Here is a 57,671-nt window from a genome sequence, read left to right on the forward strand (position 1 = left end):
TGCCATGGCTTCTATGTTCACCGCTCTACTCTTGTGGCTGGCTTGTAAATGGGAAAATGCCGCGGGCGAACCGAGAGAAAACCGTTGGTTGGTTCTAATTTCATTATTAATTGGTTTATCCACAGGGGTGCACTTGATGGCGATTTTAACGGTGCCTGCGATTTGCTACCTTTATTATTTTAGACATTACAAATTCACTTGGAAATCATTTATCATTGCCAATGTTGTGACTTTGGCGGTGTTTGTTTTTGTGTTCAAAGTGATTTTCTCCTACACCATGGCTTTCTACGGAAATTTAGAAGTTTTCATGGTCAATTCTTTAGGCTTGCCATTTAATTCTGGTACGGTAGCCGCTACAATTATTCTTGCTGCCGTTTTTGGGGGAGCTTTATATTATACCAAACAAAAAAATTGGGTAACAGCCAACACTGCGGTGCTTTCGATTTTATTTATGCTAATCGGTTTTACTAGTTGGCTTGTGATTCCGATCCGTGCCAACGCCAATCCGCACATGAACTTAAACGACCCTGATGATGCGATTGGGCTTTTGGATTATTACAATCGTGAACAATATGGCGATTGGCCTGTTTTTGTAGGTCCTTTATACACAGCACATCAAGATCCAAATGGTGTGAAAAGAAATCCAGATGGAAGCTATAAAATGGTGGACAAAGGTCCTATCTATAAAAGAAACAGAGCCAAAGGCATTTACGAAGTAGTGGGACGCAGACAGGATTATGTGTACAATGATGACCAAATCGGTTGGTTTGCCCGTATGTACAACCCACAATCCAAAGCCAATTACGAGGCTCTCATGGGACCTGCCGAACAAACTAAGGCCTATGATCCTATAACTGGCAAACAGGTTACACATTTTAAACGCCCAAGTTTCTGGCAAAATGTTCAGTTTTTCTTGAACTACCAAATTGGGTACATGTACTTAAGGTATCTCGGCTGGAACTTTGTAGGAAAACAAAACGACTACCAAGGAAACATGGAAGTTACCAAAGGAAACACCATCACGGGGATTAATTTCATCGATAATATTCTGGTAGGTGGTTCGCAGGAAAATTTACCTACTAGATTTAAAGACAACAAAGCACGAAATGTATATTTTGCAATTCCATTAATTTTAGGATTAATCGGATTTTTATTCCAATTTTATAAAGATTGGGGAAGAAACTTTGCCCTGATTTCCCTTTTCTTATTAACAGGTGTAGGGATTCTGCTTTACACCAATGTAAAGCCATTTGAACCAAGAGAGCGCGACTATGCCGTGGTGACTTCTTTTTATGTCTTTGCCGCTTGGATTGGAATGAGTGTTTTAGCCATTTATACTTTATTAAAACAAAAAATAAATCCTAAAAATGCACTTTTAGTAAGTGGTTTAACGCTTGTAGCACCATTGCTTATGGGCTTCGAAAACTGGGACGACCACACGCGTGCCGATCGTCGTGCTGCGCATGATTTAGCCTACAATTATTTAGTAAATTTAGATCCAAATTCCATTTTATTTGTCTACGGAGACAATGATACTTATCCGCTTTGGGGCTTGCAGGAAACAGCTATGTTCCGCACGGATGTAAAAATTGCAAACTACACCTTATTAGGTTCGCCATGGAACATCTCACAAGCACAACGCCGCACTTACGATGCCATGCCTCTCCCTTCTCAAATGACAGAGGAAGATTACCGACAAGGTGTAAACGAGGGCATCATAATTCTTGATGATGATTTATTTAAACAACTTCATGAATATGCCACACAAAATTCGCCTGAGTTTCTGAGTGCCCTAAACCAAATCAAAAACTACAATGAGAATGGAATGACTGCCAAGGAAGCCATGAATTGGATTTTGAATAAAGAAAATAATACTAAAAATTATTTAGTAGAAGTTTTAAAACAATTATTCCGTGGTGGTGTAGATAATGTTTTGCCTACCAATAAAATCATTATCCCAGTAGATAAAAATGCGGTACTTAAAAATAAAATTGTAGCCCCTTACCAAGCAGAACAAATTGTTCCGAATGTCGTGGTAACTCTACCTAACAGACAAATTGGATTCAAGAGTGAATTGTTCATACTAGACATTATGGCAAACTACAAATGGGACAGAAGCATTTACTTCTCTAGTGGAGGATTGTATGACCCTGCCAATATTTTCTATTTGGGCGATTATTTAGAATTTGAAGGATTTACTTATAAGTTTGTTCCTATCAGAACGCCAAAAGGCTCTAATGGAGAAGTGGGCACTATAGACGCCAACCAAATGTATAACGACATTTTGAAATACGAGTGGTCTAACTTTAACGACACAAGTGCTTATTTTGACGAAACTTGCCGCCAGAATATCCTTACTTATAGAAATGCTGTTTTGAGAACCAGCGAAGCCTTAGTAAAATTAGGCGAAAACGAAAAAGCCAAAAAACTCATCGCTCTAATGCAAGAAAAAATCCCTTATACTGAATTTTCAGACGGAATTTCGTTGTACGGATTCATTCCGTTGTATTACCGATTGGGCGAAGACCAAAAGGCTAAAGCACTTTCCGATTTTCTACAAAAACAAAATCAGGAAGAAATGGCTTATTACAACTCTCTCCCACCGTACGAAAAGGCAAGTGTACACAGCGATTATCAACGATTGATCGGAGAAGAGCAATATGCAACCGCCAATATGATTGATTATTATTTAACTTATAAAAAAGATACTGCAGCGGCTAAAAAAGTGTTTGAAGCTTACTATACTCCGCTCGAAAACCGATTAAATAAATTAGCCGAGAAAGCTAAACAAGTAGGACTTGAAAATATGAGCGAGGAAGATGTACAAAACCTCACAACCGACTTGTCTTTGCAACGCAGTATGCTTGGTCTTGCAGTGGAAATAGATAGCACATATGCTAAAAGGAAATTCAAAGAAATGACAGAAATGATGAATTCCATCGACCCGAGAGAAAATTAATCTAGAGATAGTTTTAAAAAGAAAAGGCTTTCAATCATGATTGAAAGCCTTTTCTTTGTGTTTAATTATTTTTTATCCACAATGATTTCTGCCGTCCTTGCCGAAGCACCTGCTCCTCCCAAAACTTCTCTCAGTTTTTGGTAATCTTCAAGCATTTTTGCTCTTGATGCTCCACCCAAGATTTTAGTTAATTCTATTTTTAAATTTTTATAATTTAAATCTTGCTGAATCAACTCCTTTACCACTTCACGATTCATTATTAAATTGACCAATGAAATGTATTCTATGTTTTTAACCAATCGTTTCCCGATTTCATACGAAATTCTACTGCCTTTGTAGCATACCACTTCTGGCACGCCAAGCAAAGCTGTTTCGAGCGTTGCCGTTCCCGAGGTTACTAGTGCCGCATAAGAATGTTGCAACAAAGCATAAGTTTGATTTTCTACCCATTTCACACTTTCGGTGAGATATGGCTCATACAACGCCCGCTCTTGCGAAGGTGCACCTGCTACTACGAATTGATATTCGGGAAAATCTTTTACCACTGAAAGCATAATCGGTAACTTGGTTTTGATTTCTTGCTTTCTGCTACCTGGCAATAGAGCGATGATTTTTCGGTCATCGAGTCCCCATTTTTGTCTAAAGCTTTGCTCATCGCTCACCTCTCGCTGTGCGATGGCATCGAGCAATGGGTGCCCCACAAAGTCTACCGAATAATCATATTTTCGATAAAAGTCTTTTTCAAAAGGCAAAATCACAAGCATCTTATCTACATACTTTTTAATCGCATGCACTCGGCTTGATTTCCACGCCCAGACTTGGGGAGAAATATAGTATATCACTTTGATTCCAAGCTTTTTGGCAAAGGGAGCAATTTTAAGATTAAAGCCTGGATAATCTACCAAAATCAACTCATCGGGCTGCCAAGCTTTGATGTCTTCTTTACAGAATTTAATGTTCTTTAAAATGGTTTTTAAGTTCATCACCACCTCCACAAATCCCATAAAAGCCAAATCACGATAGTGCTTTACAAGGCTTGCACCTTGCGCTTGCATCAAATCGCCGCCCCAAGCTCTAAACTCCGCATTGGGGTCTCTTTTTTTAATTTCTTTGATGAGATTTGCCGCGTGCAAATCGCCCGAAGCCTCCCCCGCGATGATGTAGTATTTCATATTTTAACAAAGTATATTTTACAAACTTAATTAATATATTTGATTTAACTAAAAAATCCTTGAGTTGCCCCAAGGATTTATATAATAAAAATGCTCAAAATTCTTAATTTCTTGGCAAGACCAAAGTTACATTTCCTATTTTAAGCCCTGCTTTATTTCCTGTAACGAAATCTACACTTGCTGAAATTTCGCCTAAAGACAATTCAGGAAAATCTGATTTTTTGATATTTATAATAGTCGTTTCGCCTGCTTTCACCTCACAATCCCAATCGGCAATAAATAGCTTTTTGGCATCTGCAGGGCGAGTAGCATTCATGAGCCATAACTCATTGTCGGTTTGCAGAGAATAAACGAAAGTCGCAATGGTTTTATCTTCCGAAAAAATCCCAATTTCGGGTGATTTTTGCACTAACACTCGAACTTTCTTTTGTTTGATTCCTGACTTTATCACAACATTGGTTTCGCCTATTGCCAAGGCATCAATTTTCAACTTTCCGTTTGCAAAACTGCTTTTTGCCACCAAAGGATTTTCTGAATTAACTTCAAAAACTTCGTTTCCTCCACTCAGGGCTAAACTTTTGGTGTTCCCCACAAAAAGCTGTACAGAATCCTCTGTATTGATTGCTGGTGTATTGAAAAAATCTTCAGACGAATTACACGCCCACAACCCTAAAATTGAAAATAGAAAAAATCCTATTAATTTAATATTTTTAGTCATAATCTTATCGTTCTATCATTACATTATAGTAATTAATTTTTGTCTCTTTACCATCAGTTTGCGTTACGACAACCTTCATGTTGCCCTCCACAAAACTTGGCAAGGTAACATTTCCTTGTGCATCTACTTCTGCCTCTATTCCGTTGAAAATAACCTGCACTTTGCTAATCTGAACACCTGGCAAATCCACAATATTATAATTGAAAGTTTTTGGCGCTCGGTTATTCTTCACATTTTCCAAATATGGGAATGCTTTCCCCAACTCACTTTGTACTTTAACCTCCAAGGTTGTAAACTCAAGCTCTGCTACTAAATCGGGAGCATCTGTTGCCCAAAGCTTTGCCTTGTATTTTTTGCTCGGCTCCAAATTCGCCATTTTGTATGAATGGCTATTTTCTGGCAATGTAATGTCCTCCCCATTTATTTGCAATGTATAAGTCTTTCCTTTTTGGGATTTCCAAGTAAGATTGGCACTACGCTGAGAAATATTTTCTGCTTTGAAGTCCTTTGGGGCAGTTGCCTTTTGTTCTTTGTAGTAAATTTGAATGTCGTCTAATTTTATGTATGATTGCTGTATCTGAACTTTAAAAGAGTTTAAATAGGCAATATTTTCAGGGATTGATAGCTCTTTGACTAGTTTTTTCCACCCCCTTTCTTCTTCCTCTATAGTAAAACCTTTGATTGTATTGTAGCTTGTTCCGGCCATATTATATTCCTCATTACCATCGTCTTTGGTAGCTCTGATTCTAACTGAAGTTTTATCGAGAGGGGTGTTTGTAGACACCCAAAAACTAATGATTATTTTCTGCCCTGCAACATTTTCGATTTTAAGTTTTTTGGTAGTTACGCTGGGGTAATCATAAAATCCCAGATATTCGGTGCTTAAATACTTTCCGCCACCTCTTCCGCCGGTATTATTTAGTTCAAATTGATTTGAATACCAGTTTTCCAATCCTTGCTCAAAATCTCCATTAGGGAGCAGATTATCTTGAGCCATGGCTACTTGAAGGCTTAAAAATAGAAATAAGAAAAGTCTTAAAATTTTCATATTGATCTATAAACTTATAATATTAAATCTGAGTCAAAACCAAAAATATCTCCAATTCTTTTAGCTATTCGGTTCAATGCTCCGTTACCGTCAACTCCTATTAGGTTATTTTTATCCCAAAAACCTGTTACTCCTATCATTTCCGACGCCAAGGATTCTATTGTTTCATAATTATCAATATAAAAAGAACCATTTGCTTTACGAGTTGCTATGAAGGAATACAAAAATCCATAAGCTTCTGACAACTCATGAAAAGCTTTTTGATATTCTCCACCTGTAATTTCTCCTCCTAAATTTGGCTTTGATTGTTTTAAGTAATGCACACAACGAGTGGCAAAAAGCAATGAAAGATTTTCTCTTATGATTCCAATTTGCTCTTCAAGCTTGGTATAATCTCTTTCTTTTAATGCTAATCTTCCGACTTTGAAAGCTTTTGTTACTTTTTTATCTACATCTCTCATAAAATCAGCTCCTTGAAATTCATTTACCATATAATTGGCAATAAATTTAGGGGTTCCATCTCTATTTTCTTTCCCCAACAAAGCATAGGCTATATCCCAATGATATTCTAGCTCTGTATATTGCTTTCCTCTCAAGAATTGTCTTTTTGCATTTTTGTCCCTTAACTCTGTATTTTTCATTACATTATCTCCGAGATGTTCATTTAGGATTTGGTCTAGAAAAATTATCCCCATAATTTGTTTTTCTACTAATTCAGAGATTTCTATTCCTTTTTCATTTATAAAACGAATATCTTTCCCTTTCTCTGAGCCTACTTTACCAACTTTCCCTTCGCTTGCAGTCTCCCATTTATGGCCATTAAGCTTAATTAATTGCTCTACACTTTGATTAAATTTCCCTAATACCTTTTGCTGCAAATCAGGATTCATTTTAAACAAATCTGAAGACGATGCTGTCATCGATTTAGCTGAAATATTTCCAAGAGGGGAACTAGAAACAAACTCATATTTTTCATTAAACTCTTTTTTATTTGAAAAGGCTGTCCTATCTACTAAATCATTTAAGCTAAGTAGATTATCAATCACACGTCTTCCCTCGCTTAAAGCATTGTTTGGGAATAATTTTTTATAATCTTCACTTACATCTACTTTATCTTTATTCTTCTTCTCATTAACTACGGTCTCAGTCCCACTATCTGAACCGCCACATGAATTAAGGCTAAATACTCCAACTAATACTCCTAATGCTAAAATTGTTTTCTTTATCATAATAAAATATTTTAAATCTAATTTATTTGTTTTTTTAAGGTAAAATTATTTTTTCACAGAATCCAAAATCGTTACTATAACCATCTGTTCTGAATTTATTTTCATATTTAATTTCTGGTGTTACGATCAATCCATCTGTAGAAGTTGCTTGCATAGTCGCTTTCATCTCAAAACTATTGTACCCCGCTCCATAAATTCCTAAATACAATGGGAATCCTGACTCTGCTTGAAATGTGATTTCTTTTTTCTCTCCATTTTTGAATTCTGCTTCCACATCCTCGTCATCGTAGGTTCTTAAGATTTTTAATTTTTTGTTTTCATCTATATAACGAACCATGATATAGGAATTAGGATTTGAGCTCACCTCATCGCCATAATATTCTTTCTCCAAATAGTAAAAAGTTAAAGTCACTTTATAAGTTCGTTTTTCGGCAATTTCTTTACCAGGATAAATGTATTCTTCCTCACTAATTTGGGGCTCGCACGGGAGCTTTGGCATCGTTTCATACCCAATGTAGGAAGGGGGCATTTTTTTATTTCCAAAAAGTGCACGATAATCTTCCGCAGGCAAATCCTCCGCCGTTTCGTTGCATTGCACAAATGCGAAAAACGCAATGATTATTCCTAAATATTTTAAAAAATTCATCTTTTTATTTTTAATAAATTATTGCTTGAAATCCTTTTTGAGAAGCTACATAACTATTTCCCTTTTTCTTGAATTGCGTAAAATTCACACTATCGTTTACCTGAATGCCTGGCAGCATCAAAATTCCGTCTTCCATTGCCACATAGCCACTTCCCAAACCTGTATAGTACTTGCTAACTGTCACATGAGGCTGCATATTTCTTAAAAACACGGTGTATCGTTTATTGACATCTGTATGTTTGTCTTTTGAAAAATTAGTTACAAAAACTTCCTCGCCATAAGGATTATTGATACTTAAGTTTTTAATTCTTTTTCGCTCAAACTGCAATTTAGTATCATAAACTTCCTTCATCACCTCTTCCCAATCCTTTCCTGCGGGAATAGGTTTAAGCACAATGTATTCGCTAGTATTATTTGGGTATTTATTGGTAGAGAAAATCAAGCTACCATCGGCATCTTTTTTAAAAAACAAAAAGCTTGTTTGCATCGTTTCAAATATATAATTGGGCGAAATAAAGTTGAGTTGCGTATATGAGTTATGCGAAATACTGTACTGGCTAGTTTTGACTTCTTCTTTGGATGTGAAAGTTTTATCCGAGAGCATTTCCACCTCTCCATTTTCTTTAAATTTCATCAATAAATGAAAGCCTCCTTGTCCATAATCTCGCTCCACAAAGATAACTCCGTAACTTTTGGAACGAATGAGGTTTCTCGACAAGTCGTTGAATTTATTGGCTAAATTTGGAAAATAAATCATTTCCCAGCCATTTGGTGCATTGACCAAGGTTTGTTTTAGAGTATCTTTTGCAGAGATGATTCTTTCGCTAGGCGTTTGGTCAAAAAATCTATCGTCCTCTTGATTACAAGAAAACAAGAATAATATACTAGCCATCCCACAAAAAAGTTTATTTAGAATATTGTTTTTCATATTATTGAGCATATTTTTTAAGTCTAATTAAATTTTGCAAATTCAATACATTGATGTCTATATCAAATTCTTCTTTTAGGTATTTAGTCACAAAATCTCTTTTAGCCTCCAATGTTTTTTTGGCTTGGCTTGCTCTCTCTACCTCCTTATAATAATCATCGGCAGGTGTAGCTGCATACTCAATCATCTGATCTACTTCATGTTTTGGATAGGAAAGCAAAACGCTCATTGTTTCAGCAAAATCCTCATACACATCATAACGAGCTGCTGAAAAACTATAAAAGCCAACATAAAAAGGAACAGAAGAAAGCTCTGAGGCTTCTTTTTTTTCGCCAAAATCATCTAGCTTATATTTTCTAAAATTTAAATTGGAAAATTCTTCTAAATCAAATTTCTTGTGATATGCCATGAGCTTAGCCATATTGTTTTGAACATTTCTTGAAAGGCGAATCATCGATTCCTCATTATTTTTATTAAAATCATCTACCTTAAAAATTGTAAACGGAAAAGGAGAATCGTTCGACAACTGCCACTTTTCAACGCCAAATGAATCTATATTAGCATTGCCAAACAGCTTTATCTCGGCAGGAAACATTTCTTTTAACAATTCTTTTCCAGCCACTTGCATATATAAATCGATCCAAATTACATTTAGGGCTTTTGCCACTTCATAAGCTTTTGCCTCATTCGGAGGGAAAAGCTGCATGCGATCAAAAGAGCTATTGTTCTGCCACTGGTAATTTACCGCAATATTGTATGGCTTTTCAAAATTTTGATTTAAGTAAGTTTGAAATTCTGAATTTGGCGTTTGAGAAACATTTATCACGCTTTTGGGAGATAAATCTTCCGAACCTTCGCAGCTTGCCAAAAATAGCAAACCGCTCAATGCAAATATTGAATATTTTATATTTTTAATCTGAATCATAACTAAATTTTATCTAGGGTTTGGAGTTAAGCCACTATCTATTGCGAGAGGTGGAATTTGTAGTGTTTTTCTATAATCTTCTTTCTTTAAAATTCTATCTAATTTATACTCATCTCCAGGTTGATTTCTATTTACACTAAGATGATATCGGCGAATGTCGAACCAGCGCAAGCCCTCGTGCACAAATTCTCTGCGACGGAGCTCACACACAAAGGCTACTATCGATGCCTTGAAAAATGACATTGCATCAAAAGATGATGTGTATAAATCTTGAGCATTTTTAAATCCATACAAAATCTCTTCTTTGCTTAATCCTAAGGACATTTTTGCTTTTAGATAACTTCTTAGATTTAAAATGGCTTCATCGTTTTTTTCCAGCATAGCCAGCGCTTCTACTTTATTGAGCAAAACCTCATCTGCCGTAAAAAGCACATTGTCTGAGTAGATTCCTTTTGGGTTTAATCCTGTGCTTTCAAAAGTTGAGAAATCTCTGAATTTATTAATGTATTTTGCTGTGCTATTTTCTACACCATGCACTTTTTCTGCATAGTAGAAACTTAAATCTAGGCTTGGGGATAAATTGCTAAATAAATCTTTCACTTTATTATGGTCTAGACCATATTTCTCGACCTTAAAATTTCGATTCCAGCGAGTTTCTGTCGGGGTTAAAAGTAAATTCGTTTTCTCCTGGCTATTGGTGTACCAATCATTTACCGAAAAATTATAATCTCTGTATTCATTCCAGTTTCTAATGGCATTAAAAGCATCTATCCCCAGCACATAATCGCTGTAATCCACCACTTTTTGCCAATCGCCGTGATACAAATAAAATCTTGTAGCAAAGGCTGCCGCCGCTTTTACATTAAAATGGAATTTAGGCTGTTTGTAATTATTATCTTTAATTAAAGGCAAACCTAATTCTAAATCTTCTTGAATTTTGTTGTAAGTTTCCTCGAGCGTTCCACGAGAATAGGTAGGAAATGCGTTTTTCTCAGGCGTCGTTACATACGGAATCCCTGGCAAGCTCTGAGCCGTAGTAGGATTGTAAGTATCTGCCCAAATGTTTGCCAACATAAAATGCAAATAGGCACGAAGCACCAAGGCTTCGCCATACAAAGCCGTGATTTCTGGTGTTTTTTCTTTAAACTTTTTAAGGCTTTCAAGTGCTTGATTCACTTGTGCAATGCCACGGTAGCTATCGTTCCAGAAATTAAGTGGCGTGTCTAGATCCTCATTGTCATAGTCTTGCCAATAGAACATTGCCTCGTTCAAACGATTGTATTTGCCTCCTTCGCGAATATCCACATTGTCGGTGCGAGGTTCCAGAAACGGATAATAACTCGCGTGTGGATAAGCCGCCGTTAAAACTTCACGGATTTTCTGCACATCGTCGATTTCTATATCGTAATCTGATTTTGGCGACTCGTCCAAAAAATCATTACAGCTCAGCATTCCTAAACTAAAGAAAATACCGTATAAAATATATTGAATTTTTAATCTTCTCATCGATTTTTAAATTTTTTAAAACATAAGATTTATCCCCAAAGTGCATTGTCTCTGAATTGGCAACGCTACCCCTCCCGAACGGAAGAATTCAGGATCTTGTCCGTTGAGTTTTTTATCAGAATAAATCAAGAACGGATTGGTAATTTGCAAACGGATATTAGCTCCTTGCATTTTCCATTTTTGGATCAAATCTGGACTAAATGTATAGCCTAGCGAAATGTTTTTCATTCGCACAAAGCTTCCATCTGCCACACGCAATTGCGAGTAATTGTAGGTATTATATGCACGCTCAATATTTTCTTCGCCCACGAGTTTTATCAAATCTTTAGACGGAATCACTGGCACATTGGTTTTAAATTCATCGCCAGGGTTGAGCCATCTGTTTAAATAATAATTTGCAAAAACATTCAAATCGGCAAAACCTGGATCGTAGGTAGGTTGCAATCTGATTTTATTCCCCACTTGATAGGTGATGAAAAATGATAAATCGAAGTTTTTATATTTAAAGGTATTTGAAAAACCACCTGTGAGGTTTGGCTCAATGGCTCCTTCATATTTTAGATAAGATAAAGAATATTTTGTATCCAAGAAATCGGCACCTGCACTTTTGGCAAATTCAAAACCTTGAAACGGATAATCGCCAAAATAAAAACTCGGCAAGCCGTATTGGTCTAATCCTGTGAACTGGAAAGAGTACAACCCTCCTCGCGGACGCCCCACAACATTTCCTTTGCCCGTACCCGCTACTAGATCAAATGTATCTGGCGTGTTTCTAAGTCGAGTGATTTTCTGGTCGTAATACCCCATGGTGTACATTGCAGTCCAAGAAAAATCTTGGGTTTTAATCGGTGTAGCATTCAAAGTAAATTCTACCCCTTTAGTATCCATGTCGGCAAAATTTGCAAATTTATAATATTCCCCGCCGATGCCTGAGGTGCGTACCAAATCTATTAAATCAAATGATTTTCTCTGATACGCATCAATGGTGAAATTCCATCTATTTTTGAACAAGCCTACATCCAAGCCCACATTAAGCTCATACATTTTCTCCCAAGTTAAATCTCTGTTTTCTAGATTTAAAAGTGATAATTGATTTTCTCTTTCCTTGGTAAGATAACGATTAGTAACGCCTGAAGTAAACACAGCTAATGAATTTATCGCACTTTCGCTCATTTTAGCCGTGAAACCATAACTGGCTCTCAAGGCTAAAGTATTAAGGTTTGGCAATTTTTGAATAAATTCTTCTTTATCTAAATTCCATTTAGCTCCCACATTCCAAGTTGGCAACCAGCGAGATTGCGCTCCACGCCCAGAGATATTGGCTCCTTCGTAATTTACCACCGCATTGATGATATATTTGCCTGCATAGCCATAAGTTGCATTTCCTGAAAAAGTTACACCACGATCTTTGATTCGGCTTAATCCAAAATAAGCCTCGTTTTCGGTCTGTAATTTCTGGAACACCAATGGCGAAGTAATCACTTGATTGGCTCTATCGAAAAGCATTCCATAACCACTGAATGGGTTGATTTCTCGATCGGTAGAACGAATTTCATTGAATCCATATAGTTTTAAATCATTTTCGCCCCATTGTTTTTCGTAGTCGAGCGATAGACGCACCAAGTAATTTTTTAATTTATTTTCTGTTTTATTAAAAATTCCACCTTCGGGCAAAATCACTTTTGGAAAATTATAATTTCCGTCATTTTCTCTAAACAAATAAATGTTTTCGGCAAGCTCCACTGGATTATTGTCTGCTTGATATGCCAAAATCACATTAGAATTACTCTTTACCGTGTGCTCGCTAGAGGTACTTGCACGGCGTGCTACGGCAGTTAAATTCGCTACTAAATTAGGCTTAATTTTATATTCTAATTCGCCTTGAATTTTTAAATCAATGACATTAATATCTAAATAATTATTATCGTATTCATTAAAGATATTGAACGGTGCCCAGTTGTTTCTGTAATAAAGATTGGGCAACATTGCACGAGTGGTGTTCAAGGCATAAGAAAACGGGTTGATGTCGAAATCACGCTCAAAACTACCGATATTTGTATTTTTCTTTTGTCTAAAAGTTCCTGGTGCTTTTTGATTTCGGAAGTTTCCTTGAATATTAATATTTGTTTTGAATTTATCGCTGATGAAATAAGTGTTTTTCACATTAGCCGTAAGTCGCTTCGTTTTATCGATAATGCTCCAGCCACCATCTGTGTAGTAGCCCAAAGATGCGTAATTAGCACTATTTTCGCCACCACCGCTAAAGTTTAAAGCCAAGGTGTGCGTAGGGCGCATTCTGAAAAGCTCGTTGAACCAATCGGTATCGGCATATTCAAACTTTCTTAAATAATTAGCAATGCTTTCTGGCGTATTGTCTAGTGCATAGGATTGTGTAGCCTCGTTAAAAGTCGTGAGGCTTTTATACAAATTATAATAAGCTCCGCCTCGTCTGCCCATCAATGCCGAAGTCATATCAAAATAGCCTTTATTATGCATTTCGTTGTAAATCGACATGGTTTCTTGCGAGTTCAGCAAATCGTACTGATTATAGTTTGGACGAAGACGCACCGCCTGCTCATAAGAAAAATTGATGCGATTAGGCGTGTTTCTCCTCCCCGATTTTGTTGTAATAACGATCACTCCGTTCAGTGCACGCGCACCATACATAGAAGTTGCCGAGGCATCTTTCAAAACCTGAATATCCTCAATGTCCGACGGGTTGATGCCCGCAATGGCTGAACTGATAAGCGTAACAGCATCTCCCGAAACTAATTGATCAAAAGTCAAATTCACAATATCCTCATACACCGCGCCATCAATCACCCAAAGTGGTTGCACATTGCTATTGATGGACGCCCCACCACGAATGTTGATTCTAGGTGCGGCACCAAAAGTTCCCGTAACATTTTGGATATTTAATCCCGCTACTCTCCCCTCAAGCAGGCGAGACACATCGGGAACCGCATCGATTTTGATTTCGCTCATTTTTACTTGGCTTGCCGCCCCTGTAAAAACACGATTTTTGATTTTTTTGTATCCCGTAACCACAAATTCATTAAGTGCAAGGGAAGATTCATCTTTAAGAACAAAGTCCTTTCTGGTAAAATTTTTAACTTTAAAAGATAGCTCCTGAAAACCTAATTGGTAAAAAGTTAACACATCTCCCACATTTGCTTTAATACTGAAATCTCCTTTTTTATTGGTAAGTGTTGTTTCTTTAGAATTTAAATTACTTACCAAGACTTCCTCAATTGGTCGCTTATGAGAATCCAGCACCACGCCTGAATATATCTGCTGAGCACTTAAATACTGCCCTAAAAAGAATATAAATAGTAAAAAACAATTTTTTCTAACATTAGTAAATTGTCCTAATAGATTAATCTTTTTCTTTTCCATTCAATAAATTACTTATCACTAAACGCGACAAATTTAAAAATTTATTTTATTTAGAAAAAATAAAAATAAGGATTTTTATTAAGCTTTTATTTACAAAAAAATCCGCTTAAATATGATTTAAGCGGATTCACATTATTCAATAAAATAATTACTAATCAAAAAGATTCTTTACGCGATCAAAGAATGATTTAGATTTACATTCCTCGCTCGGAGCAAATCGCTCGTCTCCTCGCATTTTTTTGAAAAACTCTTCTTGTTCTCTGGTCAATTTCTCTGGAATATATGCGTTCACATGCACGAACAAGTCTCCCGTTCCGTAGCCTTCAAGACTTGGCAAGCCTTTACCTTTTAGTCTTAAAACTTTACCACTCTGGGTTCCTTTCTCAATTGCAATTTTCACCTTGCCTGTTGCAGTAGGCACCTCTGCCTCGGCTCCAAGCACTACATCTGGCAAACCTACATTTAGATCATAATGCAGATTATTCCCGTCACGATGTAGGGTATCGTGCGGTTCCTCTTCGATTACTACAAGTAAATCTCCAGGCACACCCCCCATTGGTGCATCATTACCTTTTCTTCGCACTTGCAATTGGATTCCTTCTCTTGCACCTGCAGGGATTTTGATTTCTACGGTTTCGTCACTTTTTACTAAACCTTGATTATTAGCACCTGGCGGAATATGATCTGGAATTTTCCCTGTTCCGCGACAAGTGCCGCAAGTTGTGGCTGTTTGCATTTGCCCTAACATGGTATTTACCACGCGCACCTGCTGACCTCGACCGTGGCAAGTAGGACAGGTTTTAAAGCTCACCCCTTCGGCTAATTTCAAACGCGTAACTTTCACTTTTTTAGTAACGCCTTCTACCATTTCACGGAGGTTGATTTTCACTCGGATTCTAAGATTGGAGCCACGCTGCTCTCTTGCACGGGCACCTCCGCCCCCGAAACCTCCTCCGAAGCCTCCGCCAAATCCAAAAATATCACCAAATTGGGCAAAAATATCTTCCATATTCATGCCTCCGCCAAATCCTCCGCCTGCGGCACCGCCCACGCCAGCATGACCAAACTGATCATAGCGAGCACGCTTATTATCGTCGCTTAGGACTTCGTAGGCTTCTGCAGCTTCTTTAAATTTCTCTTCGGCTTCTTTGTCGCCTGGATTTCTATCTGGGTGATATTTTAATGCTACTTTGCGGTATGCTTTTTTTATTTCAATAGTTGTTGATGTCCTAGTTACACCTAAGACATCGTAATAATCTCTTTTAGACATAATATCTTATTTCTCGCTTCTTATTTCCCTACCACTACTTTTGGATACCTAATCACTTTATCACCCAAGGTATAGCCCGTAGACACTACATCTACTAATTTGCCTTTTAGGCTATCGTCTGGTGCAGGAATCTGCGTAATGGCTTCATGCTTGTCGGCATCAAACTCATCGCCTGCCTTCACATCCATTGCCTTTAAGTGCTTTTTGCTTAAAACTTCTCTCAACTTATTTTGAATCAGTTGCACGCCTTCCACTAATTGTGTATCCTCCGATTTTTCAATCTCTTTCATAGCTCTTTCAAAATCATCTAACACAGGAAGAAGGTCTAAAAGCAATTTCTCATTAGCCAATAAGACAAAGTCTTCTTTCTCCTTGCGAGAGCGTTTTTTATAGTTTTCGAACTCGGCATACAAGCGCATAAATTTATCTTTCTCTTCTTGTAGCGTAGCTTTCAATTCTTCTTGCAAATCCTTTGCTGTAGTTTCTTGAGCATCTACAGATTCGTTATTCTCAGCGTTTTGTATATCTTCTGCGCCTTGTTCTGGCGTTAATTTTTCTTCTTCGTTCATAAACTTATGTTTGTTTAGCTTTTGACAAATTTTTTGCCAAGTCTTATTTAGTGACATTCTGGCAGATTTACATTTAATTTTCGGGTGCAAAAATAAGCCTAAAATCCTGAATCTTTCTATTTTTAAGCCATTAATCTTATTTGATTTAGCATTTAAGCTAATTTTTTTTGTGATATGCCTACATTTATTTAGTTTTGTTGACTTAAAACGATTTAATAATTTCAAAAAAATATGAAAAAATCTATTTTTAGTATCGCAATGCTCTTAATCGGGAGCCTTGCTTGGGCCGACGAAGGTATGTGGCTCATGACATTTATTGAAAGATTGAAGTACACCGATTGGCAAAAAGAGGGGTTGCACCTTACGCCAGAAGAAATCTACAGCGTGAACAATGCAAGTTTGAAGGATGCTGTGGTGAGCTTCAATGGCTACTGTACTGGTGAATTGGTTTCCGACAAAGGTTTGATTTTCACCAATCACCACTGCGGATACGAAACAATTGCAGAGCTTTCTACTCCAGAGAACGATTATTTAAACAATGGTTTCTGGGCAAAATCTCACGAAGAGGAATTGAAGCCTGAAAGTCTCTATGTTCGTTTTCTTGTACGCATGGGCGATGCTACCGATAGAATTTTGAAAAAATTAAATCCAAACATGTCTGAAGATGAGCGCCAAGCTGTGATTAAAGCAGAGTTTAAAGCCATCGATAATGAAAATAATGAAAACGGAAAATATATCGTAGAAACTAAATCTTTCTTCGGAGGAAATGAATTCTACTATTTCGTGTATCAAGACTATACCGATGTTCGTTTAGTGGGAACGCCGCCACAATCTATTGGTAAATTCGGAGGGACTACAGACAACTGGGAATGGCCTCGCCACACAGGGGACTTTTCTATCTTTAGAGTTTATGGAGACAAAGATGGCAATCCTGCCCCTTACTCAAAAGACAATGTGCCTTTAAAGCCAAAATATTCTTTACCGATTAAGCTTACTGGCGTTCAGCCAAATGATTTCGCAATGACTATCGGGTACCCTGGTAGCACTCAGCGTTATATGACTTCGTTTGGTATTGAGCAAGCTCTTGACATCGAATTCCCTGCTTGGATCGAAGCAGCTGGAGCAGCAAGAAGCGCGATAAAAGAAAACATGGATAGAGATAGAAAGATCGCGATTGATTACGCTTCTAAATACGCTAGCATCGACAACTACTGGAAAAACAGAATAGGCATGAGCGAGGCTTTGAAAAAATTAAATACCAAAGGTAAAAAAATTGAAATCGAAAAGAGATTTACTGATTGGGTAAACCAAACACCTGAGCGCAAAGCCAAATATGGTAAGGTTCTAGAAAGCATTAAATACACTTACGAAAACGGAAACGAATTTGTAAAAAACAGAACTTATCTAATTCGTGGAATTTTACAAGGCAGTGGGGCACTTAGAAAAGCTTATGAGTTTGGGCAATTATTCGATTTCTACAATCAACAATCACCTGAAAACAAAGAGCGTATTCTTGAAAAATTAGAACAAAATCTAAAAGAAGAGTTCTCTACTTATAACGAAAAAACGGAGGAAGACATTCTTGCTGCAACACTTAAAGTCTATGTAGACAATGTTTCTAGCAAATATGTTCCTGCTTTTCTAGTTGATATTAAGAAAGATTACAATAATGACTTTAAAGCTTATGTTGTAAACTTGTTTAATCAATCTGCATTCACCAGCCCATCTAATATCATTAGCTTCTTTAAAAATGCAAAACCTACAGATGTGGCAAACGACCCGCTTTATATGCTTGCAGAAGGCATATACAATGCTTACAGAAATGTCCCTGCAGAACAAAAAGAGCTTAAAGATATTTATGCTAAAAACTATCGCCTATTCCTAGAAGGTCTAATGGCATCTCAGCCAAACAAAGCCTTTTATCCAGATGCCAACTTCACCATGCGATTGAGCACAGGAAAAGTAATCGGATTGCCAGAAAACCCAAAACGCCCAAGCGATGTAAAAAGCAATTACTACACTACGCTAAAAGGCTTGATGCGCAAATATTTACCAAAAGACGAAGAGTGGGATATTCCTACACAACTCATCAAACTACACAACACAGATGACTTTGGAGAATATGCCAACCCAGACGGCTCTATGCCAGTTGCCTTCCTAACAGACAACGACATCACAGGAGGAAACTCTGGTTCGCCAGTAATCAGCGGAAATGGAGAGCTCATCGGTATCGCATTCGACGGGAACTGGGAAGCAATGAGTGGCGACATCGAATACGAAGAAAAATTACAAAGAACCATCGTGGTAGACATCCGCTATGTATTATTTGTGATTGACAAATTCGCAGGAGCTAAAAACCTCATCCAAGAAATGAAATTGGTGAGATAAATACATAAAAATCATATTTTTACAGAATAGACAATCTTAGCTTTAAGGTTGTCTATTTTTTTAACTAAAGAAATGCACTAAAAATATTTTGAAAAAATATTGCTGAATTAAAAATAAATAGTATATTTGCAATCCGTTTCAGCCCGAGTGGCGGAACTGGTAGACGCGCTGGATTCAAAATCCAGTGGTAGCAATACCGTGCCGGTTCGATTCCGGCCTCGGGTACAGAAAAGCCTCTTAATCTTTTGATTTTGAGGCTTTTTGTTTTTTTCACTTAAAATTCTATTTTTTCCATATTTTGTCGCTTAACAAAACTTGAAACAGTGAGACGATGAACACCCAAAATTCTACCAATTGCCGAATACGAAACTTTTTTTTCTAATAATTCTTGTATTTTTTTCTCTTGACCGGTAAGTTTGGTTTTGGACGATTTACTCCCCTTGGGTCTTCCGAGAACTACGCCCTCTGCTCTCTTACGCGCTAAAGCTTCCTTGGTACGCTGAGAAATTAGATTACGCTCTATCTCTGCCGATAACCCAAAAGCAAATGCCAATACTTTTGAATTAATATCGCTCCCTAATCGATAATTATCTTTTATCGTCCAGACTTGGATATCTCTGTTCATACACTCGTTTAGCACCCCCATGATCATTAATAAATTCCGTCCCAAACGTGAAAGCTCCGAGCAAATCAAAATATCTCCTGGCTTCATTTTCTTTAGCAGCTTTCCCAGCTTTCTCTCCTCTACTTTTTTGGAGCCAGAGATAGTTTCCTCTATCCATTTATTGATTAGGATTTCTTGTTTTTCGCAAAAATTGTTGATTTCATAGCGTTGATTTTCCACTGTTTGCTTGTCTGTGCTTACTCTGATGTAACCGTAAATCATAATTTAATTGTATTTGTTATTATATTTCTATTTTGGTTTAATTTATTCCAAAGTTGATGAATATAATACAGACTATTAAATTATAACTAAATTCAGCGATTATTTTAATCAAAAGGCTAGTATTTGTAATTTTTCGAGTGAAAGCTGGATTATCCTCAGCGAAATTGAAAAAAGCATAAAAGAGAAAATTGAAGCCATAGGTACTCCGCTCAAAGATTGGGATATTAATATCTATAGAGGAATTCTTACGGGATACAACGAAGCATTTATTATAAACGGAGAAAGAAAAGACGAGCTAATTGCGCAAGACCCAAAATCTGCCGAAATTATAAGACCCTTATTGCGTGGAAGAGATATAAAGCGATATTCTTATGAATTTGCGGATTTATATCTTCTTTTTATTCCTTGGCATTTCCCATTGCATGAAGATACGACCATAAAAGGAGCTTCTCTTAAAGCAGAAAAAGAATTTGAAAAACAATACCCAGCTGTTTATAATCACTTACTTAAATACAAAGATAGATTATGTAAAAGAAATAAGGCTGAAACAGGAATAAGATATGAATGGTATGCTCTTCAGCGTTGGGGAGCAAATTATTGGGAGGATTTTTATAAACAAAAAATTGTTTGGAAAAGAGTCGGCTCTAAAATTCGTTTTTCATTCGATGAAAATCATTTATTTGCATTAGATAGTACTTGTTTTGCTACTGGTAAATTTATGAAATTTTTAGTAGCATTTTTAAATTCATCAATAGGGAACTACATGTTAAAAGATTCTCCTAAAACAGGGACAGGAGATTTGCTTATTAGTGTGCAAGCTATATCCCCCCTTTTAATCCCTAAGCCTAAATCTGAAACTTTAAAGAAAATAGAAAAACTCATTGAAAATATTATATCATTGAATAAAAAAGATTTTTTCAAAGAAGAAGAAAAAATAGATAATATTTTAAATGAAATTTACAACTTCACAGAAGAAGAAATTAATTACATAAAAGATAAATTATGAACAACCTAAACAAACTTTACGAATCTATAGAAAACTTCAAAAGACTTGGAGTTGAAATAGATAAAAATACGATAGAATCTACTTTAAAAGTTGAAGAGAATATCATAAAAAAAGAAATGATTCCTGCTATGAGCGCAGCTATAATTCCTATTTTATCTCAGATACAAAGAGAACTTGTTTTAGTTATTGAATATTCCCCAGATAAATCTGTAGAATTGAAAATGACAAAGAAAAGAAGTCTAAAACTAACTGAAGAAGAGGAGGCTTTCGTTACTAGTAGAGAAGAATATAAGAAAGAGATCAGCTATACTATAGCACCTCATAAAAAATCTCCCAAAACGAATTTATGCATAACTCTACCTAATGGGAAAATTTTTAAAAATGAACTAGCAAAAGATACTTTATGTGAAATAATAAAATATGTAGGCATAGAGAAGGTAGAGAAATTAGGTATTCATCATTCTGGTTTTAATCTAGTTTCAAAAGTAAAAAGCAAAAAATATAGACAAGATAAAATAGGTAAATTCTATATATTCACCCAAACATCTACAAACCAAAAAGCTAAAGATTTAGAAATGATTTCTAAAAAATTAAATTTAAAATTAAAAATAGACATTATTTAAATTGTTCATTTAAAAATTTAATCTCCTCATCTGTAAATCCATATAAATTATAAAGATAATTGTCTATGTTGATTTCGGATACCTCGATATTTAAAGTGTTTTTGGGGATTGGCAACTTTTCTAAAAACACTTTTTTATATCGATACCCTTCATTTCCTAAACCTCCACCAGCATAAAATTCCTTAAAGAAATACGTAACAACATTCGAATTTAGTAAATGATATAGATATTCTATGTTACTTCCTGTCATTATAAATGTAGTTGCTTCAGGATAAAATTTCCCAGTTTCATCTAAATAAAACTGGGGCTCTCTTACTATTTCACTGTACATTATTTTTTGTTTATAAAAATCCTCCATATATGCACAATTTCTAAGATTGTAGGGAGTTACGCCTTGGTCGGCTCTCTTTTCTAAGCGACTCCAATACTGGTCTAAATGCTTTTTAATAGCGGGGTAATCGTCTATATTTATAGGCTTTATGCCTTTTTCCTTAATTCCGTTATGCGTGTTAATTAGCCATAAATCGGCAAAATCGTAGCCGTATCTTTTGATGTCTCTGCCCCTTAAAATAGGTCTTATAATTTCGGCAGTTTTTTTTCGTTCTTCTTCGGTTTTGCAATTTGCAAGAATTTCATCTTTTTTGCTACCAGATATTATAAAGGCGTCGTTATAGCCTGTTTTGATACCATAATTTATTTGTACATCCCAATCTTTTAATGGAATACCAATTTTCTCAATTTTAGATTTAATTTGCTGTTCAATTGGAGATAAAATCACCCAGCTATCTTTGGATGAAAATGATATAAAATTGGCATTTTGATTAAAATAATCGCTCAATTTATTTAACACGCTTTCTTTGATGACACAGGCTTTTGTTTTAAAGGTATTTTTTTCTTTGGCAAATAGCAAAATATTGGTATCTACTGTTGCAGATTCAAATATTTTTTGCCCTGCAAAATCAATTAGTATTTTTGGGTTGGTTTTTTCTGCAAAAAATTTACGCGTTTTTTCTCCGTAGCCCGCTCGCATCCACTTATTTGATGTAATGTAGCAAAGTGTGCCCTTCTCTTTTAATAGTTGCCAACCACGCTCATAAAATAGCTGATAGATGTCCCCTGTCCTTACAAAGGTTTGAAAATTACATTTTTCATATATTTTAGAAAGCGCTCCTCCATCTTTCATCAGTTGTATATAAGGCGGGTTTCCGATGACGATGTCAAAACCTTGCTCTATACCAAACATCCAATCTGGATCAAAAAAAGGAGAACTGGCATTTTGGTCATATGGATTCCAATGCGAAAATTGTATTGCATCTTCTGGTGCAAATTCATGATTTTCTTTCAGTAGCTTTATCAACTTTTCTCTCAGTTTAGCGTCTTGCTCTCTAAGTTGCTTTTTCGAATGAGCCGTCTGGGCATAGAAGTGATTTTTGCGAATTGTGAGCAATTCTTGCTTCGTATCTTCTATTTCTGTATTTTCAAAAAGATTTAATTGTATATTTTTCTTTTTTACGCCTAGCAAAGTGTTTGCAGTTACAAACTTGGTTTCTAGGTTTGGTAATGTTTTTATATTATAATTTTGGGCAGCATTATCTATGTCTAATTTGCTTTCTTGCTCTACAATCAACGAAATGAAGAAACGAAGTTTACTTATTTGAGAGGCTATCGTCTGGATATCTACTCCATAGATACATTTCTCGATTAAATGCAATTTTTGCTCATAAATCGTTTTTTCGTTTCTAGCGTCTAATTTTTCTAAAATTTCTACCATACGATTGAGAATTCCCATAGGAAATGCTCCCGAACCACAGGCTGGATCTAAAATTTTAACGGCTCTGAGCTTCTCTGCGACTTCTTCGCACAAATCATGATTTTGCTCTAATACTTCTGGCAAACTATCGGATTCAAACAACTGCTCTACAACTTCTTGGCTAATTGTAGGGTATCCTTCCAGGGCTTGTTCTAGATATACTTTAAGACTCTCATCTACCATATAAGCTACAACATCCTTAGGCGTATAGAATGAGCCTGACTGCTTGCGGGCAGATTCTTTGGTTTCTGGATTGTAGGCGCCTAGCAAGTTTTCAAATACATTCCCCAATAGCTCTGGGTCTAGTGCCACTTGCACCTCGCTTGGGGAATTTTCTTCTACGGTAAAGTTATATTTCTTCAATAATGGGATTATCCCTTTTTGTTTATCGAAAAATACGATATTTGGAATAAACGCTCTGTATTTAAAATGTCCATTGGCTGATTTTTTATCGTTTCGGCTAAATCCGTCTAAATGATAACGAACGCCATCGGTAGAAATTTCTTTATCAAGACACTCAAATAGCCCTCCATTCAAAAAAGGAACTGGAGTAAAGAGCGATAGAATCTTGTCCTCCGATTCTTCCTGAAACATTTCTGCATAGCGATAAAGCGTCTTAATATCTCTCTTATTCTTTAACTTAGCAAAACCTCTCTCACTTATTGCTTTATTAAGCGTTGCAAAGAATAAATTTTGCAAAATAGCATTATAATAATTACCCTGCTCTGCGCTTTCTGGCTGAAATTCTTTTAAAATTTCTGAAAGATTTTTCTCTTTAAAAAGAATGTCTGGCACAAGTCCCTTTTGTTTAATGAACCACACAAACAGTAATCTAGTAATAAGTCGTATAACTTGCTCCTCAAGCTTCCATCGATCATCATCTGGATTGTCTATATTATTGGGGAAAGTAATTCCCACCTGCTCCGATAACACCCACTGATACCAAGCAAATAACTCATTATAAAACTCTTTGCTAAGCGATTCCACAGAAAACGCCTCTATGATATCTGTTCTTTTGATTTTATTGATTTGGGCTAATTTCTCGAAACGCTCGGCTACCGTTCTACACTGTTGCCCTTCCCCTACAAGATAGGTATATCGCTTGGCTGAGGTTACTTCTTTATTATCTGCACCACGATCAAAGAAGCTAAATCGCCATTCGCTGGCGTTGTCTAGATGGTGAAAAATCATAAAGGCACCTTGGTAAGTTTCAGTAATTCTACGCACTACAGCCTGTATATTCACCTTAGAACGCCCAAGTTGCATATTTTCTCTAACTTGTATATCAAAAACTTGAATACTATAAGCTGTAAGCTCGATACTCCCAATGGCTTTTACGCTTACTATTCCAGAACGATCTGCTAATTTTTTTAAATCTTTATTTTCTGTAAGCACATCGTATTCATAAGATTCTTTGTAATTATCTTCCCCAAAAATGGGAAAGATTACATTTTGTACAAAATCTTTAGATCCTTGATAAGCTGTACTAAAATATTTTTTAAATGCTTCTTGAGTTTTCATTATTTTTCAGGCTTTGTAATTAAACCAATTAATATTTCTGCTTTTCCGTCTTTGTCTTCGACTCCTTGTAATATGTGATTCAATCTTGTTGAAATAATTTTTGCCGCTTCTTCTTGCGTAAATTTAATTAACGCATTTTCTTTAAAATATCCGTCTATGGCTAAAATGATTTTCGCCACACTTCTATCGCCCTTTTTAAGTAAATAGAATGCTTGATTCAATAAATCTTCTTCTTTTTCGTTAAAATCATAGTTTGCAAGCAATTCGTGTATCACTTTTTTAGCCTCTTTTACTGGGCGACTTTCCTTCACTTTTGCAATTTTCACAAAATGGCGATTAAAGCATAATAAGACTTTTTCTTCTATTTCTGCTGTATTTTCTGGGAAAGGCAATTCATTTTTATCGATAACATTTGCTCTAAATTGCTCTAGAAAATCCAATGTGGGAATAGGGCTAGCATCTCCATTTTTGTGCTTAATGTACAACCCTCTTGTCTTTCTATTTTTCACAAGAAAATAAGCTTCGTTATCTCCTTGAACAATAACCCTTAATGCCTTTGAATGTTCTGCTATTTGTTGATAACGATCTGGATTCTCGTCTCTATAATCTTTCAATTCACCTATGTATTTTTGCATAGGAGATTCCTCTCCTTCTACAAATTGTTTTAAATCATCGTATGAACTTAATTTTTCTGCATCACTAAATATCTTGCTATCTTCGCCAAATAATGTATGGAAACTTTGTAGCTTGGTATGAGCTTTCTGCACTAGATTAATCAAATGATCGCCTTTGGCTGATGGCATAAAATTAAAGATGTGCACTTTTTCATTTGTAGATCCTATTCGATTTACTCGACCAATACGCTGCATTAGTTTAGTGGAGTTCCATGGAGTATCATAATTTAAAATCACATTTGCTCTGTGCAAATTTATCCCTTCAGCTAACACCTCTGTCGTAATGATTACATCATAATCATCTTTTTGCTCCCCTTCGTAGTTTGCATCAAAATTTTCTCGAATTATAGTTTCTTTTTCTTTTCTATTTTTAGCACTAATCACAAGCGGACGATGATTTTTATTTTTGATTGCTCTTTCAAGAGATTTCAAGGTATCTAACGCCTCTGTAAAAATCACCAATTTACCAGAAGTGTTCATTTCTTTCTTAAACAATACGGTATTGATGGACTCTTTAAAGTTATCTAATTTTGGGTCATAATCATTATTTTGCCATTTTTCACAAAGCATTTTGATCAACTGATAATCTTTTTCTAGAAGTTTTTTATACTCATCTTTGAAATCACTGGCTTTGTACTCTGCATTTTGATTCTTTTCATTACGCCCTTCTTTGTTTAGCTTTTCAATTTTCTTTCTAATATTATCAAAACACTGTTCAATACTGAGTCCGTTTTTTTGTGTATTCAATTCCTCATTGATATTTAATGAAGGGCAAATGAAAACACAATCCTCCTTAAGCATAATAAGCATGTTTTCTGTATAACGGCGCAGATTATATAGAGAAGTTTTAAATGCATTAAAACTACTCTCAAGACGCTTCACGAGTGAGATTTGCATTATTTTAGCCAACTGTTTTCCCACTCTTCCCACATCATGATTACTTGTGCTATATTTTTTTCTATTTTCTGGAGAGACTAGATGTTCTGTTGCACGGTAGCGGTAGTAACATAAATACTCTGAATCATCAAAAGTAAAATTAGGTTTAGGAGCAATTAAATTCATTGTTTCATCAAACAGATGGCAAAGCTGCTCATCCATCTCATACCTTAGACTATGAGGTCCACAAATTTCTGGAAATTTTATTCCCTGCTTTGTTAAATCTTCTGCATAATATTTTTTCACATCTGTTCTGGTGCGTCGAACAAGTACATCTGCCAAAACTTTCTCTCTTAGCTCCATAGAAATCTCATGCAAATCATGATCTCTTTTTCGTTTCCATTTCTGAAAATCTTCTATAGAATCCCCCACCCAATTTTCTGCGTAAGGAGATTTTATAATTTCATCGTATTTCTTATTGATTTCTGTAAAAAAAGATTCCAAGTTCCTTCCTTCAACTTTGTCTAAAGTAGATTCCTTAGGAGTTCTTTGAAACAAATAAATTTGATTCTTTAAGTCATCTGGCTTATTGTTCTGAGGAGTTGCAGAGAGCAATCCAACATAAGGATACACACCCGTATTAGAGTAAATATCATCTATCAACTGATTCAACATTTGATACATATTTGTCCCGCTATTTCGAAATTTATGACTCTCATCTATTAAGATAAGACCATAGTTATTACTGGCATCTAACGGTGTTTCAAATTCTTCAATACCTACAATTTCTTCTTGTAGGGCTTCTTCAAATTCCTCATCATCTATCAATTTCCCAATACTCCCTGTAGTAATCATAGTTACATGAGGTGCCATAGGATCTGTGTTGTCTTTATCAAACCGTTCAATTATATTCTCCCAACTTGATTTTATAGCAGGCGGGGTAATAATCAAAACTTTTCTTTCTCTATTTTGCACATCAACAGCATTTAAAAATTGCCTGATCAGTAGTGTTCCCACTACTGTTTTACCTAAACCTACTACATCTGAAAGAAAAAAACCTCCATGCTTTTTCATTGTAAAAAAACATTGATTTACAGCAGAAAATTGATATTCTAATGGTATCATTTCCTTAGGCAAATATGTTTCTAGCTCTGTTATATTTTCCCTATTTATCACTTCCCCAAATTCATGCTGCAAAAGCTTGATATAAACCTCATAAGGCGTAAGTTTATTCTTTCTTTTTTCTAGTGACTTCTGAGCCTTTTCTCCTATTGATGTTTTTATCAAAACTTCCTTAATAAACCTTCCATTCCATCGCTCACTTTCATTCCATTTTTCATAAAACCACTTTTTATGTCCTTTTAGTGGAGAGTTTTCATTATCAAATTCTACAATATGTGCCGTTGTTTCTAAATAATTAAGCTCTGAATTATCTAACAGTCCTTTCTTAGTAAAGTTAGAACTACCTATTAACCCAACAGATTTAGTACCTAATAAATTTCTAAAAATATAGGCTTTTGAATGCAAAAATGCCTGTTTTTCATTCTGCCCATAAATTCTAATCTCAACTGGAGAGTTTTCATCTTCCGTGCAGTTTTCTAATAAAAATTCCGCACATTCCCTATAGGTATCATTTAATTGTTCAATGTCTCTTTTTATATAAAAATCTGGAAATACTTTATCGTCTTCCTCTAAGTCCTTCAACTGATAGGGACGTACTATAGGTTCTTTACCTATAAGTATTTTCAACTTCCCTCCATTTTTAATAAAATCAATGAGATTAGGCAATAGGAGTAAAAGACCTGGCAAATCCCAATATCCCGTAGCTATACAAAACTCCTTGTAATCTGAACTTTGCTGGAGATAATCATTAAGAACATCACACATCTTTAATCCTGAAGAATTATCTACCAAAGTATTACAATAAGATTTATTTATCATTGAATTCAGATTTTATGGGATAAAGTTAACAAAAAAATCAATTATTATCTAACTTAAACTATTTATCTTCTTTTCTGTCACAAAAAAACACGAATCAGTAAAACTAATTCGTGTTAAATATTGATCTTAAGTTAAAAAACTATTTAAAAATACTTTCCTCTTCTGCGCATATTGGGGTTTTGCATATTGCGACCAATATTCATGCGTTTCATTTGCTCTTCCATGGTTTTAATGTGCTCGGTAAGCATATTTTGTTTATCTTCTTTTTTAGCCTCATCTAGCCATCTTTTCGCTTCGTTTTTACGCCCTTGCGACATGGCACCAGCTGCAATGTTTAGTTTAGCCATTGCACGATCGTGCGCAAAAGACAATCCGTACTCTAAAGCCTTTTTCATTTGAGCCACAGAGCCCGTTAAGTTTTCTTGCCCTGTAGAGATCCCTTGCATAAAATGATAATACCCCATTTGTTTGCGAATCAATTGTTTTTCTGGCGAAGTGATTTTATCCAACCAAGCTTTAGCCTTTGGCAAATTTTGTTTTCTCATTTCCCAAAAAGCTAAAAGTATATATTCATTTCTAAAATACAAGAAAATCGGAATCACCGTAAGCAGCGACACAATCACGCCCCATCCATATTCTTCGTTATAAAACAAATATCCTGCAGCCAAAAACAATAAAACGGCAATCGAAATTTTGATGTTTTTATTCATAGTTACAAATTATTTTCTTCGCAAATTTAAAAATCTTTATTTAGTTTATAAAGTGAAACCGAAAGTTTTATTACTTTAGCCTATCTTTAATTAAAATATTTAGCAAAAAAAATCATGGAACTACACACCGACTTATCTTTACCTTACTTAATTAGAAAATCATCTAAGCCCAACGCCCCACTTTTACTTCTACTTCATGGCTACGGCAGCAACGAGGCAGATTTATTTTCCTTTGCGCCCGAATTGCCAGAGGATTTTTGCGTTGTGGCTTTGCGTGCACCAATCGATTTGGGCTTTGGTGGCTATGCATGGTATGACATCAATTTCACGGATTTGGAAAAATTCAACGATGTGGAACAAGCGCAACAAGCCATTGCACTGATCAAAAAATGTATTTCTGAACTGATTTCTACTTATGATTTAAATCCAGAAAATGTTTGGCTTTGTGGATTTAGCCAAGGCGCAATTTTAAGCAACGCCCTCTGCATTCAGTCGCCAGGAAACATCAAAAATGTAATTATGCTCAGCGGCTACTGGGCAAGCGACATTATTGGAGATTTCAGACCAAAAGATTATTCAAAAATCAGATATTTTATCTCTCACGGAACCGAGGATGCCGTAATCCCAATTGAATGGGCGAGAAAAACGCCTGAAAATCTGAATTTATTAGGAATCAAAAATATCTATCACGAATACTTGAGCGGACATGGAATTGTGCCTCAAAATTTCCACGATTTTCTAACCTTTGTAAATGCTAATCTTTATCGCTAAACAACTGCAAAATGTAGATTTTACACGGTTTTAGCGTTGAAAATCCGTTCCAGAAAATTGCATTTAATTGTATTTAATTTTTTAACTTTAACACTCATTTCAAAGCTAAAAAAATGTATAACGATCAATTTAAAGCACATTTACAAAGTACACTCGACCAAATCAAGGACGAGGGTTTGTACAAAAGAGAACGCATTATTGTATCTCAACAAGCAGCAGAAATCACTTTAGAAAACGGCTCTAAACTCCTAAATTTCTGTGCAAACAACTATTTAGGCTTATCCAATAACCCAAGAGTGATGAAAGCCTCTCAGCAAGCAATAGATTCTCACGGATACGGCATGTCATCGGTAAGATTTATTTGCGGAACTCAAGATATTCACAAGCAATTAGAAGATAAGATTTCTAAATTTTTAGGCACAGAAGACACAATTTTATATGCAGCCTGTTTTGACGCTAATGGTGGCGTTTTCGAGCCACTTTTAACAGCTGAAGATGCCATTATTTCTGATGAGTTAAACCATGCCTCCATCATCGACGGTGTACGCTTATGCAAGGCGATGCGCTACCGCTATAAAAACAATAATATGGAGGATTTGGAAGCACAATTAAAGGCTGCAGACGAAGCGGGTGCGCGTTTCAAATTGATTGTAACCGATGGTGTTTTCTCCATGGATGGCATCGTGGCGAATTTAAAAGGTGTATGCGATTTAGCTGAAAAATACAATGCACTTGTTATGGTAGACGACTCACACGCAACAGGGTTCATCGGGAAAACTGGTCGCGGAACACACGAAGCTAATGGCGTGATGGGACGCGTGGACATCATCACTTCCACTTTGGGTAAAGCCTTAGGCGGCGCATTAGGTGGATTCACCTCTGGTAAAAAAGAAATCATTGATTTGCTAAGACAGCGTTCTCGCCCTTATTTATTCTCCAACTCATTGGCACCTGGAATCGTAGGAGCTGCGATAGAGGTTTTGGATATGCTTACAGAAGACACTTCTCGCCGCGACAAGGTCATGGAAAATGCCGAATACTTTAGAAAAGAAATGAAAGCTAAAGGTTTTGACATTCCAGATGGTGATGCTGCGATTGTGCCAGTGATGCTTTATGATGCTAAACTTTCGCAAGAGATGGCAGATAAACTTTTGGACGAAGGGATTTATGTCATAGGCTTCTTCTACCCAGTAGTACCAAAAGGAAAAGCAAGAATCCGCGTTCAGCTTTCGGCAGGGCACACCAAAGCGCATTTAGACAAAGCCATTGCTGCGTTTGAAAAAGTAGGAAAAGAATTAGGCGTAATTTAATTTTTAAATAATTTTTAAATCCAAATTCCATAAAAACAAAAACTCCGTTTCGATATCGAAACGGAGTTTTTTAATTCTATGATAAAAATTTAAGTTTAAGCTCTTTTACGCTCAAGCACTTCATCGATCATGCCTTTTTCTTTAGCTTCGTAAGAAGTCATCCAGTAATCTCTGTCTGATGCTTTTTCCACCCACTCAAAACTTTGCCCTGAATGATTTGCGATGATTTCGTACAATTCTTTTTTCAATTTAAGCATTTCTCTTAAATTAATTTCCATATCTGCTGCCACACCTTGTGCGCCACCGCTTGGCTGGTGAATCATCACACGCGCATGCTTCAAAGCAGAACGCTTTCCTTTTTCGCCTGCGCACATCAACACCGCTCCCATAGAAGCTGCCATACCAGTACAGATTGTCGCTACATCGGGCTTAATGATTTGCATGGTGTCATAAATTCCAAGCCCAGCATACACGCTTCCCCCAGGCGAGTTGATGTACATCTGGATATCCTTGCTCGCATCTACCGATTCCAAGAACAATAGCTGCGCAGTAATAATGTTTGCCACTTGATCATCGATTCCTGTTCCCAGGAACAAAATTCTATCCATCATCAAACGAGAGAAAACATCCATTTGCGCAACATTCAACTTGCGCTCTTCTATAATGTATGGAGTAAGGCTATTTTCGAAATCATGAAGTGTTTGGCTACTGATTCCTTGCCCTTTGACTGCGTATTTTTTAAATTCTTTTCCGAAATCCATTATTTCTTTGGTTTTTAATATTTATAAAATTGTATTTAGCATATTTAATACCAATACAAAATTAATGTTATTTTGTCAGTTAAAAAAATAGGATTTTTTAGGATTAAAATTTAAAATGCCACATCATGCGGTAAATTTAAATTTCATCGTAATTTTCTTCCTTTGTTCCACCAGATTAAAAATCCCGTAATCGGCAACAATGCTCCGATTAAAGAAAATAGCAGAAAAAGAATTTTATTAAAAGTGCCATACAATTTCCCCATGTGCAAATCGTGAACGGATTTAGCCAAAAACGCATTAAATGCTAAGTCTTTGATTAATTCTTGTTCCAGCACTTCGCCTGTTTTAGGCGAAAAATAATAAGTGTCGGGCAAGCTTATCGCAGCAAAACCATTTTTATACGCATTTACTGCGGTGGCTTTTTCTTCTTGATTAAAGTCCGAAAAGCGCAAAACATCGTATTCATACAAAAGTTGCTGATTGGCTTTTTCTACGATTTGGCTTAAAGTTAAATTTTCGCCCTGCTCAGGCACTTTGATTTCTGTTTTTTCACGATTAAAGATTTGTGCCCCAATCACAAAACTCGATGCATCTTTCCACCAGCCAAACGACCAGCAAAGTCCCGTAACGCCCATTACGAAAAGAAATAACAACGAATATAACCCAAAACTACTGTGAAAATCGTGATTAATCCTTTTCCAATTGGCTTTCCATTTGATTTTAAATCCTCTTTTATAGTGCTTTAAATTCTTTGGAAACCACACCACAATTCCCGTCACAAGACCTAAAACAAAGAGCAAAGTAACAATCCCTATAATCGGACGCCCCGCCTCAATGGGCAAAAGTAGCCAACGGTGCAATTTGAAATTAAACATAAAAAAATCGCTCCCCACAAGCTCTTTGCTATTCCCTAAAATCTCTGCGGTATAAGGATTTACACACACGCTTTCGGGCTTTCCTTTTTGTTGTTTTTTATCTTTTAGCATAAAAGTGTAGGGTGCTGTTGCTTGATTATTTAACTCAAAAGAAACCACATTTTTATGGGTTTTTGTTTCAATTTTTTGGATTAATTGTTCGATATTTTGCTTTTCGCCCGATGGATTAATTACAAAAACCGACGGGTTCATTGCCTTGACTAAATCCTCTCTAAACACCAAAACACTTCCCGTAAAACAAAGTATAAAAATAAATATTCCAGCAATTAATCCTGCCCAAAGATGAATTATTCTAAATATTTCGCGTGTTTTCTTCCAATTCATTTATTTTTATTTTCATGAGTTGTGGACAAATATAATATTTTATTTTTATTTAGAATAAAACCAAATTAAAATAGTTTGAGTTTCGTTTTTATGGTCTTTTAATCAAGAAATTGCCGAAATATTAATTTTATAAATGTCGTGTAACAAGTATCTTTGTACCCATGAGAAAACTACGAGTAGATGAACTAAACCGACTTAGCGTAGAAGATTTTGAAAATGCCCCTAAGATTCCGCTAGTGGTGGTTTTAGACAATATAAGAAGTATGCACAATGTGGGAGCTGTTTTCAGAACAGGCGATGCTTTTGTGATTGAAAAACTGGTGCTTTGTGGCATTACCGCGACGCCGCCCAATAAGGAGATTCGCAAAACTGCCATCGGTGCCACCGAAAGTGTGACTTGGGAATACGAGAAAGAAACCATAGATGCCGTGCAAAAATTAAAAGATGAAGGCTACAAAATTGTGTGCGTAGAGCAAGTGGAATCTAGCACAGATTTCACGGATTTTGTCCCAGAAAAAGGCGAAAAATACGCATTGATACTTGGGAACGAAGTTTCGGGTGTGCAACAATCGGTGGTGGACTTGAGCGACATTTGTTTAGAAATTCCACAATCGGGTACTAAGCATTCGCTGAATGTGAGCGTTTGCGCGGGGATTGTGATGTGGCAATTCTATAAATATTTGAAATAAAAAATCGATTTTTAAGCATTTTTTTTAAAAAGAAAAAAGCCTTTATCCCAAAAAGATAAAGGCTTTAAAATTTATAATTTGCTATATTTTTTTAGACATTAAATCTAAAGTGCATCACATCGCCATCTTGCACCACATATTCTTTTCCTTCTATGCTTAATTTTCCTGCTTCACGGCATTTAGATTCTGAGCCATATTTTTCGTAATCTTCAAAATGAATTACCTCGGCACGAATAAATCCTTTCTCAAAATCTGAGTGAATCACCCCCGCAGCTTGTGGTGCTGTATCTCCTTTGTGAATAGTCCATGCACGCACTTCTTTTACCCCCGCAGTAAAATAAGTTTGAAGTTTTAATAAATCATACGCCGCACGAATCAATCGATTGACACCTGGCTCTTCTAAGCCCAATTCGTCTAAGAATAATTGTCGCTCTTCATAAGTTTCAAGCTCCATGATATCAGCTTCGATTTGTGCCGCAAGCATGATAACAAGGGCATCTTCTTTGGCTGCAAATTCTTTTACTTTTTCTACATACTCGTTGCCTTGTTTCACAGCGGCTTCGTCCACATTACACACATACAAAACGGGTTTAGCCGTTAATAAATGTAACTCATCAAAAACAGGTTGCTCTGCATCGCTCCACTCAAGCTGGCGAGTATTCTTTCCTTCTTCTAAACAAGCGTAGCATTTTTCCAAAACTTCTTTTACAAGTGTAGCTTCTTTGTCTCCAGTTCTAGCTGCTTTTTTCGCTTTCTCTAGTCTTTTCTCAATGGTTTCTAGATCCTTTAATTGCAATTCTAAATCTATGATTTCCTTGTCGCGAATTGGATCGATACTTCCTTCGACATGGGTGATGTTCCCGTTGTCAAAACAACGCAGAACATGAATTATGGCTTGGCATTCTCTAATATTTGCCAAAAACTGGTTTCCCAACCCTTCTCCTTTGCTCGCTCCTTTTACCAATCCTGCAATGTCCACGATTTCCACCACGGCAGTCTGTACTCTTTCTGGGTTTACTAATTTCTCAAGCACAGCAAGTCTTGGGTCTGGCACTTGCACAGTTCCCAAGTTTGGCTCGATGGTACAAAACGGATAGTTGGCTGATTGTGCCTTGGCACTTGATAAGCTATTAAATAAAGTTGATTTCCCGACATTGGGCAAACCTACAATTCCACATTTCATATACTGTAAGACTTAAAAATTTGAAGGGCAAATATACAACTAAATGCTGAACTTAGACACATTTTAAAATAATGCTGTTTTTCAATTATTTAAAAATAAAAATGTATAATTGCATAATCAATCATTTTTTATCTTTAGGTTTAATAAAGCAGAGGATAAATGCCTTTAAATATTCTGAAAAATAAATTTATAAAACGAATGAAAAAATACGCTTGGCTACTCTTTCTATTTTGTGTGAGTGTTTTTGCACAAAATGTGCATATCAAAGGGAATTTGCACGATGCAGAGAATTTCCCGATTCCTTATGCACACATTACTTTTGAAAACATTAAAGATGATAAAATCTTTAAAGAAACCTACACTGAATCCAACGGAGAATTTAGCATTGAAATTCCAGCGGGCACTTATGAAATGAGCATTCAGCCCGTGAATGGTGGCTTGATTAAGCGTGAAAAAATCTTTAATAAAGATACCGATTTTGGAATTATTCAAATTGAAGCCAAAAGCATTTCGCTTTCGGAAGTAAATGCCGTGGGTAGCAAGCCGCTGTATCGTTTGGAGCTCGACAAGCGTGTGTATGACATGGAACGCGACCCGAGTGTGCGCGGTGCCAGTATTTCAGACGCGCTGAACAATGTGCCATCTATTCAAGTGGATACCGACGGGACGATTTCGCTTAGAGGAAATACGAATTTGCGTGTTTTGATCGATGGCAAGCCATCTGCCATGACAGGAATCTCTAATGTGGCTGATGCCTTGAAAAATCTCCCCGCCGAATCGGTGCAACGCGTAGAGGTGATTACCAATCCTAGCGCAAGATACGACGCAGAAGGCACCGCAGGAATCATCAATATTATTATGAAAAAGGGTTCAAATATTGGTTTTAATGCTAATTTCAACACCACCCTGGGAATCCCTGAGCAAGAGAGCTTTAGTGCTAATATGAATTTTAAAACCAAAAAATGGAATTTCTTTATTAATCCCAACATTCGCCACAGCAATTATGCAGGAAAGAGAAGTTTTAACAATGCCTTTTTCGATACAGCGGGCAAGGTGAAAAGTCGTGAAACGCAAAATGGAGAAACGCAAAGAAAGCGTTTTTCTACGGGCGTAAATCTAGGCGTGGAACATTATATTTCAGACAAAACAAGCGTTACACTTTCTGGAAACTTCAATTATAGAGAGGGCGATAATCTAAGCACGCTCAACTACAACAGCTACGCCTACGATGAATTGGTGGGCAAACGCAAAAGAATCACCACTGAGCGAGCTTTTGACCGCTCGGTAGAAGGCGTTTTTAGCTTAAAACATGAATTTAACGACAAAGGGCACGAGCTGAATTTTGTAGCCACTTCGTCGTATAGCCCCGACAATGCTCGTTCCAACATTCAAGCGATTACAGAGCTTGGCACTCAGCCAAATTTAAGCCAACGAAGTTTTAACCCTGAAAGTAGCACAAGAAATTTATTGAAACTGGATTATGTATTGCCTTTGCAAGAAAAGGCGAGATTTGAGTTTGGCTACAAGGGCGAATGGCAAAGCAACACGAGCGATTATGCGGTGCAAAATTTGGACAGCGACATTTGGATTACTAAAAAGGGTTTTGCCGATGTTTTGGATTATGACCAAAACATTCAAGCGGTGTATTCGCAATACGGGAATAAACACGGGCGTTTTTCTTACTTATTTGGGCTACGCATGGAGCATTCAGATATAAAAATTGCTTCTAAAAATGCGAATAAGAAAAATAACAAAAATTATTCCAGCTGGTTTCCTTCGGCAAGTTTAAATTATAGTCTAGACGATAAAGAAAACAACCAAATTCAGATTACTTATAGCCGAAGAATCCGTAGACCGATGGGGCGATTTTTAAGTCCGTTTAATAATTATTCAGACGACCGAAATGTCTTTATCGGGAATCCAGATTTAGACCCTACTTTTAGCGATGCCTACGAGCTTTCCTACATTACACAAATCGGGAAAGTGAGCATCACGCCGAGTGTTTATTACAGGCATTCAAAAGATGAAATTAATGTGTTTAGACGCCGTGCAGAAATCGATGGCAACCAAACATTCATCACGCAACCCATCAATGCAGGAAGCCAAAACAGCTATGGAATGGAATTTATCGTTTCGGCTCCTTTGGCTAAATGGTGGCGAATGTTTAGTAATTTTAATTTTTATAAATATAAAATGGACGCAATCTACCACGATCCGCTTTCACAAAAAGCCTATGATTTAAGCCGTGACGCGTTCAACTGGTCGGGCAGAATATCCAATAATTTAAAACTACCTGGCAAAATCGAAACGCAATTAAGTGCTTTCTACTACGGTCCTGTGAGAAGTGAGCAATCTAAGTCTAAGGCGATGTATGGCATAGATTTAGGCATGAGCAAAGATGTGCTAAAAGGCAACGGAACGCTCACGCTCAATGTGCGAGATATTTTAAATTCTAGAAAAAGACGGGTAGAAAATTACGGCGAGGATTATTTCTCTGAAATGGAAATGCAGTGGCGTCCCAGAAGTATGAGCCTGAGCTTCTCCTACCGAATCAATCAGAAAAAGAAACGAGAGCGTGGCAATCGTGAAGATATGGGGGGCGATGAAATGATGGAATTTTAATTGCTGATTTTCTGTATTATTTCATAACTTTGACAGATAATTTTTTTAAGACATGAAAACAATAGACACCGCTTTTTTGCAATCCAACGGCACCAATTGGGAATTTATGGATTGGCTCGCGAGTATAGATAATCTTTGGATGTTTGTGCTCCTTATCGTATTTATCTATGTAGTGATTAAATTCTTTCAAAATAAAAGGAAAGAACGAAACAGATTGTAAACTGTTTTTTTAGACATAAAAAAATCCGCTAAAAAAGCGGATTTTTTATTTTTATTATTTCTGTCTGAAATGCACTTGAATCGGCACGCCAGAGAAATCAAAATGTTTTCTCAGTTGATTTTCCACAAAACGCTTATACGGCTCTTTCACATATTGTGGCAAATTCGCGAATAAGGCAAATTGTGGCGTATTAGTCGGTAATTGTGTAATATATTTAATCTTGATATATTTTCCTTTGGTGGCAGGTGGCGGAGTAGCTTTTACGATAGGTAATAAAATATCGTTTAGCTGACTGGTTTTTACTCTGCGTTTGCGATTCTCATACACACGCACTGCAGTTTCCACCGCTTTATGAATTCTTTGTTTAGTTAATGCTGAAATGAACAAAATCGGCACATCGGTAAATGGTGCAATTCTTAATTTTATCGCCGCTTCCATTTCTTTCATGGTATTGGTTTCCTTTTCCACCGCGTCCCATTTATTGACTAAAATTAAAATTCCTTTTCGGTTTTTTTGAGCTAAATTAAAGATCTTCATGTCTTGAGACTCAATACCTCGCTCGGCATCAATCATCAAAATCACGACATCGCAATCCTCAATCGCACGAATGGAACGCATCACGGAATAAAATTCTAAATCCTCTTCTACTTTATTTTTCTTGCGCATTCCTGCAGTGTCGATCAACACAAATTCTTGCCCAAATTTTGAATATAGCGTTTCGATAGAATCACGCGTAGTCCCCGCAATATCGGTTACGATGTTTCGCTCCTCGCCCAAAAGTGCATTGGTGAATGTTGATTTTCCGACATTCGGTCTACCTGCAATCGTGATTTTTGGCAAACCTTCAAACGGATCCTTGTGCTCATCGTTTGGCAAAGCTTCTACAATCGCATCGAGCAAATCACCTGTTCCTCCTCCACTTGCCGCAGAAATGGTGTAATATTTCTCGAAACCTAATTCATAGAACTCTACTGCGTCCATGATATTTTTGTTGCTGTCTACCTTGTTCACAGCCAAGAAAACAGGTTTATCGGTAGTTTGTTGTAGCAACAAAGCCACACGCTTGTCCATATCTGTCACACCGATTTGGTTATCCACCACAAAAACGATGATGCTCGCCTCCTCGATAGCTAATTCTACTTGCTTTCTGATTTCTCCTTCAAATGCGTCGTCCGATCCTTCGATGTATCCGCCTGTATCAATCACGGTGAATTCCTTCCCGTTCCAGTCAGACTTACCATAGTGGCGATCTCGGGTAACACCAGACACGCTATCTACAATCGCCTCGCGGCGTTGCAATAACCTATTAAACAAAGTGGATTTCCCTACATTGGGTCTCCCAACGATTGCTACAATATTTGCCATATTCAAATTTTTGCAAAGTTACATATTTTTTTACACTTAGAGATTCTCTCTATTTATTTCAAATTTCACTAAACTAAAAAATCGCTATAAGCCTAAACTCACAGCGATTTTTCTTAGATAAATGCCTATTTATGATTAAGCATCTTTTCTATTAAATTTTAATCTTTTTGCCAATTCATTAGCTATTTCACTTAATTTCTCTTTAGCTTCATCAGCCTTCCAAAAATCAATAGAATTCACATAATCTGTAACTTCTTGATTAGAGAAATACGGTTTTCCTGTTGCTGGATTGTAAGTAAATTGTAATCCATAAACGAAGCCTAAACCTTCAGACATTTCGTGAACGGCAGTCACTCGCTTATCCTCACTAGAAAGATCGTCTACAAACTCATCGAAATAATGTACCGCTCTGAGTGCCAAAATTTTTGCTACAGATTCTGAAATCACATCTAGACTTTGATTCAGTTTCTTTGGATCTTTAATGTTTGTGCTCGCGGTATTCACTGCAGAAACAATATTTGCCAAAATAGGTGTATTTGGTTTTTCGCTTACTTGATTAATGTAGCGTAACAACTCATTTTTAGGTCTTGCTTTTTCATCATTATTTACAACCAATTTATACTTACCGTCCTTACCTGTAGTTAATGTAAAGTCATCTACTCCAAAAAGATACCCCATCACTACATTCAAATTATTCTGGACATCTTTACCTTGTTTTATACTCTTAATACCTTCTGTAATGTTATGAATTTGCAATCCTCCTGTGATTCCTTTTTTGTATAGCATAAAGGTTTCTACTCCTTTCGCATCTACAATTCTTTTTCCTAGATATCCCGCCTTACCATCTACAGCAACTTCGGTTTGATTCTCTTTTGATTTTTGCAACCACTGCTTAAATTGCTCTGCTTGCCCCACATATGGAGCTAAATCGGTAAACAGTCTTACTAATTGTTCTGGAGATGAAGATTCGTAGTCCCCATTAATTTTAGCGGCGATAGCGACTTCTGCACTAGCTTTCTTAAATCCTGCGGTTTCTTTAAATTTAGCTAATTCTTGATTAAATAATTGAGCGTCATTTGCTTCCAAAACTTCTTTTTTAACTGGTGGCTCTACTCGATTGTTGTCATCATCATTGCTATTGCAACTTGTTAAACAAACGGCTCCAGCTAAAAAAGCCAAAATAATTCCTTTTTTCATTGTTTTTATATTTTATTGGTTAACTGGGGACAAATGTATATTTTATTTATATTAAGTCCAAATAAAAATTTATAATATTTTTAATTTTACAAAAAACAAAAAAGGCGTTAAGATTTAAAATCCTAACGCCTTACTGAGTTTAATTCATTTTTTAGCTATGCAAAGCTCGCTTTTCTGTAGCATCGAGCGCGGCTTCCTTCACCGCTTCCATGTAAGTAGGATGTGCGTGACAAATTCTTGCTAAATCCTCTGCCGAGGCTCGGAACTCCATTGCAGTCACTGCCTCTGCAATCATGTCCGCAGCTCTTGCCGAAACGATATGCACGCCCAAGATTTCGTCTGTTTTTTCATCGGCAAGCACTTTCACAAATCCATCGATGTCTCCGCTCGCTCTGGCTCTTCCCAAAGCTCTTACATTAAATTTACCTACTTTATACGCTACTTTTTCTTCTTTTAATTGTTCCTCGGTTTTGCCTACTCCCGCCACTTCTGGCCAAGTGTAAACTACGCCTGGAATGAGATTGTAATCAATATGTGGTTTTTGTTTTGCCAAACGCTCTGCCACATACACGCCCTCTTCCTCTGCTTTGTGTGCCAACATGGCTCCTTTTACCACATCGCCAATTGCATAAATCCCATCGATATTGGTTTCTAAATGCTCATTGGTCACGATACGCCCACGCTCGTCTACTTCTACGCCTACTTTTTCGAGCCCAAGCCCTTCGGTATAAGGTTTTCGCCCTACGGCTACCAGAACATAATCGCCTGTGATTTCTTCGGTTTCGCCTTTTTTGTTTTCAAATGCTACTTTTACTTCTTCTCCCGCTCTTTCTACTTTTGAAACTTTGCAAGAAAGGTGCAAATCCATTCCGAGTTTTTTCAAGATTTTGCGCAATTCTTTAGACACATCACCATCCATAGTAGGGACTAATCTATCAGCATATTCTACCACGCTCACTTTTGCCCCGATTCTCTGATACACAGAGCCCAATTCAAGACCGATGACACCACCGCCGATTACGATTAAATGCTTTGGAATTTCTTTTAAACTTAAAGCCTCGGTAGAGGTGATGATTCTTTCTTTATCAATTTTGATAAAAGGAAGGCTCGCAGGTTTTGCCCCCGTTGCGATGATGGTATTTTTAGTTTCGATCTCTTGGGTTCCGCCTTCAGATTGTATCAAAATATGGTTTTTATCCTTAAAACTTCCTACCCCTTTAAAAACCTGAATTTTGTTTTTATCCATCAAGAAATCAATCCCTTTGGTAGTTTGCTCTACCACTGCATTTTTACGCTCAATCATTTTAGCTAAATCAATCGATAAATTATCTAGCGAAATGCCGTGTTCCTTGAAGTTTTTGTGTGCGTTGTGATAATGTTCAGACGAGTCCAACAAAGATTTAGACGGGATACACCCCACATTTAGACAAGTTCCTCCAAGGGTATTATATTTCTCGATTAAAGCCGTTTTGAAACCTAATTGTGCGGCTCTTATGGCAGCTACATAGCCTCCAGGCCCAGAGCCGATTACGGTAACATCAAATGATTGCATAGCGATTATTTTATTAAATGTTGTGATTAACAAATTTAATAAAATTCATCTGAATTGAAAGAAAATTTAGTTCAAATTTAAATTTCTGTCTATTTGATTAAACTTTTAAGCCAGACTACTACGACGCGCCCAAGCAATAAACACAAAGCCAAACAAGCTCAAAATAACCATAAACCAAATGAGCGGAAATTGCGTTCCGTTGTAGCACACGCCCATCATTGCCGAAGTGAGTGCCGCTGCCGCCATACGCACAGCTCCGTTTAATGCAGATGCCACGCCGATGTTTTTCTCAAAAGACTCCAACGCTAAGGCGGTGGCGTTTGGATTGATAAAGCCCAACAAAAACAACACGACAAACACAAAGGCTAAAAACACAGGCAAAGGCAATTCAAAATTATATGCTAAAATTAAAAACACCACAGAGATCACAAGCTGAACGAGCGATATAATTCGGGTTAAATTATGCAATTGGAATTTCCTTAAAAGCAAACGATTGAACTGGCTTCCCGAAATGAAACCTGCCGCATTGCACGCAAAAATAATCCCAAAAGTACCAGCCGAAACCTTGTAAATATTCATCAAAATAAACGGAATACTCGATACATAGGCAAACATGATTGCCATCGCAATGCTCCCGCCTAGCGTATATTTCACAAATTTAGACTGCCTCAAAGCTGTATAATAATTATACAAAATCGGGCGAATCCTGAAGTCCATATGCGGTTGGTAGCCGTGTGTCTCAGACAAAAATATTTTTAAACTTAAAATCAAAACACCCGAAACCAAGGTTAAGAAATAAAAAATGTATCGCCACGACAAATGCGAAATAAAGAAACTCCCCAACGATGGAGCTATAACGGGAGCCACTCCCATGACCAATAAAACCGAGGAAAGCATTTTTGCCACTTCGCTCGCGCCATATTGGTCGCGAATAATTGCCGTACCCGCCACCATTCCGACGCTAGCACCGAGTGCTTGCACAAATCTCGCTAAAATCAAAACATACACATGCGGAGACAATGCACAAACAACAGAAGAAATTAAGTACAAAGTCAGCCCTAAAAGCAGCGGTTTCTTTCTTCCGAATTTATCCAAAATAGGTCCGTAAAACAATTGACCGATAGAAATCCCAATAAAATAACTCGTTAAGGTGTAAGAAACCATTTTTTCGGTCGTGTTTAAGTCTCTAGCAATGGCAGGAAAACCTGGCAAATACATATCTACCGTAAAAGGACCTATCGCTGCAATGGCACCTATGAGAAAGATCAATCGAGTTTTTAGATTCATAATTTTGAATTTTTAGGAATAAAAAAAAGTCAGCCCAAAAAATTCATTGAACTGACTTTCGTGTTAAAAAAACAACACACTATTCACACTTTATAAAAAAATAAAAAGCCAGCCTTAACAAATAAAAAAGCTGACTTTTCTAGTACCCGAGGCGGGACTTGAACCCGCACAGCCTAATGGCCACAGGATTTTAAGTCCTGCGTGTCTACCAATTCCACCACCCGGGCGGCTTATGCCTTAAAATATTTTAATGAACTTTTTGTCGTTGAGCGAAAAACGGGGTTCGAACCCGCGACCTCAACCTTGGCAAGGTTGCGCTCTACCAACTGAGCTATTTTCGCGTTTCGCTTGACACCATGTCTCTCAAACGGATTGCAAATATAGCACAGAATTTTTATTCTGCAAATTTTTATTCGAAAAAAATTAATTTTTTTTCATTTTGGTTTTAATTACCTTTGCCACATGCAAAAGAATTTCAAATCTGGTTTTGTAAATATTGTAGGAAATCCCAATGTGGGAAAATCTACGCTTATGAATCAATTGGTGGGCGAACGCCTTTCCATTATTACCAATAAAGTGCAAACGACGCGCCACCGCATCATGGGAATCGTAACAACACCCGAGATGCAAATCGTGTTCTCGGACACGCCGGGTGTGCTGCAACCTGCTTATGAGTTGCAATCCCGCATGATGAATTTTGTGGAAGAGGCTTTCAAAGATGCCGACATTATTCTCTATGTGGTGGAACCGAACGAAAAAGAGCTTTTGAACGAGGAGTTTAATGAAAAGTTGAAGAAATTAAATATTCCTGTCATTATTCTCATTAATAAAATAGACGAATCTACCCAAGAAGCAATGGAATCTGCCGTAAACTTCTGGCATGAACAATTGCCTAAAGCCGAAATTTTACCGATTTCTGCCTTGGAAGGATTTAATACAGATTTGCTTTTAGACAAGATTAAAGCCTTGTTGCCGTATGGGCCACAGTATTATCCAGAAGATCAATTAACGGATAAATCGGAACGCTTTATCGTGAACGAAGTAATTCGTGAAAAGATTTTGGAAAATTACCAAAAAGAAATTCCTTATGCAGTGGAAGTGGTAACGGAACGCTTTAAGGAAGATTTACACATGATCCGCATTGATGCGGATATTTATGTAGAGCGCGATTCGCAAAAGGGAATTTTGATTGGGCACCAAGGTAGTTCTCTCTCTAAAGTAGGCAAAGAAGCCCGCTTGGCGCTTGAGAAATTCTTCCAGAAGAAAGTGTACTTGCAATTATATGTAAAGGTGCGCAAAAACTGGCGAAAAAAGGATTCGGATTTGGAGCGATTCGGATACAAAAAATAAAACAAAAATCCCGATTTTCTCGAAAATCGGGATTTTTTGTTTATGCTTTATTTATTCCCATGCTTCGCTTTTAGACAAATTAACAATCTAAATCAGAAGGTCTTACCTTTGATAAGCCCAAACACTCTTAAAATTTCCATGGCTTGTATGCTTTTTAGGGTTTAGACAAATATAGTAATTTTTTTAAATAGAAAAAGCACCCCAAATGGGGTGCTTTTCATCAAAAATATTATAAAGTATGATTACTTTTTAAGTGCTTGCAATTCTGCTTTTAGCGCTTCGATTTCTTTTTGTTGCTCGATGATGTGCAAGTACAATTCCTCTACTTTTTCTAAAGTTTGGATAGAAAGTTGAGTGTTATCTACCTCATAAGCACCATCTGCTTTGGTTAAATCTTTAATAGATGTAACTCCTGGCAAGTGATTGTTTTCTTTGATAAACTTCTCAACTTGGCTTAAAGATTTAAATTGGTAGTTTGGATTTTCTGCAGACTTACCAGTAAAATAGTGATCGAACACATAATCCGGATAAGTAGAAGCAGAAGTTACAATACCTTTGTCAAACTTAGCTTTACCATATACTTTCAGTACAAAGTCAAATTTAGTACCCCCTACATCTTCTTTAATTAATCCTCCATCTTTACCAATAGTAAGGCGAGGAATATTGTTTGTTGCAAGAGTTAAAGATTTTTCATCTGTAGTACCAATAAAATTACCACTTTTAATTTTCCCTGATTGCTTATCTACAACTACCTCCGTAGTTCCAGCGTTACCATTTAGAGACCAAAATTTACCTGAGGTTACTCCAGAAGCTAACTCTTTACCATCTAAAATCTTAACCCATTTACCACCACTTATACTTCCATTAGTCTTCCCATCAGGATTAGAAAAATAATAAAAACCTTTAGTCAAATTTTCCGTCTGAGTTGTAAGGCTAGAATCGCTGGTAGTTCCTCCTTCATTCGTATTATAAACAATCATTCCATCATAGTAAGTAGGAAAGTTAAGTCCATCTGCAGCTTCAGCATTCAATTGAAATGTTGATAAGTCCGTCTGAGGAAAAACTAACCCCCTTCCTATATTCCTATCTTCCTCTCCTTCAAAATTAACAGTATTCGATGACGAATCCAAAAAAGCGTTAGACTCAGCATTAACAGTAATATCCTGATTAGTTACCACTTGAGAAAAAACCACTGTACTAAACAATGACGATATTATAAATATTTTTTTCATTTTCTTATTTTTTTATATTTTTTATCTACCAATCACATACCATGTAGTTCCATCACTAACAAATCCAACACTTGAACTCACCGCAATAGTTCTGAAGTTAAATGGAGTAACCGATGGCGTACCTTGAGCAAACCCCAACCCTCTTTTAACTCCATTTAGCAAATAAATTACTCTTCCTTTATTTTTCTCAGCTGGAGGAAGAGCTATATTGCCATTAAGAGCATTATTTTCAAGTACAATCATATAGTCGTTAGGCAGATAATTCCCCTCCGAAAGAGATGAATCTTTGTAATGTCTAAGGTTACCAAGCGATCCAGGAAGAACATAGACAGCCCCCGTATTTGTATTTACCTTAATCCATTTATTAATCCTGTTTCCATCTTCTCCTCTCTTATAATAGTAAAAACCTGCGCCACCGACTAAAGAAGTAGTTTCACTTTCAGAACCGCTCACTCCATCTGTGATATACACCAAGGTAGACTCTTCCACATCAACACCCATTGCTTTAGCCTTTTCGCTAGTAACGCGCGGAATCAAAATACCTTCTTTCGCAGCTCCCGAAGAAGTTTTAGCTACAATGTCCAAAGTAGCCTGAGGATTTTGATCAGCTGGAGTATTTATCCCTACTTTCCCCTCCACTTCTTGAGCAAAAGCGAAGCTACTAAATCCCAAAAAAGCTACAAGGCTTAATTTGTAAATTTTCTTAATCATCGTTTTTAATTTTTATTTGTTTAACTTTTATTTAGACACATTAATTTCAATACGGCACAAAGTTAGTTTTTTTTTATTTATCGCAAAACATTTTTTTTACTTTCAGCTAAAACCATGACTTATAGCCTCATTTAATTATTTAACTCATTCTCTATAAAGCTTTACAACAAAGGTTTTGCTTCATATTCACCTCTCCATATAAAGCGAATGTTAAATTTAAAACTTTAACATTTCTGGGATTTTATTTCTTCTCGTCGTCGTAGGTAAATGGCACAAACCATGTCATGAGCAAGGCGGGTATAGTAAACACCATTACGAGCATAAAAAACAACTCATAACCCAAAAATTCTTGCGGCACCCAATGTGTGAGGTTCAATTTGTTTAAAATCATGATTTGGTTTGGCTTTTCGCTTAAGAAACCGCTTACAATGCCTGGCACCAAGACGCTTAAATTCATAATACTATTGGCAAAGGCATAGTGCGTCATCTGGTATTTGCCTGGGGCGATTTGCTGCATCATAAATAGGATTAAGCCCACAAAACCAAATCCGTACCCGAAATATTCAAAAACAATCCCAACGGAAACAATGTATAAACTATGTGGGTGAAACATTGCTAAAAGCAAATACACCACAAATGGAATATTGAACGCCAAGGCAAGTGTAAACAAAGTTTTCTTTAGCCCAAATTTAGAAATATAATACCCCGCTAGAATGGAACCTGCGATAAAGGCTACGGCTCCAAAGGTTCCGTAGATTAAGCCATAGGATTCATTGCTTAAATCTAATCCGCCGTTGGCTACGCTGTCTTTTAAAAACATAGGGGCTACCTTCATGGCTAAGCCTTCTGCAAATCGATAAAAGAATATGAAGAATAAATAGTAAATAATGTATTTTTTGGTAAAGAAATCTTTGATGATGAACCACAATTCTTGCAGTTTTTCTTTAAAATTTCCTTCCGTTTTTTTTCTGATATCTTTTGGCAACATAAAAATATGGTAAAATGCGACCAATGCCATAATCCCTGCACTGATCGCCATCACCGATTGCCAAGATTCTACAGGCGAAAAGCCCAAATGCGAAGAAAGCCAGCCCGCCAAGAACACCAAGCCACCATTTGCCAAGACTTTTGCCATATTGTAAAAAGCACCTTGCCAGCCCGAGTATTTACTTTGAGTCTCGGTGTCGAGTTGCTCCATATAGATTCCATCGCCCGCAATGTCGTGCACCGAGCCGCTAATCGCCATCACGCCCATAAAGGCAATGGCTATCTTGAAGAAATCGGGCAACGGCAATGCAAAAACAACCGCTCCCAACATAATGGCTGAAATAAATTCGGCAAAAATGATGTATTTTCTTTTGGTTCCGAAAAGCTCCATAATAATACTAAAGAGTGGCTTGAACGACCAAGGCAGCAACAAAAGTGATGTATAGCGTGCAATTTCATCGTTGCTCACTCCTAGATCTTTGAACATCACCACCGAAACCATCGAAATGGTGATTAATGGAAACCCCATCGCAAAGTAAACGGTAGGCACCCATTTTAGTGGATTTTTTGTTTTAACTAAATTCATTTTGTTTTAATTTAAATAAAAAAACGAAGCCTTTAATCAATAAAATTAAAAGCCTCGTTGAAGTATTTTTTTAATTTAAAGACCCGCTTTTGTTTGGCTCGGCACCTAGCTCAAGCACCAAAGTTCCGCCTTGCATGATTTGCTCATGGGAAATGGAAGTGCCTTGCAATGGCTTGCCGTTAAGCGTTGCTTTCTGGATATAAATGTTCTTATCTGAAAAGTTTTTAGCCTCGATCACAAAAGTTTTGCCTTGCCCCACTTTCATCGTGGTTTTAGCAAACATAGGCGAAGTGATTTCGTATTCGGTAGAGGCTGGATTCATAGGGTATAACCCAATAGCACTCATCACATACCAAGCCGACATTTGTCCGCAATCTTCGTTTCCGCTATAGCCCTCTGGCGTGGTGTTATACTGAGTTTTTAAAATATGATTCACCCAATATTGCGTGCGCCACGGCTGCCCCGCTTTGTTGAACAAATAAGCAATGTGATGGCTTGGCTCGTTTCCGTGTGCGTATTGCCCAATAAGCCCAGAAATATCTACTGAAACATTGTCTCCCGTGATTTCAGAACTTTCGGTAAATAAGTTTTCTAACTTATTAGTAAACGCCTCTTTGCTTGGGAACAAGGCAATAAATCCATTGACATCTTGTGGCACAAACCAGCTGTGCTGCCAAGCGTTTCCTTCGGTGTAGTCGGTGTGCTCTCTGTGGTTGGAATGTTTTGGATCAAAAACTGGATTCCATTGCCCATCGGCAGATTTTCCTCGCATAAATTCCACGCTTGGGTCAAACAATTTTTTGTAAGCCATGGAACGATTCAAGAAATATTTATAATCTTCTTCCTTGCCTAGTTTTTTAGCCATTTGTGCCAAACACCAATCGTCGTAAGCATATTCCAAAGTAATAGTTACCGATTCGTCTAATTTATCATAAGGCACATAGCCGTATTTTTTATACAAATCCAAGCCTCGTGCATCGCTCATCATGGTTGCTTTCATGGCTTGGTAGGCTTCTTCTGCATTAAAGCCTCTTACTCCTTTCAAATAAGCCTCTGCAATCACCGCCACGGAATGGTAGCCTGTCATGGTATTGGTTTCGTTTCCGTACAAAGTCCAAACAGGCAATAGTTTATTCACTTGATAATAGGCTAGCATAGAATTAATCATATCTGCCACCTTGTCTGGATCTGTAATCGTGAGCAACGGGTGTTCTGTTCTGAAGGTATCCCACAACGAGAAAGTAGAATAGGCTGTATAATTGGCTTTTTTCACGATACTATCGTTCTCTAGACGAAAATCGCCATTGGCGTCTGAGAAAGTTACGGGTGCCACCTTGGTATGATACAAGGCGGTGTAGAAAATTGTTTTTAAGTCTTTGTTATCGCTCTCTACATTTATGCTTTCCAAGGCTTCGTTCCAAGCGAGCTTGGCTTTATCTCTAATTTCATCAAACGGAAAGCCCTCTCCTTCGGTTGCCATGTTTTGCAAAGCATTGTCGGTGCTCACCGAAGATAGTGCTACTTTTACCAAAAGTTCTTTGTTTTCATTATTAAAGAATGCTTGCGCAGATGTAATATTCTCGCCTTGCATATGCGTTTTAAACTCAGTGATTGGTTTATTAAAACGAATGGCAAAAAATACTTTTTGATTCTTTGCCCAGCCAGTGCTGAATCTTTCCCCGATCAATGTATTTTCATCTTTTTGGGTTAAACGCATGTGCGTAGGATCGTCCCAATTGATGGCAAAACCTGGATTAAACACCACGCTTTGCTCCGCACCATCAGCATAAGTATAACGATGAAACGCCACTCTCTTTGCCGTGGTGAGCTCTACATTGATTTTAGGGTCTTCTAAAAATACTTGATAATAACCTGGCGTAGCGGTTTCGTTGCTATGCGAATAGCGAGATTTATACGGCAACATATCGCGCAAAGCGGTTGATTTCTCTGGATACTGCTTGTCTTTTCCCACGCTGAGTTGCGCTAAATCTACCGTAATAGAAGCGGGCATTAGTTTTACATCGTTTAAATCCCCAATCCCTGTTCCGCTCAGGGTTAAATGCCCAAAACCGATGATGATACTATCTGAATAATGATAGCCCGAACACCAGTCCCAAGCACTCACGCCATTGATGGGGCTCACCTGCAACATGCCAAACGGCATAGTAGCCCCAGGGTAAGTGTGCCCATGCTCGCCCGTCCCGATGAACGGATCTACATATTGTACTAAATCTAATTTTTCGGCATTTTCCTCTTCGGTCGATGTTGTTTTTTTCTCGCAATGGGTGAAAAACAACAGACCTGCCAACGCTAAAATTGTATGTCTGATTCTCATGTTTTGAATTAAAATTGGGTTTAAAGTTAATAAATAAAAATCTATTTTTAATTATGATTAAAATCAAAAAAGCCCAAAAATCATTTTTTTGAGCTTTGCTTAATCTTTGACATTTATAATGATTAGCATTTAATGCATGGGCAATCTAAAGCTGTTACACATGGTTTTTAACCTAAAATATTAAATCGCTCCACGCTTCGCCAGTATTTGTCTTTATAAATATCAAAGCTGCTGTCTATTTCCTGTTGGTATTTCTGGCAAATGCCATCTACTATTTTGGTCGCCTTGCGAAAATCTTTGCAGGCATAAAAGATGGTTCGCAGATTTGGAATGGTCTCTCTACACACAAATACCATTTCTTTTTTATCTTGAAATACTTGGTTTATTTCCTCCTCAATCTCATCTTCTATTTGATTTAATAAGTTAAAAAGAGCGTCTGTAGAAAGATTTTCGGGAAAGGAAAGTTCTAGCGCGAGCATCCACGGGTAGGAGGACTTGCCTTCCCACTGCAAAACATCTTGGTTCGCCACGGCTACTATACGCCCCTGTTCGGAGTTGCCCTCTAATGCTTGAAAACTATCTTCGGAATCGTCGTAATAAATATCTTTTGTTTTTTCCAAAAATTCAGACTCTCGCCATTTGAGGTAGCTGTCGAGTTTCTGTATCGGGATAAGCTCTCCCTCCACCTCGTTTGGGGCGCAAACATCGGCAAAATCAATGCGGGTAACCATATTCATTTCGCCAAAATAATTGTCCAAGAAAATAAACACGCCTTGCGTAATGTTTCCCTTGTTGTCTTCGTTCATATCTTTGTGGGTAAAGATAACCTCTACCTCATCGGGAAAATCCTCATACACCACTGGGTGAAACTGAATGTTTGCGGGGCTAAATTCGTAGCCGTGCATTTTGATAGCCATCTCGGGGATTTGCTCTTTCATCGCAGGTTTGAGGGCGATAAACCTCCAATGAGGCAAATCCTGCGGTGCGTGGGCTATTAACTCCTCAGCAAAAACAATGGAAGTAACTCGCCCATCGGGAGTAACGATAAGCTCAGCCATACGATTTCCTGCATCGCCTAATAGTGCTTGCAAATCGCCATCTACCAGCTTCAAATGCTCTATAATGGGGTCTAAGACTTCTTTTTCTATCGTTGAATTATCGCCCTCCATAATGATTGCATGGAAACTTTGTTCTTCTGTTTTGAACCAATCCCAAAAGGTTTGGTATCTTTCGCTGTAATCTGTCATAATCAATATGTTTTTTTAATTATTTTTAAAGAAATTTATTTTTTATTGAGGGGAACTTAATAAATCATCTGGGATATTAAATACACCATCAAGGAAATTGTTTACACGATGTTGTGTATTTAATGCACAAGGCGGGAAATCTTTTGCACAACCTTGTGTAGGACTTGCACCAGATAGGAAATGGCTTGCACAAAGCCTACCCAAGATAGGAAACCTTTTACACAAGATAAAAAACTTATTATTCAATCTTGTGATATTCCTGCACAGACAAGAATCTCATTAGTTTTACCATTATTTTGTGTTATAAGAATACAGTTTTATAAATCTAATATGCAAATCATGAAGTCTATTTCTTCCTAAACTTAAATCTCCATTACCTAACAAAATGATAGCCTGCGTAAAGCTATTACATCCCAGCCTTTTAGCTGTAAATAAAATGTTGTTATAGTAGGCATCTCTATGCCCCCTACCTAAGACCATAAAATAACCATAACCCCTTAATTTTTTCTCCACATATTCAAGATAGAAAAGTCCATATTCATCATGCAATCCCTCCTCTTCTCTAAAGGATTTAGTGGGATATAATCTCCTAAAATTAATAATTTTCCTTTCTAATTCGTCAAATTCTTCTTTATTATTCTTCACTTCAAGTTCTTCAAAACCATAAATTTTCAATCCAAACTTCTTAAAATAAAGCGACGTGTCTATTAAGTATTCTTCTAACACTTTGAATTTAACTTCAAGTTCTTCTAATGACGTTGCTTTCTTCTCAACTTTAAATTTAAATTCAAGATCTTTAAAAAATTTCTCCTTATCCATATCCATTTTATTTATTGTATTTTCAAATATTTTCTTAACAAAACCTTAACCACCAACCCATTAACACCCAAGCCGAGAGCTTGAAAATCAATGAGAAACTTTTACTTTTATTTCACAACTAAATGTTAAAACAAAATTAAAAATCCCTTGACTAAAAACATGCTAAAAAAGCATAGCCACCTACTTCACCTCAATGCTTACTTGACCTGTTTTCACGCCTTTGGACTTTACTTGTAGCATTGCCTTACCTGCCTTCTCCTTGGCCTGAATGATTGCTACAAGCTTGCCATTGAAGAAATGCATCTTAGGCAAATGAAACTGGTCTGTACAAGTAGGGTCGCCATTAGCCGCTGCGCGATAGGTTGCTGCACCTGAGGCTTTAAATGTGGCTAATTCGTTATAATCTGGCACTAAGTTTCCGTCTTTGTCCACCACCTCTATCGTTACGAATGCTAAATCCTTGCCATCAGCTTTGATGCTTGGATTTTCCACCGTCATTTTAAAATGGTGGGGAGTGCCTGCGGTATGGATTTCTTTCTCGGCGACAGCTTTTCCGTCTTTGTCATAGGCTACTACTTTGAGCGTTCCTGGCTCGTACTTGGTATCTAGCCACATAAGGCGGTAGCGTTTTTGGCGTTCTAGATTTTTCTTGGCCTCGCCTGTTCCGCTTTTTTCTAGGTCTACTTTTTGTTTAGTGCGTTTTCCTTGGCTTTTTCCATTAATGAATAATTCTGCCGTAGGGTGATTGGTGTATACAAATACTGGGGTGATTTCGCCTTCTCTTCCTTTCCAGTTCCAATGTGGCAAGATGTGCAAGGTTTCCTTGTCTTTATTCCAGTGGCTTCGGTATAGGTAAAATCTATCTTTTGGAATCCCCGCCAAGTCAATGGCTCCAAAGTACGAGCTATGCGACGGCCATTCTGAATAATACGGCGTAGGCTCTCCTAGGTAATCGAAGCCTGTCCAGATGAATTCACCAATGGTGTACGGCAAATCTTCTTGCACAATCCAGTCGTCTTCTGGCAAGTTTGACCATGAACAATGCGACAAATCGTATGATGAAATTTGCTGATCTTTATACTTAGGCATTGATTGTCTTTCCACAGGGAATTTATACACGCCACGCGAACTGATGGTGGAGGCCGTTTCGCTACCGAGTATTATTTGCTGTGGTAAGGTTTTATACTCCTCCTGATATTTATGTGGGCGGTAGTTAAATCCTGCGATGTCAAGCGTGGCAGCCATATTGTTTTTCAGCACATGGTCTGGCCTGTCCATTCCATTGGAAACGGGGCGGGTTTTGTCTAAATTATGGATGATATCTTGCAATTGTCTAGCAACTTTAGCCCCTTGCGGATTGCTCTGCTCCTCCACTTCGTTTCCAATGAACCACATAATCACACTTGGGTCGTTGCGGTAGTGTTTTACCACATTTTCTAAATCCTTTTTAGCCCAGTCTTTAAATTCTAAATGATAGCCATTCTCTACTTTCGGAATGCCCCACTCGTCAAAAGTTTCCACGGCGAGCATCATCCCCATCTCGTTGGCAAGTTTCACATACTCTGGCGCGGGCATATTGTGCGAGGTTCTGATGGCATTTACGCCCATATCTTTGAGCATACGGATTTGGCGGCGAATGGCTGCCTCATTCACTGCGCCCCCTAGTGGACCTAAATCGTGGTGCATACAAGCGCCTTGAATCATAATTTTTCTACCATTTAGATAAAATCCATCGTTTGGCTTCACCTCAATGCTACGAATCCCGAAGGTAGTGGTGTACTCATCTTCCAGCGTTTGGTTATGATATAGCTTGGTGATGGCTTTGTATAGATTAGGATTCTCGGTATCCCACAAAGCGGGGTGCTCCACATAGATATCCTGCTCTATGACATTCCCCACGGAATATTTATCCAACTCCTTTTTCTCCACCTTCACCGCTTGCCCTTGCGGGTCTATAATTTCGGTTTGCACCCAGAAAGTTCCAGTCTTTTGCCCTCCTTTATCCACCTGAGTTTTCACCTTAATTTGGGCAAAATCTTTCTCAATGACAGGCGTAGTAATTTGCACGCCCCAAATGGGGATATGGGTTTTATTCGTAGTGATTAAATGCACATTTCGGTATAAGCCCGCCCCAGGGTACCAGCGCGATTGCTGAGTTTTGTTTTCAAGGCGCACAGCGAGGGCATTGTTCCCTTTACGCACATACGGGGTTACATCAAAGTAGAAGGTGTTGTACCCATAGGGCCAAATACCCACCTTTTGCCCATTGACAAAGACTTGCGCGTGGCTCATTGCTCCATCAAATTGGAGATACACTTTTTGATTTTCATTAAATTCTGGCAAATCAAAAGCCCTGCGATACCAGCCCACCCCTACAAATGGGAGGCCACCCGTTCTGCCCGCGTGCGCTATGGGCGCCTTTTGCCCATCTTGCTTGATGGCGGTGCGCTGAATATCGTTTTCGATATCAAACGGACCATAAATTGCCCAATCATGCGGAATACGCACCTTTTGCCATTTACTATCGTTTAATTTTTCGTTTGAGAAAGAAGCATCATCTTGTCGGGTAAAACGCCAATCTTTCTCAAGCAAAGTATTGCTTCGATTTTGCGCAGAAAGATTCGCTACCCATAAAAGGCTTGCCAGCCAAAGTCCTATTTTTTTCATTTATCAAGTTTTTTTCAGCCCTCTAAAAAACGAATTTTTACTGAATTTTTCAACTTTTGAGTGTATGAGTTTTGTCGTGTTTAAAGTTTAAACCAAAAGAAAAAAGGCTGAAAAAATGATTTTTCAGCCTTTTTAGTTTTTACTTTTCTTCTTCAAAATAGATTTTGTAATATTTACCTTTACTATCCTCCTCGCGCGAAATTTTCTTTCGGTCGCCATGGACATAAATATGAAAATCTTTATCTAATTTAATCACACTTTTAAACAAGCGGTTTTGTTTTTTCACCGCCGTTTTATCCAGCGAGAAATTATCCTTTAAATCCACCTCAAAATCGTTGTTACATTGTTGCACATAACCTTCAAAACTCTCGATCAGCTCATCGCTACCAAAGACTTGATTGCAGAATTTATCGTGTTCAAACTTTTCTTGCTGTTTAAAGAAATCAATCGAGCGATTCAACAAATCGGCTTGATCCACGCGCGTTACATCAAACTCCTCGGGCATTTGTTGAGTTACAAAATTTCGGCAAGTTGTCATCACATAATCCGTGTTAAAATAATTATTCTCCACTTGCGAAAGTTGCAAAAATCCATCCACCCAAAAATGTGCTTCTTCGCCACCCGTCGCTTTATCTATAATATAAACACGATAGCCATCTTCTTTATCAGTATTATAAATGATACAACCTTTATCTATTTTCTTGGTTGAAATCCCCTCGTGCAATTCAATGGTATAGCCCTCATTTTTAGGATACACTTTCAGAAATTGCTCGTGCGTTTCGGTTTTAAAGAGCCCCACGGCTTGCACGATTTCATTTCGGTACTCGATAGAGCTAAAATATACGAGATAAAACTCTCCTGGCTTAATCCTCGGGTGCTCTGAATATTCAAAAAGACGCTGCGCCAATTTTTCCGAAGCCTCGTGCGCATATTCAGAATCTTCAAATACCTTAGCCACCTCTGCAAAAACCTCATTATCTCCCTCTGAATTATCAAAATGAAAAAGCTCCTCACTTTTAAAATATTTGGTAAAATAAGATTCCAGCATAGGCATATCTTCGCCATCTACCAATACAGGAAAATCCGAAATAATTAATGTATCATCTAGGGTTTTGTTACCCACTTTATGCACCGAAATACTTTCAATCATGGTTCTATCTCTAATTAAAATTGCAAAGCTAAGTAATAATTTTCAGCCATTCAAAAAAGCTTAAAAATGCATTTTTTTATATTCCACTAAAAGCATAGAATCAACAATTTACTTTGAAGCTAAAAACCGAATTTGAGCTGTTTATTTAATTACAAATAATTGAAAAAAATAAATAGAATGATTCTAAATATGAGAAAGAAAGCGAATTTTAGACAGTTTTAAGCACTTAAAACTTTTAAATTTAATCATAAATTTTAAATTTGTAAAAATACAAAAAACACAACAATTATGGCATTTGATATTGATATGATTAAAGGCGTGTACGCCAGAGCCAAACAACGAATCGACAAAGCGAGAGAAGTTGTGGGCCGCCCGCTTACACATGCCGAAAAAATTCTTTATTCACATTTATCTCAAGGCGAAGCTACTGAAGCTTACGAGCGAGGAAAGTCTTATGTAGACTTTGCTCCCGATAGAATTGCGTGCCAAGATGCGACTGCACAAATGGCACTTTTGCAATTTATGCAAGCAGGGAAAAGCAAAGTTGCTGTGCCCACCACCGTGCACTGCGACCACCTAATTCAGGCAAAGGAAGGCGCTTCCAAAGACCTCCAACACGCACTAAGCCAATCGCACGAAGTTTTTAGATTTTTGGAATCCGTTTCAAACAAATACGGAATCGGGTTTTGGAAACCAGGTGCAGGAATTATCCACCAAGTAGTGCTTGAAAATTACGCTTTCCCAGGCGGAATGATGATTGGTACCGACTCACACACACCAAACGCTGGCGGACTAGGCATGGTGGCTATCGGTGTAGGTGGTGCCGATGCGGTAGATGTAATGGCAGGCATGCCTTGGGAGCTTAAATTTCCTAAATTAATCGGTGTTCACTTAAAAGGAAAACTTAATGGGTGGACTGCCCCGAAAGATATTATTTTAAAAGTAGCAGATATCCTTACTGTAAAAGGTGGAACGGGTGCTATCGTTGAGTATTTTGGCGAAGGAGCTAAATCTATTTCTTGTACAGGAAAAGGAACCATCTGTAACATGGGTGCAGAAATCGGGGCTACTTGCTCTACTTTCGGTTATGATGAGTCTATGGAGCGTTACTTGAGAGCGACAGATCGCGCCGATGTGGCTGATGCTGCCAACGAAATCAAAGATTACTTAACAGCCGACCCAGAAGTTTACCAAAACCCTGAAAAATATTTCGATGAAATTATTGAAATTGATTTAACTGAATTAAAACCTCATTTAAACGGACCGTTTACGCCAGATTTAGGAACACAAGCAGGAAAAGACATGACCCAAAAAGCCACCGAAAATGGCTGGCCACTAGAAGTAGAATGGGGATTGATTGGTTCTTGTACCAACTCTTCTTACGAAGACCTTACCCGTGCAGCTTCTATTGCTAAACAAGCACTCGAAGCAGGCGTAAAACCTAAAGCGGATTTCGGTATCAACCCAGGTTCTGAGCAAATTAGATACACTGCAGAACGCGATGGCTTATTAAAAACTTTTGAGGATTTAGGCGCAACTATCTTTACCAATGCTTGTGGACCATGTATTG

41 protein-coding genes and 3 tRNA genes (2 of these 44 only partly in view) are annotated in these 57,671 nt (G+C 37.3%); 12 read left to right on the top strand and 32 right to left on the bottom strand.

What is annotated here, in order from left to right; translation table 11 throughout:
- Nucleotides 1-2,959, top strand: partial view of a glycosyltransferase family 117 protein gene (locus ORNRH_RS02360; protein WP_014790314.1) — the 3' portion only. The gene continues 467 nt to the left of window position 1, outside the view; 2,959 of the gene's 3,426 nt are visible here — the last part of the coding sequence; its start codon lies beyond the left edge, outside the window; the stop codon is at nt 2,957-2,959.
- A 65-nt stretch (nt 2,960-3,024) separates the two neighbouring features.
- Here the strand turns inward: ORNRH_RS02360 and lpxB are convergent, their stop codons facing one another.
- From lpxB to ORNRH_RS02415, 11 genes are all read right to left on the bottom strand, one after another.
- Nucleotides 3,025-4,131 (bottom strand): lipid-A-disaccharide synthase, encoded by a 1,107-nt coding sequence (lpxB, locus tag ORNRH_RS02365; RefSeq protein ID WP_014790315.1) that lies wholly within the window; start codon nt 4,129-4,131, stop codon nt 3,025-3,027.
- Between the two features lie 103 nt (nt 4,132-4,234).
- Complete coding sequence (locus ORNRH_RS02370; RefSeq protein ID WP_014790316.1) at nt 4,235-4,849, bottom strand: hypothetical protein; 615 nt, start codon at nt 4,847-4,849, stop codon at nt 4,235-4,237.
- Nucleotides 4,850-4,853: 4 nt separating this feature from the next.
- The gene (locus tag ORNRH_RS02375) at nt 4,854-5,897 is read right to left on the bottom strand and encodes a fibronectin type III domain-containing protein (RefSeq protein ID WP_014790317.1); all 1,044 of its coding nucleotides are present in this window, start codon (nt 5,895-5,897) and stop codon (nt 4,854-4,856) included.
- 14 nt (nt 5,898-5,911) lie between these two features.
- Nucleotides 5,912-7,126 (bottom strand): DUF4856 domain-containing protein, encoded by a 1,215-nt coding sequence (locus tag ORNRH_RS02380; protein ID WP_014790318.1) that lies wholly within the window; start codon nt 7,124-7,126, stop codon nt 5,912-5,914.
- Between the two features lie 34 nt (nt 7,127-7,160).
- Nucleotides 7,161-7,772: a hypothetical protein gene (locus ORNRH_RS02385; RefSeq protein WP_014790319.1), complete on the bottom strand. Its 612-nt coding sequence runs from the start codon at nt 7,770-7,772 to the stop codon at nt 7,161-7,163.
- 10 nt (nt 7,773-7,782) lie between these two features.
- Nucleotides 7,783-8,664: a DUF4302 domain-containing protein gene (locus tag ORNRH_RS02390; protein ID WP_014790320.1), complete on the bottom strand. Its 882-nt coding sequence runs from the start codon at nt 8,662-8,664 to the stop codon at nt 7,783-7,785.
- Nucleotides 8,665-8,701: 37 nt separating this feature from the next.
- Nucleotides 8,702-9,625: a putative zinc-binding metallopeptidase gene (locus ORNRH_RS02395; RefSeq protein WP_014790321.1), complete on the bottom strand. Its 924-nt coding sequence runs from the start codon at nt 9,623-9,625 to the stop codon at nt 8,702-8,704.
- A 9-nt stretch (nt 9,626-9,634) separates the two neighbouring features.
- Nucleotides 9,635-11,131, bottom strand: a complete 1,497-nt coding sequence (locus ORNRH_RS02400; protein ID WP_014790322.1) for a RagB/SusD family nutrient uptake outer membrane protein — start codon at nt 11,129-11,131, stop codon at nt 9,635-9,637.
- A gap of 15 nt (nt 11,132-11,146) precedes the next feature.
- The gene (locus ORNRH_RS02405) at nt 11,147-14,527 is read right to left on the bottom strand and encodes a SusC/RagA family TonB-linked outer membrane protein (protein WP_014790323.1); all 3,381 of its coding nucleotides are present in this window, start codon (nt 14,525-14,527) and stop codon (nt 11,147-11,149) included.
- A 151-nt stretch (nt 14,528-14,678) separates the two neighbouring features.
- Entirely contained in the window at nt 14,679-15,797 is a 1,119-nt protein-coding gene (gene dnaJ / locus ORNRH_RS02410) for a molecular chaperone DnaJ (protein ID WP_014790324.1), read from the bottom strand.
- Nucleotides 15,798-15,817: 20 nt separating this feature from the next.
- The gene (locus ORNRH_RS02415) at nt 15,818-16,423 is read right to left on the bottom strand and encodes a nucleotide exchange factor GrpE (RefSeq protein WP_243925450.1); all 606 of its coding nucleotides are present in this window, start codon (nt 16,421-16,423) and stop codon (nt 15,818-15,820) included.
- A gap of 174 nt (nt 16,424-16,597) precedes the next feature.
- Here ORNRH_RS02415 and ORNRH_RS02420 point away from each other — a divergent pair, with 174 nt between their 5' ends.
- Nucleotides 16,598-18,754 carry a S46 family peptidase gene (locus ORNRH_RS02420; protein ID WP_014790326.1) on the top strand — a complete coding sequence of 719 codons (2,157 nt, stop codon included), beginning with the start codon at nt 16,598-16,600 and terminating at the stop codon, nt 18,752-18,754.
- A gap of 141 nt (nt 18,755-18,895) precedes the next feature.
- Nucleotides 18,896-18,979: transfer RNA gene (locus ORNRH_RS02425), tRNA-Leu, on the top strand.
- 49 nt (nt 18,980-19,028) lie between these two features.
- On the opposite strand, the gene ORNRH_RS02430 is transcribed toward ORNRH_RS02425, so the two are convergent.
- Nucleotides 19,029-19,640 carry a master DNA invertase Mpi family serine-type recombinase gene (locus ORNRH_RS02430; RefSeq protein WP_014790327.1) on the bottom strand — a complete coding sequence of 204 codons (612 nt, stop codon included), beginning with the start codon at nt 19,638-19,640 and terminating at the stop codon, nt 19,029-19,031.
- A gap of 340 nt (nt 19,641-19,980) precedes the next feature.
- Here ORNRH_RS02430 and ORNRH_RS02435 point away from each other — a divergent pair, with 340 nt between their 5' ends.
- Nucleotides 19,981-20,646, top strand: a complete 666-nt coding sequence (locus tag ORNRH_RS02435) for a BREX-1 system adenine-specific DNA-methyltransferase PglX (RefSeq protein ID WP_260182323.1) — start codon at nt 19,981-19,983, stop codon at nt 20,644-20,646.
- Nucleotides 20,643-21,269 carry a hypothetical protein gene (locus ORNRH_RS02440; protein WP_014790328.1) on the top strand — a complete coding sequence of 209 codons (627 nt, stop codon included), beginning with the start codon at nt 20,643-20,645 and terminating at the stop codon, nt 21,267-21,269. Before ORNRH_RS02435 ends, ORNRH_RS02440 begins: the two co-directional genes overlap by 4 nt.
- On the opposite strand, the gene ORNRH_RS02445 is transcribed toward ORNRH_RS02440, so the two are convergent.
- The 3 genes from ORNRH_RS02445 to ORNRH_RS02455 form a co-directional block, all read right to left on the bottom strand.
- The gene (locus ORNRH_RS02445) at nt 21,262-24,600 is read right to left on the bottom strand and encodes an Eco57I restriction-modification methylase domain-containing protein (RefSeq protein WP_014790329.1); all 3,339 of its coding nucleotides are present in this window, start codon (nt 24,598-24,600) and stop codon (nt 21,262-21,264) included. The genes ORNRH_RS02440 and ORNRH_RS02445 overlap by 8 nt on opposite strands.
- On the bottom strand, nt 24,600-28,091 hold the full coding sequence (locus tag ORNRH_RS02450; protein WP_014790330.1) for a helicase-related protein: 3,492 nt from the start codon (nt 28,089-28,091) through the stop codon (nt 24,600-24,602). Before ORNRH_RS02450 ends, ORNRH_RS02445 begins: the two co-directional genes overlap by 1 nt.
- Before the next feature lie 143 nt (nt 28,092-28,234).
- A complete protein-coding gene (locus tag ORNRH_RS02455) occupies nt 28,235-28,801 on the bottom strand; it encodes a hypothetical protein (RefSeq protein ID WP_014790331.1) in 567 nt (188 codons plus the stop codon).
- A gap of 114 nt (nt 28,802-28,915) precedes the next feature.
- Between ORNRH_RS02455 and ORNRH_RS02460 the strand changes: the two genes are divergently transcribed.
- Nucleotides 28,916-29,572 (top strand): alpha/beta hydrolase, encoded by a 657-nt coding sequence (locus ORNRH_RS02460; protein ID WP_014790332.1) that lies wholly within the window; start codon nt 28,916-28,918, stop codon nt 29,570-29,572.
- Between the two features lie 113 nt (nt 29,573-29,685).
- A complete protein-coding gene (gene kbl, locus ORNRH_RS02465) occupies nt 29,686-30,882 on the top strand; it encodes a glycine C-acetyltransferase (protein WP_014790333.1) in 1,197 nt (398 codons plus the stop codon).
- A 95-nt stretch (nt 30,883-30,977) separates the two neighbouring features.
- Here the strand turns inward: kbl and ORNRH_RS02470 are convergent, their stop codons facing one another.
- Nucleotides 30,978-31,643, bottom strand: a complete 666-nt coding sequence (locus tag ORNRH_RS02470) for an ATP-dependent Clp protease proteolytic subunit (RefSeq protein ID WP_014790334.1) — start codon at nt 31,641-31,643, stop codon at nt 30,978-30,980.
- A gap of 143 nt (nt 31,644-31,786) precedes the next feature.
- Nucleotides 31,787-32,902: a PepSY-associated TM helix domain-containing protein gene (locus tag ORNRH_RS02475; protein ID WP_014790335.1), complete on the bottom strand. Its 1,116-nt coding sequence runs from the start codon at nt 32,900-32,902 to the stop codon at nt 31,787-31,789.
- 161 nt (nt 32,903-33,063) lie between these two features.
- Between ORNRH_RS02475 and ORNRH_RS02480 the strand changes: the two genes are divergently transcribed.
- Nucleotides 33,064-33,591 (top strand): RNA methyltransferase, encoded by a 528-nt coding sequence (locus tag ORNRH_RS02480; protein ID WP_014790336.1) that lies wholly within the window; start codon nt 33,064-33,066, stop codon nt 33,589-33,591.
- 91 nt (nt 33,592-33,682) lie between these two features.
- Here ORNRH_RS02480 and ychF read toward each other — a convergent pair whose 3' ends face one another.
- Nucleotides 33,683-34,774, bottom strand: coding sequence for a redox-regulated ATPase YchF (gene ychF / locus ORNRH_RS02485; RefSeq protein WP_014790337.1), 1,092 nt, complete (start codon nt 34,772-34,774; stop codon nt 33,683-33,685).
- A 198-nt stretch (nt 34,775-34,972) separates the two neighbouring features.
- Here ychF and ORNRH_RS02490 point away from each other — a divergent pair, with 198 nt between their 5' ends.
- Both ORNRH_RS02490 and ORNRH_RS12055 read left to right on the top strand, forming a co-directional pair.
- Nucleotides 34,973-37,396 carry a TonB-dependent receptor gene (locus ORNRH_RS02490; RefSeq protein ID WP_169313179.1) on the top strand — a complete coding sequence of 808 codons (2,424 nt, stop codon included), beginning with the start codon at nt 34,973-34,975 and terminating at the stop codon, nt 37,394-37,396.
- Nucleotides 37,397-37,448: 52 nt separating this feature from the next.
- On the top strand, nt 37,449-37,616 hold the full coding sequence (locus tag ORNRH_RS12055; protein WP_014790339.1) for a hypothetical protein: 168 nt from the start codon (nt 37,449-37,451) through the stop codon (nt 37,614-37,616).
- A 54-nt stretch (nt 37,617-37,670) separates the two neighbouring features.
- Here ORNRH_RS12055 and der read toward each other — a convergent pair whose 3' ends face one another.
- From der to ORNRH_RS02520, 6 genes are all read right to left on the bottom strand, one after another.
- Nucleotides 37,671-38,981, bottom strand: coding sequence for a ribosome biogenesis GTPase Der (der, locus tag ORNRH_RS02495; protein ID WP_014790340.1), 1,311 nt, complete (start codon nt 38,979-38,981; stop codon nt 37,671-37,673).
- A gap of 135 nt (nt 38,982-39,116) precedes the next feature.
- Complete coding sequence (locus ORNRH_RS02500; protein ID WP_014790341.1) at nt 39,117-40,178, bottom strand: DUF4856 domain-containing protein; 1,062 nt, start codon at nt 40,176-40,178, stop codon at nt 39,117-39,119.
- A 151-nt stretch (nt 40,179-40,329) separates the two neighbouring features.
- A complete protein-coding gene (gene lpdA, locus ORNRH_RS02505; protein WP_014790342.1) occupies nt 40,330-41,730 on the bottom strand; it encodes a dihydrolipoyl dehydrogenase in 1,401 nt (466 codons plus the stop codon).
- A 105-nt stretch (nt 41,731-41,835) separates the two neighbouring features.
- Nucleotides 41,836-43,017, bottom strand: a complete 1,182-nt coding sequence (locus ORNRH_RS02510; protein WP_014790343.1) for a multidrug effflux MFS transporter — start codon at nt 43,015-43,017, stop codon at nt 41,836-41,838.
- Between the two features lie 143 nt (nt 43,018-43,160).
- A tRNA-Leu gene (locus ORNRH_RS02515) sits at nt 43,161-43,244 on the bottom strand.
- A gap of 41 nt (nt 43,245-43,285) precedes the next feature.
- Nucleotides 43,286-43,358 (bottom strand) — tRNA-Gly (locus ORNRH_RS02520).
- 121 nt (nt 43,359-43,479) lie between these two features.
- Here ORNRH_RS02520 and era point away from each other — a divergent pair.
- A complete protein-coding gene (gene era, locus ORNRH_RS02525; protein ID WP_014790344.1) occupies nt 43,480-44,367 on the top strand; it encodes a GTPase Era in 888 nt (295 codons plus the stop codon).
- 242 nt (nt 44,368-44,609) lie between these two features.
- Here era and ORNRH_RS02530 read toward each other — a convergent pair whose 3' ends face one another.
- The 8 genes from ORNRH_RS02530 to ORNRH_RS02565 all read right to left on the bottom strand — a co-directional run bounded on the left by ORNRH_RS02530 (nt 44,610) and on the right by ORNRH_RS02565 (nt 56,101).
- The gene (locus ORNRH_RS02530; RefSeq protein ID WP_155814489.1) at nt 44,610-45,497 is read right to left on the bottom strand and encodes a hypothetical protein; all 888 of its coding nucleotides are present in this window, start codon (nt 45,495-45,497) and stop codon (nt 44,610-44,612) included.
- 123 nt (nt 45,498-45,620) lie between these two features.
- Nucleotides 45,621-46,310, bottom strand: a complete 690-nt coding sequence (locus tag ORNRH_RS11505) for a hypothetical protein (protein ID WP_014790346.1) — start codon at nt 46,308-46,310, stop codon at nt 45,621-45,623.
- Between the two features lie 241 nt (nt 46,311-46,551).
- On the bottom strand, nt 46,552-47,883 hold the full coding sequence (locus ORNRH_RS02540) for an MFS transporter (RefSeq protein ID WP_014790347.1): 1,332 nt from the start codon (nt 47,881-47,883) through the stop codon (nt 46,552-46,554).
- A gap of 70 nt (nt 47,884-47,953) precedes the next feature.
- Nucleotides 47,954-50,218, bottom strand: coding sequence for a GH92 family glycosyl hydrolase (locus ORNRH_RS02545; protein WP_014790348.1), 2,265 nt, complete (start codon nt 50,216-50,218; stop codon nt 47,954-47,956).
- Nucleotides 50,219-50,385: 167 nt separating this feature from the next.
- Nucleotides 50,386-51,465 (bottom strand): DUF695 domain-containing protein, encoded by a 1,080-nt coding sequence (locus tag ORNRH_RS02550; RefSeq protein WP_014790349.1) that lies wholly within the window; start codon nt 51,463-51,465, stop codon nt 50,386-50,388.
- A 291-nt stretch (nt 51,466-51,756) separates the two neighbouring features.
- Nucleotides 51,757-52,284, bottom strand: a complete 528-nt coding sequence (locus ORNRH_RS02555; protein WP_155814490.1) for a hypothetical protein — start codon at nt 52,282-52,284, stop codon at nt 51,757-51,759.
- Nucleotides 52,285-52,464: 180 nt separating this feature from the next.
- Complete coding sequence (locus ORNRH_RS02560) at nt 52,465-54,951, bottom strand: DUF4982 domain-containing protein (protein ID WP_014790351.1); 2,487 nt, start codon at nt 54,949-54,951, stop codon at nt 52,465-52,467.
- Nucleotides 54,952-55,090: 139 nt separating this feature from the next.
- Nucleotides 55,091-56,101, bottom strand: a complete 1,011-nt coding sequence (locus ORNRH_RS02565; RefSeq protein WP_014790352.1) for a nucleoid-associated protein — start codon at nt 56,099-56,101, stop codon at nt 55,091-55,093.
- A gap of 288 nt (nt 56,102-56,389) precedes the next feature.
- On the opposite strand from ORNRH_RS02565, the gene ORNRH_RS02570 reads away from it, so the two are divergent.
- Nucleotides 56,390-57,671, top strand: the 5' portion of a protein-coding gene (locus ORNRH_RS02570) for an aconitate hydratase (RefSeq protein ID WP_014790353.1). Its footprint extends 986 nt past the window's final position; 1,282 of the gene's 2,268 nt are visible here — the first part of the coding sequence; the start codon lies at nt 56,390-56,392; its stop codon lies beyond the right edge, outside the window.

It is taken from the genome of Ornithobacterium rhinotracheale DSM 15997 (assembly GCF_000265465.1).
GTDB classification, from domain to species: domain Bacteria; phylum Bacteroidota; class Bacteroidia; order Flavobacteriales; family Weeksellaceae; genus Ornithobacterium; species Ornithobacterium rhinotracheale.

What these genes read in the sequence shown, in the direction of transcription:
- lpxB (WP_014790315.1), bottom strand. Translation starts at nt 4,131, where the DNA reads ATGAAATACTACATCATCGCGGGGGAGGCTTCGGGCGATTTGCACGCG.
- ORNRH_RS02370 (WP_014790316.1), bottom strand. Translation starts at nt 4,849, where the DNA reads ATGACTAAAAATATTAAATTAATAGGATTTTTTCTATTTTCAATTTTA.
- ORNRH_RS02375 (WP_014790317.1), bottom strand. Translation starts at nt 5,897, where the DNA reads ATGAAAATTTTAAGACTTTTCTTATTTCTATTTTTAAGCCTTCAAGTA.
- ORNRH_RS02380 (WP_014790318.1), bottom strand. Translation starts at nt 7,126, where the DNA reads ATGATAAAGAAAACAATTTTAGCATTAGGAGTATTAGTTGGAGTATTT.
- ORNRH_RS02385 (WP_014790319.1), bottom strand. Translation starts at nt 7,772, where the DNA reads ATGAATTTTTTAAAATATTTAGGAATAATCATTGCGTTTTTCGCATTT.
- ORNRH_RS02390 (WP_014790320.1), bottom strand. Translation starts at nt 8,664, where the DNA reads ATGGCTAGTATATTATTCTTGTTTTCTTGTAATCAAGAGGACGATAGA.
- ORNRH_RS02395 (WP_014790321.1), bottom strand. Translation starts at nt 9,625, where the DNA reads ATGATTCAGATTAAAAATATAAAATATTCAATATTTGCATTGAGCGGT.
- ORNRH_RS02400 (WP_014790322.1), bottom strand. Translation starts at nt 11,131, where the DNA reads ATGAGAAGATTAAAAATTCAATATATTTTATACGGTATTTTCTTTAGT.
- ORNRH_RS02405 (WP_014790323.1), bottom strand. Translation starts at nt 14,527, where the DNA reads ATGGAAAAGAAAAAGATTAATCTATTAGGACAATTTACTAATGTTAGA.
- dnaJ (WP_014790324.1), bottom strand. Translation starts at nt 15,797, where the DNA reads ATGTCTAAAAGAGATTATTACGATGTCTTAGGTGTAACTAGGACATCA.
- ORNRH_RS02415 (WP_243925450.1), bottom strand. Translation starts at nt 16,423, where the DNA reads ATGTCACTAAATAAGACTTGGCAAAAAATTTGTCAAAAGCTAAACAAA.
- ORNRH_RS02420 (WP_014790326.1), top strand. Translation starts at nt 16,598, where the DNA reads ATGAAAAAATCTATTTTTAGTATCGCAATGCTCTTAATCGGGAGCCTT.
- ORNRH_RS02430 (WP_014790327.1), bottom strand. Translation starts at nt 19,640, where the DNA reads ATGATTTACGGTTACATCAGAGTAAGCACAGACAAGCAAACAGTGGAA.
- ORNRH_RS02440 (WP_014790328.1), top strand. Translation starts at nt 20,643, where the DNA reads ATGAACAACCTAAACAAACTTTACGAATCTATAGAAAACTTCAAAAGA.
- ORNRH_RS02445 (WP_014790329.1), bottom strand. Translation starts at nt 24,600, where the DNA reads ATGAAAACTCAAGAAGCATTTAAAAAATATTTTAGTACAGCTTATCAA.
- ORNRH_RS02450 (WP_014790330.1), bottom strand. Translation starts at nt 28,091, where the DNA reads ATGATAAATAAATCTTATTGTAATACTTTGGTAGATAATTCTTCAGGA.
- ORNRH_RS02455 (WP_014790331.1), bottom strand. Translation starts at nt 28,801, where the DNA reads ATGAATAAAAACATCAAAATTTCGATTGCCGTTTTATTGTTTTTGGCT.
- ORNRH_RS02460 (WP_014790332.1), top strand. Translation starts at nt 28,916, where the DNA reads ATGGAACTACACACCGACTTATCTTTACCTTACTTAATTAGAAAATCA.
- kbl (WP_014790333.1), top strand. Translation starts at nt 29,686, where the DNA reads ATGTATAACGATCAATTTAAAGCACATTTACAAAGTACACTCGACCAA.
- ORNRH_RS02470 (WP_014790334.1), bottom strand. Translation starts at nt 31,643, where the DNA reads ATGGATTTCGGAAAAGAATTTAAAAAATACGCAGTCAAAGGGCAAGGA.
- ORNRH_RS02475 (WP_014790335.1), bottom strand. Translation starts at nt 32,902, where the DNA reads ATGAATTGGAAGAAAACACGCGAAATATTTAGAATAATTCATCTTTGG.
- ORNRH_RS02480 (WP_014790336.1), top strand. Translation starts at nt 33,064, where the DNA reads ATGAGAAAACTACGAGTAGATGAACTAAACCGACTTAGCGTAGAAGAT.
- ychF (WP_014790337.1), bottom strand. Translation starts at nt 34,774, where the DNA reads ATGAAATGTGGAATTGTAGGTTTGCCCAATGTCGGGAAATCAACTTTA.
- ORNRH_RS02490 (WP_169313179.1), top strand. Translation starts at nt 34,973, where the DNA reads ATGAAAAAATACGCTTGGCTACTCTTTCTATTTTGTGTGAGTGTTTTT.
- ORNRH_RS12055 (WP_014790339.1), top strand. Translation starts at nt 37,449, where the DNA reads ATGAAAACAATAGACACCGCTTTTTTGCAATCCAACGGCACCAATTGG.
- der (WP_014790340.1), bottom strand. Translation starts at nt 38,981, where the DNA reads ATGGCAAATATTGTAGCAATCGTTGGGAGACCCAATGTAGGGAAATCC.
- ORNRH_RS02500 (WP_014790341.1), bottom strand. Translation starts at nt 40,178, where the DNA reads ATGAAAAAAGGAATTATTTTGGCTTTTTTAGCTGGAGCCGTTTGTTTA.
- lpdA (WP_014790342.1), bottom strand. Translation starts at nt 41,730, where the DNA reads ATGCAATCATTTGATGTTACCGTAATCGGCTCTGGGCCTGGAGGCTAT.
- ORNRH_RS02510 (WP_014790343.1), bottom strand. Translation starts at nt 43,017, where the DNA reads ATGAATCTAAAAACTCGATTGATCTTTCTCATAGGTGCCATTGCAGCG.
- era (WP_014790344.1), top strand. Translation starts at nt 43,480, where the DNA reads ATGCAAAAGAATTTCAAATCTGGTTTTGTAAATATTGTAGGAAATCCC.
- ORNRH_RS11505 (WP_014790346.1), bottom strand. Translation starts at nt 46,310, where the DNA reads ATGATTAAGAAAATTTACAAATTAAGCCTTGTAGCTTTTTTGGGATTT.
- ORNRH_RS02540 (WP_014790347.1), bottom strand. Translation starts at nt 47,883, where the DNA reads ATGAATTTAGTTAAAACAAAAAATCCACTAAAATGGGTGCCTACCGTT.
- ORNRH_RS02545 (WP_014790348.1), bottom strand. Translation starts at nt 50,218, where the DNA reads ATGAGAATCAGACATACAATTTTAGCGTTGGCAGGTCTGTTGTTTTTC.
- ORNRH_RS02550 (WP_014790349.1), bottom strand. Translation starts at nt 51,465, where the DNA reads ATGACAGATTACAGCGAAAGATACCAAACCTTTTGGGATTGGTTCAAA.
- ORNRH_RS02555 (WP_155814490.1), bottom strand. Translation starts at nt 52,284, where the DNA reads ATGGATAAGGAGAAATTTTTTAAAGATCTTGAATTTAAATTTAAAGTT.
- ORNRH_RS02560 (WP_014790351.1), bottom strand. Translation starts at nt 54,951, where the DNA reads ATGAAAAAAATAGGACTTTGGCTGGCAAGCCTTTTATGGGTAGCGAAT.
- ORNRH_RS02565 (WP_014790352.1), bottom strand. Translation starts at nt 56,101, where the DNA reads ATGATTGAAAGTATTTCGGTGCATAAAGTGGGTAACAAAACCCTAGAT.